Origin of the sequence: Xanthocytophaga flava (assembly GCF_030068545.1) — a bacterium.
Taxonomy (GTDB): Bacteria; Bacteroidota; Bacteroidia; order Cytophagales; family 172606-1; genus Xanthocytophaga; species Xanthocytophaga flava.
In genome coordinates this window covers 115,343-173,013 of record NZ_JASJOR010000018.1, presented here as the reverse complement: position 1 = coordinate 173,013, position 57,671 = coordinate 115,343, and the positions used below count along the sequence as shown (strand labels likewise).

Annotated in this window: 47 protein-coding genes (2 of these 47 running past the window's edge); 18 read left to right on the top strand and 29 right to left on the bottom strand. The window is 38.7% G+C overall.

What is annotated here, in order from left to right; genetic code table 11:
• A protein-coding gene (locus QNI15_RS24310; protein ID WP_314034109.1) for a hypothetical protein crosses the window boundary here: on the bottom strand, positions 1-158 show its start. 4,339 nt of this gene lie to the left of the window's left edge; 158 of the gene's 4,497 nt are visible here — the first part of the coding sequence; the start codon lies at positions 156-158; its stop codon lies off the left edge, out of view.
• A gap of 330 nt (positions 159-488) precedes the next feature.
• On the opposite strand from QNI15_RS24310, the gene QNI15_RS24305 reads away from it, so the two are divergent.
• The gene (locus tag QNI15_RS24305) at positions 489-1,325 is read left to right on the top strand and encodes a hypothetical protein (protein ID WP_314034107.1); all 837 of its coding nucleotides are present in this window, start codon (positions 489-491) and stop codon (positions 1,323-1,325) included.
• A gap of 91 nt (positions 1,326-1,416) precedes the next feature.
• Here the strand turns inward: QNI15_RS24305 and QNI15_RS24300 are convergent, their stop codons facing one another.
• From QNI15_RS24300 to QNI15_RS24205, 21 genes are all read right to left on the bottom strand, one after another.
• Complete coding sequence (locus QNI15_RS24300; protein ID WP_313993289.1) at positions 1,417-1,974, bottom strand: alpha-ketoglutarate-dependent dioxygenase AlkB; 558 nt, start codon at positions 1,972-1,974, stop codon at positions 1,417-1,419.
• A 40-nt stretch (positions 1,975-2,014) separates the two neighbouring features.
• Entirely contained in the window at positions 2,015-2,908 is an 894-nt protein-coding gene (locus tag QNI15_RS24295) for a hypothetical protein (protein WP_313993291.1), read from the bottom strand.
• A gap of 90 nt (positions 2,909-2,998) precedes the next feature.
• The gene (locus QNI15_RS24290; RefSeq protein ID WP_314034105.1) at positions 2,999-3,679 is read right to left on the bottom strand and encodes a hypothetical protein; all 681 of its coding nucleotides are present in this window, start codon (positions 3,677-3,679) and stop codon (positions 2,999-3,001) included.
• Between the two features lie 280 nt (positions 3,680-3,959).
• Positions 3,960-4,586, bottom strand: coding sequence for a hypothetical protein (locus QNI15_RS24285; RefSeq protein WP_314034104.1), 627 nt, complete (start codon positions 4,584-4,586; stop codon positions 3,960-3,962).
• Between the two features lie 319 nt (positions 4,587-4,905).
• Positions 4,906-5,391, bottom strand: coding sequence for a hypothetical protein (locus tag QNI15_RS24280; protein ID WP_313993298.1), 486 nt, complete (start codon positions 5,389-5,391; stop codon positions 4,906-4,908).
• A gap of 11 nt (positions 5,392-5,402) precedes the next feature.
• Positions 5,403-5,795 (bottom strand): hypothetical protein, encoded by a 393-nt coding sequence (locus QNI15_RS24275; RefSeq protein WP_314034103.1) that lies wholly within the window; start codon positions 5,793-5,795, stop codon positions 5,403-5,405.
• A 65-nt stretch (positions 5,796-5,860) separates the two neighbouring features.
• Complete coding sequence (locus tag QNI15_RS24270) at positions 5,861-6,400, bottom strand: polymorphic toxin-type HINT domain-containing protein (RefSeq protein ID WP_314034101.1); 540 nt, start codon at positions 6,398-6,400, stop codon at positions 5,861-5,863.
• A 184-nt stretch (positions 6,401-6,584) separates the two neighbouring features.
• Positions 6,585-7,004, bottom strand: a complete 420-nt coding sequence (locus QNI15_RS24265) for an SMI1/KNR4 family protein (protein WP_314034099.1) — start codon at positions 7,002-7,004, stop codon at positions 6,585-6,587.
• A gap of 11 nt (positions 7,005-7,015) precedes the next feature.
• A complete protein-coding gene (locus tag QNI15_RS39015) occupies positions 7,016-7,204 on the bottom strand; it encodes an HNH endonuclease (protein WP_390902214.1) in 189 nt (62 codons plus the stop codon).
• Between the two features lie 67 nt (positions 7,205-7,271).
• Entirely contained in the window at positions 7,272-7,697 is a 426-nt protein-coding gene (locus QNI15_RS24260; protein WP_313993311.1) for an SMI1/KNR4 family protein, read from the bottom strand.
• Between the two features lie 183 nt (positions 7,698-7,880).
• Positions 7,881-8,597 carry a hypothetical protein gene (locus tag QNI15_RS24255; protein WP_314034097.1) on the bottom strand — a complete coding sequence of 239 codons (717 nt, stop codon included), beginning with the start codon at positions 8,595-8,597 and terminating at the stop codon, positions 7,881-7,883.
• A 10-nt stretch (positions 8,598-8,607) separates the two neighbouring features.
• On the bottom strand, positions 8,608-10,077 hold the full coding sequence (locus tag QNI15_RS24250; RefSeq protein ID WP_314034095.1) for a hypothetical protein: 1,470 nt from the start codon (positions 10,075-10,077) through the stop codon (positions 8,608-8,610).
• A gap of 224 nt (positions 10,078-10,301) precedes the next feature.
• Positions 10,302-10,991 carry a hypothetical protein gene (locus tag QNI15_RS24245; protein WP_314034093.1) on the bottom strand — a complete coding sequence of 230 codons (690 nt, stop codon included), beginning with the start codon at positions 10,989-10,991 and terminating at the stop codon, positions 10,302-10,304.
• Positions 10,992-11,006: 15 nt separating this feature from the next.
• Complete coding sequence (locus tag QNI15_RS24240) at positions 11,007-12,335, bottom strand: hypothetical protein (RefSeq protein ID WP_314034091.1); 1,329 nt, start codon at positions 12,333-12,335, stop codon at positions 11,007-11,009.
• A gap of 223 nt (positions 12,336-12,558) precedes the next feature.
• Entirely contained in the window at positions 12,559-13,638 is a 1,080-nt protein-coding gene (locus tag QNI15_RS24235) for a PQQ-binding-like beta-propeller repeat protein (RefSeq protein WP_314006016.1), read from the bottom strand.
• Complete coding sequence (locus QNI15_RS24230) at positions 13,638-15,161, bottom strand: hypothetical protein (RefSeq protein WP_314034089.1); 1,524 nt, start codon at positions 15,159-15,161, stop codon at positions 13,638-13,640. The genes QNI15_RS24235 and QNI15_RS24230 overlap by 1 nt, the downstream gene beginning before the upstream one ends.
• Before the next feature lie 107 nt (positions 15,162-15,268).
• Positions 15,269-15,991, bottom strand: a complete 723-nt coding sequence (locus QNI15_RS24225; RefSeq protein WP_314006022.1) for a hypothetical protein — start codon at positions 15,989-15,991, stop codon at positions 15,269-15,271.
• Between the two features lie 14 nt (positions 15,992-16,005).
• Positions 16,006-19,926 carry a polymorphic toxin-type HINT domain-containing protein gene (locus tag QNI15_RS24220; RefSeq protein ID WP_314034087.1) on the bottom strand — a complete coding sequence of 1,307 codons (3,921 nt, stop codon included), beginning with the start codon at positions 19,924-19,926 and terminating at the stop codon, positions 16,006-16,008.
• Positions 19,927-19,946: 20 nt separating this feature from the next.
• Entirely contained in the window at positions 19,947-22,283 is a 2,337-nt protein-coding gene (locus tag QNI15_RS24215) for a fibronectin type III domain-containing protein (protein WP_314034085.1), read from the bottom strand.
• 14 nt (positions 22,284-22,297) lie between these two features.
• Positions 22,298-24,046 carry a hypothetical protein gene (locus QNI15_RS24210; protein WP_314034084.1) on the bottom strand — a complete coding sequence of 583 codons (1,749 nt, stop codon included), beginning with the start codon at positions 24,044-24,046 and terminating at the stop codon, positions 22,298-22,300.
• A gap of 40 nt (positions 24,047-24,086) precedes the next feature.
• Complete coding sequence (locus tag QNI15_RS24205) at positions 24,087-28,136, bottom strand: T9SS type A sorting domain-containing protein (RefSeq protein WP_314034082.1); 4,050 nt, start codon at positions 28,134-28,136, stop codon at positions 24,087-24,089.
• 312 nt (positions 28,137-28,448) lie between these two features.
• Between QNI15_RS24205 and QNI15_RS24200 the strand changes: the two genes are divergently transcribed.
• Positions 28,449-30,563, top strand: coding sequence for a fibronectin type III domain-containing protein (locus QNI15_RS24200; RefSeq protein WP_314034081.1), 2,115 nt, complete (start codon positions 28,449-28,451; stop codon positions 30,561-30,563).
• Positions 30,564-30,679: 116 nt separating this feature from the next.
• On the opposite strand, the gene QNI15_RS24195 is transcribed toward QNI15_RS24200, so the two are convergent.
• The 4 genes from QNI15_RS24195 to QNI15_RS24180 all read right to left on the bottom strand — a co-directional run bounded on the left by QNI15_RS24195 (position 30,680) and on the right by QNI15_RS24180 (position 35,353).
• Entirely contained in the window at positions 30,680-32,281 is a 1,602-nt protein-coding gene (locus QNI15_RS24195) for a Na+/H+ antiporter (protein WP_314034080.1), read from the bottom strand.
• A gap of 242 nt (positions 32,282-32,523) precedes the next feature.
• Positions 32,524-33,519 (bottom strand): aldo/keto reductase, encoded by a 996-nt coding sequence (locus QNI15_RS24190; protein ID WP_314034079.1) that lies wholly within the window; start codon positions 33,517-33,519, stop codon positions 32,524-32,526.
• Between the two features lie 113 nt (positions 33,520-33,632).
• Positions 33,633-34,055, bottom strand: coding sequence for a c-type cytochrome (locus QNI15_RS24185; protein ID WP_390902212.1), 423 nt, complete (start codon positions 34,053-34,055; stop codon positions 33,633-33,635).
• On the bottom strand, positions 34,055-35,353 hold the full coding sequence (locus QNI15_RS24180) for a PQQ-dependent sugar dehydrogenase (protein ID WP_314034075.1): 1,299 nt from the start codon (positions 35,351-35,353) through the stop codon (positions 34,055-34,057). Before QNI15_RS24180 ends, QNI15_RS24185 begins: the two co-directional genes overlap by 1 nt.
• A gap of 187 nt (positions 35,354-35,540) precedes the next feature.
• Between QNI15_RS24180 and QNI15_RS24175 the strand changes: the two genes are divergently transcribed.
• On the top strand, positions 35,541-35,912 hold the full coding sequence (locus tag QNI15_RS24175; protein WP_313984692.1) for a winged helix-turn-helix transcriptional regulator: 372 nt from the start codon (positions 35,541-35,543) through the stop codon (positions 35,910-35,912).
• Between the two features lie 161 nt (positions 35,913-36,073).
• On the opposite strand, the gene QNI15_RS24170 is transcribed toward QNI15_RS24175, so the two are convergent.
• A complete protein-coding gene (locus QNI15_RS24170; protein WP_314034073.1) occupies positions 36,074-37,204 on the bottom strand; it encodes an FAD-dependent oxidoreductase in 1,131 nt (376 codons plus the stop codon).
• Positions 37,205-37,297: 93 nt separating this feature from the next.
• Here QNI15_RS24170 and QNI15_RS24165 point away from each other — a divergent pair, with 93 nt between their 5' ends.
• From QNI15_RS24165 to QNI15_RS24140, 6 genes are all read left to right on the top strand, one after another.
• The gene (locus QNI15_RS24165; protein WP_314034071.1) at positions 37,298-38,260 is read left to right on the top strand and encodes a helix-turn-helix transcriptional regulator; all 963 of its coding nucleotides are present in this window, start codon (positions 37,298-37,300) and stop codon (positions 38,258-38,260) included.
• Positions 38,261-38,432: 172 nt separating this feature from the next.
• Positions 38,433-39,743: an L-fucose:H+ symporter permease gene (gene fucP, locus QNI15_RS24160; RefSeq protein ID WP_314034069.1), complete on the top strand. Its 1,311-nt coding sequence runs from the start codon at positions 38,433-38,435 to the stop codon at positions 39,741-39,743.
• Positions 39,744-39,878: 135 nt separating this feature from the next.
• On the top strand, positions 39,879-40,667 hold the full coding sequence (locus QNI15_RS24155; RefSeq protein ID WP_314034067.1) for an SDR family oxidoreductase: 789 nt from the start codon (positions 39,879-39,881) through the stop codon (positions 40,665-40,667).
• Between the two features lie 73 nt (positions 40,668-40,740).
• Positions 40,741-41,766, top strand: a complete 1,026-nt coding sequence (locus QNI15_RS24150; RefSeq protein ID WP_314004368.1) for a zinc-binding alcohol dehydrogenase family protein — start codon at positions 40,741-40,743, stop codon at positions 41,764-41,766.
• Positions 41,767-42,267: 501 nt separating this feature from the next.
• Positions 42,268-42,873, top strand: coding sequence for a 5'-methylthioadenosine/S-adenosylhomocysteine nucleosidase family protein (locus tag QNI15_RS24145; protein WP_314034065.1), 606 nt, complete (start codon positions 42,268-42,270; stop codon positions 42,871-42,873).
• Between the two features lie 338 nt (positions 42,874-43,211).
• Positions 43,212-44,642 carry a tetratricopeptide repeat protein gene (locus QNI15_RS24140; protein ID WP_314034063.1) on the top strand — a complete coding sequence of 477 codons (1,431 nt, stop codon included), beginning with the start codon at positions 43,212-43,214 and terminating at the stop codon, positions 44,640-44,642.
• Positions 44,643-44,758: 116 nt separating this feature from the next.
• On the opposite strand, the gene QNI15_RS24135 is transcribed toward QNI15_RS24140, so the two are convergent.
• Complete coding sequence (locus QNI15_RS24135) at positions 44,759-45,058, bottom strand: hypothetical protein (RefSeq protein ID WP_314034061.1); 300 nt, start codon at positions 45,056-45,058, stop codon at positions 44,759-44,761.
• Between the two features lie 320 nt (positions 45,059-45,378).
• Between QNI15_RS24135 and QNI15_RS24130 the strand changes: the two genes are divergently transcribed.
• From QNI15_RS24130 to QNI15_RS24115, 4 genes are all read left to right on the top strand, one after another.
• Entirely contained in the window at positions 45,379-45,699 is a 321-nt protein-coding gene (locus QNI15_RS24130; protein ID WP_314004375.1) for a hypothetical protein, read from the top strand.
• A 263-nt stretch (positions 45,700-45,962) separates the two neighbouring features.
• The gene (gene glmS / locus QNI15_RS24125) at positions 45,963-47,801 is read left to right on the top strand and encodes a glutamine--fructose-6-phosphate transaminase (isomerizing) (protein WP_314034059.1); all 1,839 of its coding nucleotides are present in this window, start codon (positions 45,963-45,965) and stop codon (positions 47,799-47,801) included.
• Between the two features lie 193 nt (positions 47,802-47,994).
• The gene (locus QNI15_RS24120; protein ID WP_313984716.1) at positions 47,995-48,693 is read left to right on the top strand and encodes a hypothetical protein; all 699 of its coding nucleotides are present in this window, start codon (positions 47,995-47,997) and stop codon (positions 48,691-48,693) included.
• Between the two features lie 164 nt (positions 48,694-48,857).
• Positions 48,858-49,457 (top strand): DUF3109 family protein, encoded by a 600-nt coding sequence (locus QNI15_RS24115; RefSeq protein ID WP_314004378.1) that lies wholly within the window; start codon positions 48,858-48,860, stop codon positions 49,455-49,457.
• Between the two features lie 64 nt (positions 49,458-49,521).
• Here the strand turns inward: QNI15_RS24115 and QNI15_RS24110 are convergent, their stop codons facing one another.
• Positions 49,522-50,238 carry a superoxide dismutase gene (locus tag QNI15_RS24110; protein ID WP_314004380.1) on the bottom strand — a complete coding sequence of 239 codons (717 nt, stop codon included), beginning with the start codon at positions 50,236-50,238 and terminating at the stop codon, positions 49,522-49,524.
• Positions 50,239-50,642: 404 nt separating this feature from the next.
• On the opposite strand from QNI15_RS24110, the gene QNI15_RS24105 reads away from it, so the two are divergent.
• The 5 genes from QNI15_RS24105 to QNI15_RS24085 form a co-directional block, all read left to right on the top strand.
• Positions 50,643-51,617, top strand: coding sequence for an isopenicillin N synthase family dioxygenase (locus tag QNI15_RS24105; protein WP_314034057.1), 975 nt, complete (start codon positions 50,643-50,645; stop codon positions 51,615-51,617).
• Positions 51,618-51,685: 68 nt separating this feature from the next.
• Positions 51,686-52,918 (top strand): chromate efflux transporter, encoded by a 1,233-nt coding sequence (gene chrA, locus QNI15_RS24100; protein ID WP_314004384.1) that lies wholly within the window; start codon positions 51,686-51,688, stop codon positions 52,916-52,918.
• Between the two features lie 304 nt (positions 52,919-53,222).
• Positions 53,223-54,389, top strand: a complete 1,167-nt coding sequence (locus QNI15_RS24095; RefSeq protein ID WP_313984731.1) for an acyl-CoA dehydrogenase — start codon at positions 53,223-53,225, stop codon at positions 54,387-54,389.
• A 182-nt stretch (positions 54,390-54,571) separates the two neighbouring features.
• Entirely contained in the window at positions 54,572-55,492 is a 921-nt protein-coding gene (locus tag QNI15_RS24090; protein ID WP_314004386.1) for a helix-turn-helix domain-containing protein, read from the top strand.
• A gap of 201 nt (positions 55,493-55,693) precedes the next feature.
• Positions 55,694-57,671, top strand: the 5' portion of a protein-coding gene (locus tag QNI15_RS24085) for a phosphoenolpyruvate carboxylase (RefSeq protein WP_314034056.1). The gene runs 575 nt beyond the window's last position; 1,978 of the gene's 2,553 nt are visible here — the first part of the coding sequence; the start codon lies at positions 55,694-55,696; the stop codon falls past the right edge of the window.

The window sequence follows — 57,671 nt, the reverse complement described above, 5'->3', positions numbered from 1 at the left end:
TTACAAACCGCCAGAATTCGTTTATATAATGGAGAAACCAGCTTGCCTTTTATCTCAGGATTTTGAGCGTGAAGTGTATCAAATTTCAGAAGGAAAATACCTATTAAAACAAAAGCGCAGACACATACCGAGAGATGTCCCGTTCGCAATTTTCGCATACAACGGTGAGTTTTTTCAGAGAGAATTCTTTTCAGAAGTGGTACTCAAAAGAAATAAAAAATAACAGTATGGGGCGTCAAGGAAATTTACAAACCTTACATATGTAGGATTGGTGCATATTGTATCAGACCATCAAATTAGGACGATACCCGGCAATAATTTCACTCTTATATAAACACAAGTAGCAAACCTCCAAATACAATACACAACCCACTCATAAACAATGAATTATACAACACAAATTAAAGCAAAAAATATTGTATAAACTCCAAAAAAATAAGTATATTTATCTCATTATTCATGTAGCATTTACTACTTTTTCAACCACTATGGCTTATAAAAAATATACCACTGACAGTACCATTCGTAAATATAGATCAGAATACTATCGCCTGATGGCTGAAGAGGCGCGTCTCAATGAACAATTGCATCATATGCTCAAACGCATCCGAAAAATTGCACAAGATGAAAAGCAATCTCTGGCCGATCATATTCATTTAACAAACTTATTAGCCCAGGCAACTCAGCAGAAAGCGGAACTGGAAGCTCGACCTGTCTCAAAGGAACAAAATAAACAATTAAAGAAAGCTGAATCGGTATGGAAGGATCTCACGATTCAATACAAACGCAGCGATCTTCGTCTGGCGGTGCTTGACAGAAAAAAAGATAAGGACAATGCAGCTAAATATATTCTCAAAGAGCTGAAACGGGATCAGGTGCGTATCCGTGCCAAAGCAGCCTATGACATCTGGAAGAAATCAGAACAAGCTGAGAAATATGAGTTTATGGATTTTGAAATGTTCATGGCATTGCATATTGTAAAAACACAGCAAAAGGCACTGGTCACGACACAAACAGACGCCGTTGCAGGCTCCCAGGGAACGGCATTAACACAGAAGGAGCATTCCAATCAATCCATAGATCAACCAATTATGCATAACGCATTCAGTACAAATATAGTAAAACCAACCTATAAGAAGGTATCAGCAAAAAATGCCCGAAGCACCTTTGCAGCAATGCACTCAAGGCCACAACATGTTTTCAACAGTTTGTCAGGTATTTACTACCTAACAAGGAACGGTGCATTACTCACCTCTCACCTTACTTTAAATAAATTAGATAGCACCCTGTATAATAACTCATTACGCCTTATACTTTCATCTTAAACTACAGGTATTTTCTATTTATTTTCCTGCTTACTTTTACTGAGCTGTCGGGTTGCCTACCTGACAGGCAAGTATCATGTTATCAATGTGACTAACTTAGAATCACTTTCCGAAATGTGAGAGATATTCTGCGTTGTCGTATCTTTTTAACACCCTCAACCATATCACTTTTTTTCGCTTTGATGCCATGCATCCATTTGTATCTGGCCTGTTGCTGCATAACCAGTAAGCTTTTTGAGTGTATTATTTTATCTTCACTGTGATTACTTTCTTTTTCTGTAAAAGTCATAACACAATGCGATCCCAGACTTAGCGAAATGATTGTATCCTCAAAGCAAGGCTCACAATCAATATGAGAAGCAATGCCTTGACCAGGCAAATACTCATTGATAATCAACTGATCCGGTTGGTATGGTATATAACCAGCCTCATATACACGATCTGCAATCCTAACAGCCCATACTGGAATATCGTCTATCTTCATAGAGGCGTCTATCTGTCTTTTCTTATAGTCATATTTATACCCATAATGCTGAACACGTCGTTTCAAGTCGGCCAGCCATGTAGCGTTATCAATTTGAGAAACAAGGTCGTGTTCCTCATCTACTGATACAAAATTTTCAATATAGGTAAGTCCGGGTATATCCATAGGATGATTGCTTTTACAGATAGTAATTATGAGTAAGATTTCAGCTTCTTTTATACCAAAATCCGTTTACATTTCTATTATATCTCTCCCACTCTTTTTTTAAACAGTGTAGCTCAAAAAAACTCCACTGATTAATCAGGTCCTCATAAGTAAAGCATGAGAAACATACTAAATCAAATGAGATAAAATTAATAAAAGAATCTTCAGGAACATTCTTTTTGATAAGTTTGACTTCTTGTATTTGTAAAGCCTTTTCTATTTCTATTTTGAACAGATCTGTATAAACAACCAGCTGTCCCTTTTGAATGCCTATTAATTCGATCTTAGCCAGCGTATTACTGAAAAGACGTCGTACCCTTCCAACTGTAAAGGGTTTAACCCCTTCTTTACGGCTTATATAAAAATAGACATGGTCAAAGTCCTTCTCTGATGGATAAAACAGTTCCCAGTTGGGATTGCGAAGAGAAACATCATAAAACTTGGTTTGTCTGTAATCTTCATCTATTTTATCTGCCAATTGAATCACATCTCCTACCTCCAGGGAGGTACCATCCTGCAAATGAATACGATCAAGTACTTCTATTTCCTGTTCCCATACAATTTCATCTTTTTCAGCTATCCCACTCTCTTCTTCAAATACCAATTCATCATTATGTATTTCATGAATTAATCTGAAAAATCCCTCATCCCATTTTTCATTATTCAGAAAGGCATAATGGTCTATTTGTTCTTTCCAGCTGTTCCATTTTCCATCAATTTGATACTTGTTACTCAAATACAAACGAATACACCGTTCCAATGTATTCTCTTTCTGAGCATATAAGTAACCTGAAATAAATGCCATCAGTGGTGTATCTGTATGATCAACTGCTCCATATTGTGTAAATCGGAAACGATTGTATTCTTGCTCATAAAATTCTTTAAAATCAGTCATAGCTTTGATTGGGAGTATTTTCTATTTCCTTTTTCACAAACCAATCCATTCATTCAAAACAAGATATAATAGAGCAACGAACCTGGTTTCCTAGAAAGGAGGTTGAATATGGCGATAGCTACCGATATCTGTTTTTAACAGATATTCTACAGCTGGATCATACCGACTCAAATAAAATGCATCATTATATAATGTATCTCGATATTGAACGGCCAGTGCTTCTACAGCCTCTGGACGACATAATTTTGCTAGTATTAAAGCTAATATTGCTTTTTCCACCAAATCACCACCTATGATAGATCCGACTTCATCATAGAAACCTCTCTTAACATTCACTGATTCATCTATTTCTCTTATATCTGTAAACCTATTGAAAAATTCAAATCCATTATCATTAAGTAAGGCTTCAACTTCATCAAGAACGTCTCCTATATTTGAGTGAGCGGTAATTTCGTAATGTAAATTCAACTTACTTTTAAAGTACAATAATTTGGTTCCACAAGTATTTCTTTTTGCTATAAAATTTTCATCAAACTGGTACATTAGTTTATTGAAGATATCATCTACATAATGAATAGAAATACTTAAACCTGCAACTAAATCGAAGGAAACCGGATAATAATTGGGACCTATTCCAACAAAGAAAGTATAAGTAGCATCCTTTGTCTTATAGACATAGTAACCAATACTGTTAATTTCAAATCCCTTTTTTAAAAGGACATCATCAAATTTACTTTTTATTTCTCTTAATGTTTCACTCGTAGTAATCATGTATTTAAATATTAGAACTGTTTTATACCTATACCACCCTGAAAATTATTATAATATATGTCAACTCTATTGTTTAACTGAATAATTGATCCATTCTTAATAGGTGTTGGTTGAACAAGACCAAAAGCTTTCTTTAATGTACTATCAGAACTAATAACCTGTTTTACTTTTCCATCCCGAATCTAAGGATAAACAATATCCTGATTATCAGTAAAAGCAGGCAAACAAAAAAGCCTCTGTTACCAACAAAGGCTTAGACAAATAAAACTTGGAAACATTCTTAAAAAGGAAGTTTTTCTCCAAACAAATCTTCCAGATACTTCTGAGATATATTGGGACCAAAATCATTGGGATCTTCTGTGTAGAAGTTTTCCAGTAATCTCCGGATAATCCCTTCCTGCCATTGTTTCTCTGCCACTGGATCAGCACTGGCCTGTTGGGCAGTCTCCAGACAATAACGGAAGGTATTTATTCCTACTTCAACAACATCAGAAGGCATTCCTATTTGATCATAAAGCATCATTCTATGACAAGCGATATATACAGCATCAATCAAGGCACTCAAACTATACGTTTCCACAGATTGATAATTCTCACTATAGTAGCCCAAATAGTTAACCACTTTATTACTAATACAATTATCATAAAAAAAATCACCAAACATATCTTTCTCTCCCATCCAGCTAGTGATTTGTTGGTAGGTGTCCAGACACCAATTATATAATTGCTCACCAGTATTGTTCCATTCATCTTCATTTATATTTTCCCAAACAGGTTTTCCCGCTTGCCTGAGTAAATCTAAAGTCAGTGAACGTTTATCTTTCAATACATGTATGACATGCAAAGCAGATAAGGTAAAAAAAGCTACTTGGGCAGTTTGAGTCAGGTTCTTTACTTTGGTAAGCATGGATATTCTAGATCAGGGGAAATCGGTTAATGTCTTATTTACTACTCTAAACTGGCGTAATTCTGTGGTATCTATTTTTACTTTTGGTCCTACGACTGTAAGTTCAATCCCTGGAAAATCACTTGAAAATTGATACAAAGGCCCTGAGATTTATGTGTGCTGTTAAATCCGGTTGTACAATGCTGATCGTCAAACAAAAAACCTCTGTCAATCAATGACAAAGGTTTAATATAAATAGCATCTAATTTGTCCTTAGAAAGGCAGCTTTTGCCCCAATAACTCTTTGATATAGTAAAGATTTCTCACCCTGTATAATTGCTCACCAGTCAGAAGGTGGTGGTGTATACACACAAAAATAGACCTTCTCATTTTTCTCATACGCATCTTGCAGCATATTTAGAAATGAAATCAAGCCAACTATACGAATATCATCGGAATCATCTTTATTATTAAGTTTTATTTCTTCCCCTTCAAATATTTTTCGAATCGTATGCTTCAAATATGGACGATTTTCATCATCTCTTCTTGCTAATTCTTTTTTTATAGTATTTTTTATAGACTCTACAAATTGTGCAAGTTCTGTTTTTTCTATGAAGAAATTTTCTTTTCCTTCTTGCAGCAGACTGTAATGATAAAAAGATAAACCATGTTTATAGATATTTTCTATAAGTTCGTATACATTATAGTAATATGTACCTTTTTCTGGAATTTGTGAGGCTTTTGAGTAAATAGAAAAATGAAGGTTAGAAACAATATACTCATAATTAGTATCCTTTAAGTTTTTAGTACTTATTAAATATTTCATAAATAGGTGTTTTATCTATAGAAAATCACTTCTACTCTATTGTTTTTATCAAATCTTGGCAACTTATCTGTAAATTCTAAAGGATCATCAAAGAATTTAACTTTAGTAAAGCCTTTTTCTTTTGCCCATTTACCCGTTATGGTTTCAAAAGCTGCATCTTCTCTGCTCATTCCCTTTTCAATAAATTCTCTAAATTTCTTCAAATTAAGCGATTCTCCCCCATAAGCTGCATAGGCATCTGATTTTATCCATTCTCCATATATACCATCCAAATCCTTTCCTAGCTTATTTTTAAAATAAGTATATGAATCTTCGAACATCTCTTTTCCTAAACTAAAATCTCCTAAATGTGCTTTATTTTTTGTAATGGCAGTATTAATATCATCAGGAATATAATAATCCATATATAATATATTCTTTCCTTTTGATACAGTCGGCTTATCGGCCAACTTTGCATATGATGTTAAATCTATATCATTGTGTGGATTGTAGATATATTTTTTAATCCAAAATGGATCTCATCCATTATTTCCTTTCTATATAGCTCTCCAAACTTTTCTTTATTTCCTGTTATAATATCTTTTACATATTTCCCACCAAAGTATTTTGCATTATGCACCAAAACAGCTTGCTCACCCACCAGATAGTTATGCCACTGAGTCACCTCAAAGTTATACACTCTGATCAGGGTATCTTTCACAAACACACTATCAATCAGGACTGTTGGCAATAACCTGCTTAACAAGCGGTCTCCTGCTTTTAGCTTTCGAGCTGCTACATATTGACCTGCTACATATTGACCTGCTACATATTGACCTGCTATATATTGACCTGCTATATATTGACCTGCTATATATTGGCCTTTACTTACTGGATGATCTTTACATACTGAATAGAATACATTCTGCACAGAAGCCACCACACTATTATTCTGCTTGTACTGAACATAAAACGGATGCTCTTCTGTTGTCGAAGCAATCAGCTTACCCCCACTGTAAATCGATAGCATTTTGCCTGAGTGGCGAATAAGAAGGCCTTTTGTTTATAAAACATTTATTTCCAAGTCATCCAAATGATGCCAAGTGTAGTCATCTGGCTTACTAAATCCAGGAATGTATTTTCTCATTTCCACAAAGAAACTAAAAAGCCTCTTTGTGGAAAGAGGCTTTTCATGCAAGTAGTACTTATGACAGTTATACATCTTCTTCTGATTGTAAGCCATTAATGAATTCTTCGAAGCTATTGGCTACTTTTTCAAAAGCATCTTGTTTATCTGTCCAATCCACATTATGCAGATAAATAATTCCTTTATCTTCTTCATCTAAAGAAATACAATACAACCACCCACCATTATCCATCGCAAAAGGTATTTTAATCCCCCACCCTTGCTCTTTAAACAGTTTAGAGTAATCATAAATAACCCTCATCTTACAAAAGGATGAAATCTCATATATCTTTTCATTATCACTTTGAAATCTATTCTCTAGAACTCCAAGCCCTGAATATAATTTCATGAATTCAAAATAATATTCGGGAAAAACAGTTTCTAGCTCTTCTTCCAAGAGTCTAATCTCACTTTTAGTGATACGTGGAGCAATTGTTAGCTGTTTCATTTATTTTCAATCTATGGTTGATAATACTTATCGAATTGTGCAACTGCACCAGAATGTCTCATACCAACCGCACTATGCACATCTGAATCTACTAATTGCATCGTACACCACGCATCACCATTTGAGTCTACTTCTAAGTCATCCAAATGATGCCATATGTAGTCATCTGGCTTACTAAATCCAGGAATGTATTTTCTCATTTCCACAAAGAAACTAAAAAGCCTCTTTGTGGAAAGAGGCTTTTCATGCAAGTAGTACTTATGACAGTTATACATCTTCTTCTGGTTCTAATCCATCAATAAATTCCTCGAAACTATTGGCTACAAAATGAAAACATTCTTCACCGACTCCTCCATTATCCCATTTGTTAACCCAAACCTGACCATACGTTTCTGGACGTAAAGAGATATTATAGTCCCAGCCTCCTGAATCTATTGCAAAGGGAAAATAACCCTCTACTCCATAATATCTATGTCCTGCAAGAATCTTTCCAATTGAGCTTACCTTAAGAAATTGCTTAAATTGGGGGACTCCTTGATAATAGGTTTCTTTAACGGACATACCCAAATATTTAACAATAAAACTTTTAAATTCCTGTGGTAAATCTATATTGAATTCAGTTCCTAATTCATTCAGTTCTTCTAAAGAACCTACTATCTTATTAGATAAGGAAATTATTGTAAGATCTTTCATTCTTTATAAAGTGATTTGGCTTGAAAATAAGCTTTATACTGAGCTACAGAGCCACTATGAGCCATACCCTGAAATGTAGACTACCGTTTGGCCTACATGCAAATCCCCTATTGGACGACTTTGATCAACTGTGCATAAAAAAAGCCCTTGTGTTAACAAGGGCAGTAAGTAGATATCATCTGTTTAAGCCTGATAGCCTGTTATGATCTGATAGTCGGTAAACTCATGAAATTCCATTGAGGGGAAAGCTTCTTCCATTGCTTGTTTCACTTTCTCGCTTATTACAATCATGTTTACACCTGCAGATAATACATCATAAGGCTGGGAATAATAAAGCTTTACTGGACGAAGTAAATTTTTTCTTTCATATAACTCATCATGTAGCTGTCCTTTGTACTGATCTTCATTTTCAAACGTTCCTTTTCCATAAGTCTTTATCAATTCCTTGGTTCGCTTGGTAACAAGTTCAAATTCCGATACAGGGTAGATCACTTCTTTGGTAACAATATTGAAAGTATGCCATAAAAAATAATCTCTTACTTCGTTAGTTAAGTCATGCCTAAGTTTGACCGGATAGAATCCATGAGGAGAGAGAATAAACTGCTCTAAAAATGTTTTTAGTTCAACACTAACTATTCGATTTAATGGATTTGTACTTACTGTCTTACGCAAGACATCAGACCGAAAACCAATAAAATGACGAAACTGTTTTTCACTGACTACGCCCTCATACAAGGGAACCAGGTCAATTTCTAATACAATAGGATTTTCCCAAATAATATCATCTATACTATAAGATTTAAATCCACTACTTACATACTCTTGCTCAGTAATCTGAGCATAGGCATAATCCTCTCTGGTGGTGCCACTTTGCACAAAAGTATAGAATCTACTATTCATTCGAATTAGGTTATTTTAATAAATCAATAATGGCATTAACTTGATCTGGAGCAGGATAATAGTTTAAAACATCATTAACATCAATCATCTGGCCACCAGATCCTTTTACTGACTTCTCTATCAGTAATGGTTTGAGTTTAGTAGCTATCTCATCTACATCATCATCTAACTGATTCGCAACTTTCCGTAGTTCAACTTTAAGTTTATCCTGGTCTGTAACTTTATCAAAGAGTTGCTCTATATTTTTAACATTATCTATATTCAGACCAGCTATATATTCATCTGCTTTCATATCCAAGTAAGCACCAAGAGCGGTTTCATAGTAATCATGATTGGTATGAACACCTAATACAAAACTACCATCAACCTTCTTACCTTGTAGCATTAATGCATTACGCAAATCTTTCAACGCATTGAAATCTAACACATCTCCTGAGAAAAATTCATAATAGATCCTAAATCCAGGTGAATTTTTAAACAAATTAACCGGAAAAATATGATGTACCTGATAGCCCATTCCATCAAAAAAGTTCTCCCATGTGTCCATTTTCTCAAATATCTCCTTCGTTAATTCATCTATATCCGAACGGGTTAACCAATCAGCAGGAAAATAGTTGGTTATCAACTCATCCTGATAACGAGATCGAAAAGCTGCATATTTGGGACTTCTCAACTTGATCAGAAAATCCTTAAACTGACTTTTATACATACCACCCAAATCAGTTACTCCTTCTGCCAAATCATCAATCTCAACTGATAGTTTTCTCTCTCTGAGAAACTTCTTAAAATTCTGATTAATGGCTTCTGCAGCGGCTACTGCTTTAGACCCTTTGGGAAAGCCTGCTTTCAGATAGGCTGCCAGTTGAGCACGTGCACTTACATCTGTCAGTGCCTTTCGATAGGCGTCTTCATCTGTGGCCTTGATCAGATTGTCAATCATCTTTTCTTTACTTGATGAACTACCAATAGCAGTAGCAATATCCGTATTTGAAAGGTTGGCAGGGCGATTCTTTGTTTCCAGAGCAGATTTCATCTTTTGAACTATCTCACTATTTTTTCGCAAATTAGGAGAACCTGACTCATACAACACCTTCCACGCATCCAGATGGGTTTTATGAAAGATAGACAAGTCCAGATGGGTAGCATCTATCAGAAAGTCATCATACATCTGCGAAGTTGGAAAATCAGCGGGTGTAATTCCCAAAGCAAGTACCTGTGCTTGTATCTTACAGGGTACTTTTACCACCATTCCTTCTTGTCCAACCAGATAGGCGTCGAATTGCTCTACCTTCAGATTATAGACAGTAGCAGAGGTATCGACAATAGCCACACTATCTACGACAACGGCCTGAGCCTCCGGCACAAATACAGAACTGGAAGCAAGCATCACAGAAGCAACTGCCTTTCTGAGCCACATACCCTTGCGAAGATTGCCTGCTGGAATCGTTTTTCCGTCTGCACTCACAAACGGATGAGTCACTGTGCTCCAAATGGGTATCTTTACCTGCCATAATCCGAACCAGACGGCTTACCTGATTGCCACTGATAGAGACTATCTTTTGCAGAGCAGTTTCGCCACTGGAAATACGTTTGGCCTACCTCACTGCAAAATCCCCTATTGAACAATTTTGACAACCCCGACATGAAAAAACCCTTGTTAATACAAGGGTGGTAATAGAATTGAGAATGAGAATATATTTGATATTATTTTCTGACAGGGGGTAGTGAACGAGTTGCCTTAACCAATAACTCTTCTCCTTCTGGAGTAAAAGCGTCGTATGGGCTTTCTCCTACCTGAATTAACAATCCATCATGAATGCGTTCTGTTTTCAGTAAAGGATTAGCTTCTAAAGCTTCCATACCTCCTTGACGTTCTAATTCCTCTTTTCCTAAGTATTGGAGCCAATTTAATGCAGGTAAATAAAAAGTTCTTTTCTGTCCTCTAAAGTGTTTTTCCAACATTGAAACATGTACATTAGAGAAGTGGCAAACACCTACACCACAATTTATTTTCATTAATATGGACTTAAATAAATTAAAAACAAAGTTACTGGTCCAATCTGTGATAAAATGGACAGCAATAGTAACTCCTATTATAGGAGAATGTGTTCTATTTATATAAACAAAGGGATGGTTATCAGAATCATTATTATCAAACATTAATTCATCTGCTTTCTTATTATCAGACTTTAATAAGTCAATAATTTCCTTATCACTAAAGGAATTGATTGCTATACTTCTCCATTTATTATTTGAATTACAATACTCTAATCTTGATGGGTTAGGAAGCGGAGTTTCATCTAATAAAGAAAATATCTGAATTAAATTTTCAGTTTGTAAAGGTAGATTTCCTAATCTAAATTGTATCCAAAGTTTGTCGTTTTTGTTTATCATTTTAATAATAAAAGGTTATCTTATTACTTCAATTAGTTCTTCTGTTTTTGGTTCTATAAAATAAATTTTGGTTTCCTCACCTAATAACTGTTTGATTCTAGATGAATTATTTTGTGCTGTTTTTGCATCTGTAAAGACATAAATAAATTTCTCTATACCTTGATTGGATTCTAAAGCAATTAATCTATCATCCAATTGCTCACCTACACTTTTTGATAAAAGTTCTTGTGTATGTTTCAGTTCAACACCAATCACTTTTCCACTTTCATCATAATACTTATCAATAACAATGGTTCGAACTTTCCCATCTCTATCAGTAATAGATACCGCATATTTATGTTTAAGATTGCCGCCAAATTCTTTGGCACTCTTAAACTTAGTATTAAACCAAGTTTCAAACATAGCTCCTCTTGAGCCATTTTCACTAACCAAATTTAAACCATTGGGATAGGTATCTGACTTATTTGTCAAGCGCATCAACTCATCAAAACTCAGAACTTCCCCCATCTTTTCATTAAAGTCTTTGATCATCACTGCTCTAACTTGGCTAACCATCGTTTTTGTTCCAATGTAGTCTTTGTCCAATAGCGTTTTCAATTTGTTGACTACTACTTCTTCTTTGAATATAGTTCGATCTCCTTGCTCAAAGGCATCTCGTAAAGCTTGAGCCATCGCCGGTTCTGTTGTCTCCAATACATCCAGACTCTTGGCTAAATTAGTGGTTGAGCCTGCTTTGACAACCAGAGAAACTTCTTTATCATTTTCTTTTTTTACGGCATCCAGAATTTTAGTTTTTGATTTCCCTTTGTTTTCTTTCAAAAACTCAAAATCCATTTTCTTATGCGTATTATTATTCTCATCCAATAGTTTCCAGACATCGATCATTTGCGGATCTATTTCTGAAATATGATAGGTTAACAGATTACTAACGGGCTTAACATTCGGATTTTGACTCAACAGGTTTTCTAAAAACAAATCACGTTTAGTGCCTAAACCCTCTATTGCTTTAACTACCTCCGCATTTGCCAATAACTGGTCAAAGCCTTTCAGATCTTTTAGCTTTTCAGCTAGCTTGGGATTTAAATTTTTAAAAACTCGTTGAATATCACAAGCCATTAAAACCACCATTCCATGTTGTCCAACCAGATAGGCATCAAAGTGCTCTACTTTCAGATTATAGACTGTTGCAGAGGTATCGACAATCGCTACACTATCTACTGCAACGGCCTGGTCCTCTGGCACAAATACAGCACTGGAAGCGAGTATTACAGAAACAACTGCCTTTCTAAGCCAGATGCCTTTACGAAGATTGCCAGCTGGAATCGTTTTTCCGTCTGCACTCACAAACGGATGAGTTACTGTGCTCCAGATAGTATCGCTGCCAACAATAACACGGACCAGACGGCTTACCTGATTGCCACAGATAGGTAATCGTAATCAAATACCAAAGCCATTCTGATTTAGAATGGCTTTGGTAGAAATACTGAGGAGAATGATTGTAACGTTAAAAAATACTTACAGTAGAATTACTTTGTGTAATAAACAGGGTGTAGTATTTTAGTATAGGTTATTGCTCTCTTTCAAAAATATATAATGTAGCTTCACTATCTATTACATATAAGCGCTTTTCATCTACTTTAGGACCTTCTCCACCTGCAAAAAAAACACCCTGTGGAAAGTGCATATCATAAAGCCACACTATTTCCATACTTTCAATATGAAAGGCTCCAACTAACCCAGATCCAAAACCAAAACCTTCCCTTTCTGCGGTAAAATAAAAATAATCTCCTTTTAATGTTGCTGCTCTCACACTTAAAGTATGTCCTTCTTTATCTTTTAATTTTTCCTGTAAGAAAACAGGATCTGCTTTTACATGTGGACTCAATGTAACTTTTTGAAAAATATGATTTTTCAATGCGTATAAACAAGGTTTTAAGGAGTGTAATTGAAGATATTGTACAAGTTGAACAGAATGCTGAGACTCTGACTGCTCTGTAATACTTTCCTGTAACAACCACTCCACCTTACCTGTCTGAATATCAATACCTATCAGTTTTCCACCTTTAATTGCCACCAATAATATAGTTTGATAGATACCCAATAGTTGTATTATCTCTCCCTTTTCATAAATACCAGAAAGTACTATATCTAGCTCCCACACAAGTGATCCATCCTGATTATCCAAAACTTTTATTTCTCTATGACTTCTATTTGTAAAAATGGAGAAGTTATTTTCATAAAGGTAATATCCTCCTGTTGATATAACTTTTTGCCAAGTTATTACATTTTGGTCAAGATTAAATAGACCAATATATTCTTGCTTAACCTCGTCTATTTGATTAAATAATACACAATTTAATTTTTCTTGACTAAAAAATGCCAGATCATACTTTTTATTAACAATCCCACCTGTACTCTTATCAATGTAAATATTGTGGCTTTTATTATCATAATAGTCAGATACATATATTATCTCGGAGTAAACAATAAAACTGAATACATTTCTAAATGGAGAGCTTATCCAAACAATGTTAAAGTTATTATTATCAAGTGCAACTACACGATTATTATATGATAAGTACGTATTATCTTTTTCAAAAAAGACAAACCTGGTTGCATTAACGTAGCTTTGTTTGTATAGATACATTATTGAATAATTATAAACTTATATAAATCACTATTTAAATCGTCAATGTATGTTTTAAATATCTGATAGCCTTGATTAGGATTGGTTATACCTAATGATTGTAAAAGAGAAGAATTATTCTTTTGAAGCATATCATAAATATAATTATTCCCATTAGAGTTTTCTATTTTGAATATTTTTTGAAATTCAAGCTTTACCTCCTCAAGCTTTATACCTTTACGAGCATTGAAGAAATATCCTAATTCGTCTAGATTGTCTATTCTCTTTAGATATGCATAGAATTGATTCTTAAATGAATCTCGCTGAAGTTTCTCTATCAATTCAGTTCCTCCACCTTCTAATTCTTTTTCAAAACGTAAGCTTCCATAATTTTTTGTTTCTACCAGTAGTTCTATTCCTTCTGAATCCAGAAATCTCATATCCATTCGGTGCAGATCAGTAGGATCAGGCAATAACTCTTCTTCAAAACTGTTGAGTTTCAATCCTGATAACATTGGTATACTACCTTGTTGAGTTAATAGTTTTAATCCATATGTTCCTCCATTAAATTTACCGGCTGTTTGTAAAAGCTCGTGCAGGTAAGCACCTGCGTTAGTTACCTGGCTACAGTTTTCAAGAAAGTATTTAAGATCTTTTAAACCTGTTTCAAGTTGAGGAGCCCCTCCCCGTAATGCCCAACTATCACTTGCTTTCTGTCTCATTGCAATATATTTTCCAATTACCTCATCTGTAGTTGTATATACTTCTGCCTTACTCGTGGTTGAATTACCAATGGGACGTAACTTATTATTCTGAATCATAGTACTAAGTTTGGTATTAGCCACAGAGGCCTTATCTCTCAACTCTGCTACCAAATCTAATAAACTTATATTTTCGTACGTTTTATAAAGACCTATCTTTTGATCCCTTGCTTTAAAAATAAACTCCCAGCTATCCAAATGCTTAGCCTGCAAGCTTTGCAAAAGTTTAGTATTTTCAGCCAGATTACCGATAAAGGTCTTATATAAATCAGGATTTTGAACAACTTTTTGTGTTAAACCGACTTGTTCAAGTTTTTCAGCAATCTTTTTTTTAATAGAGGGATTTAGTGAAGCAAAGTTTTCAAATACTTCATCCAATTGCTTTATTACACCACATAAATCCAATACCTGGACTCCTTCAATTCCTATAAAATAGGTATCAGCATTTCTAATACTCAGATTATAGACAGTAGCAGAGGTATCGACAATAGCCACACTATCTACGACAACGGCCTGAGCCTCTGGCACAAATACAGAACTGGAAGCGAGTATCACAGAAGCAACTGCCTTTCTGAGCCAGATGCCCTTGCGAAGGTTGCCTGCCGGAATCGTTTTTCCGTCTGCACTCACAAACGGATGAGTCACTGTGCTCCAGATAGTATCTCTGCCAACAATAACACGAACCAGACGGCTTACCTGATTGCGACTGATAGAGACTATTCTTTGCAGAGCAGTTTCGCCATTGGATACACGTTGAGCTACTACCGTTTCCCCTACCTGCAAATTCTCCTATTGGCCAACTTTGACCAACTGTGCATAAAAAAGCCCTCGTTTACTAACGAAGGCCTATACTTATTTTCCAAAAAATCTACTGATCATATTTGAACTAATCATATTTGATCAGATATCTCAAACTCAATCGGGCAAGGGGTAATTGAAACATTGGTGAGTTGAGCGGATTCTATCGCTTCTTTTAAGCGCTCTGAGATGACAATTCCATAACGATGAATAGAAATAGCATCTATTTCTCTAAACTCGGGCTTCATTACAGCTCTGCGAAAACCCCAATCGCTCCAGTCTAATGCTTCTTTTTTTTCTAGTAATTCTTTATACCCATCTACCTGTATTTGCTCATTACTTTCCCAACTACTAGTGATAAACTCATAATTACCAAATGTCGAACTGCTAAAATCTATCAATTCGACATCTTTATCTGTTAATAAATGCCAGACAAAGTAAGGATACTCTTTTTCTGTATATGGATTCCCATCTTCATACCAAATTACACTTCCCGAATAAAACCGAGAATAGAAAAGTGTAAATCCTTCCAGCAATTCTTTAAATCGAACTGAAACAGGATACATCAATCCTGGTGGATTTCTTCGAATCCATGAATGCAAATCACAAATAATATGAATTCTTTCGGAAGGTCTATCACCAATATACATTGGAATCATATTTGCAAAGGAGGTGCTTGCAGGAAGAAAATGATCAAAATAACTGATATTCTCATTCAAAAAATAACGATCTGGTATTTTATCAGGGTTCAAATCAGGATAAATTGTATTTTGTATTTTGTCAAAACCACTTGTACTCAAAACATACATTCTCATATTTTATTGATACTTTAGTTAGTTAATTGATCTAATTTACCTGCCGTGCCTATTATTTCATTTTTAATTTTCTGATTATAATCGGAAATAATCTTCTTTAGTCCTTTGAATGCATCTAGTTCTTTATTTGAACTCAGAAAAGTCTGTAATTTTAGTATTTTAGCATTGATTGCAACATCGTAAACATTATGTCCCCAACAATCTCCTGTATGATTTTTTAACCGCAAAAAAACCAGATTGTCAATATCATTAAAATCAAACAATTCCAAGTTTAGATTTTTTAGTTTTTGCGAGTTATTCGCTGCCCATTGTAGTACCTTTTGCAATGTTTCATTATTATACAAAAGATTAGCAGGAATAATGTGGTGAGCATTAAATTCTGTCCCTTTAAATATAGCTTCAAGATCCGAATAGATATCTTCCCAATCTTTATTTTTCAGGGCCACAAGTTGAGGATACAATACAGGATCATTCTTATAAAATTCTATAAATACAATAAAATTATCTCCTTTGTTTTTGTATAGATTTTGAATAGATTTCAACAATTTTCCCCGATATAAACTCGAGTTGGCTGCCTCTCTAAGAAATGCAGCTATTGCTGGAAAATCCACTTCCAATTTTTTAGCTTCTTCTAGTCGCTTGTTTACATCCATTGCTACCTCTAGTTGAGCCAAGGTTTGTTTTTCTTTATTCGTATTCAGAAAAACAAAGTCGGTTTTTACATGAGGATATTTGTTATTTTGATCTAGCAACGCCCATACACGAATATGATCTGGCGTAATCTCATTAATATGATTGCGTAACCGATTAACATCAGGTGTCACATTTCCATTATTAATTAACAGACTGCGTAAAAACGACTCTTTTTGTACATTGGTCAAATTATCAAATGTTGTAAATACATCTGCTTTCTGAGTAAACAAATTCTTTATATCTGTAAGCTTTGCTTCCAGGTCTGTTAAATTTTTGAAAGGAGATTCTTTCAAAAATTTAAATTCAACATTTAACTGAGTTTGCAGGTCTTGTAATACTGGGCAAATCGTTGAAACCACCATCCCCTGTTGTCCAACCAGATAGGCATCAAAGTGCTCTACTTTCAGATTATAGACTGTTGCAGAGGTATCGACAATCGCCACACTATCTACTGCAACGGCCTGGTCCTCTGGCACAAATACAGCACTGGAAGCGAGTATTACAGAAACAACTGCCTTTCTAAGCCAGATGCCTTTACGAAGATTGCCAGCTGGAATCGTTTTTCCGTCTGCACTCACAAACGGATGAGTTACTGTGCTCCAGATAGTATCGCTGCCAACAATAACACGGACCAGACGGCTTACCTGATTGCGACTGATAGAGACTATCTTTTGCAGAGCAGTTTCGCTACTGGATACATGTTGAGCAACTACAGTTTCGCCTACATGCAAATCTCCTATTGGACGACTTTGACCGCTTTCACTTACCCATACAGGTGTCGAAGCTACAAAACAAAATCCGCCACTACAACCCAGATTCCCATTTCTATCACGGGTAAGACCAAAACCATCAATAGGTTCCTGTGAGTCAGGTGGATAAATACGACCATCCGGAACGGCAGAAAGTACCTCTTCCGGATCGTTTATAATCTTTGTCGCAACAATCTCGCCTTCTGAAGTTACTTTTGCAATTTCTCTTTCTACATTCGTGTTATCCAGATATGCTAGACTGAATATACCTTCTGAGTGATATACTTTCAACTTACCAGATAGTGATTCCAACCAGACTTTTGTGCCTTTGTAGGTATCTTTTGTTACGCCACCCAAAGCTAGCGACATACTGGATACCACCCATTTGCCATTCAACCATGCATCATCTACCAGTTCTAATCCCTGAAGGGTTTTGCGTATGCGTTTAGTCCCTTTACCTACTGACCGAACGACTAAACTACCAACAGGTATAACCAAACTGACACCATACATCATCTGATTTTCTGTATCCTGATAATAACCTGCAACCAGAAAGCCAAGCCCATCTGTAATCCAGTCCAGCTCAGCAAAATTAAGAGCCATACCAGCAGCATCTAACATAGTATAATAGCTTTCCAACACAATAGGATTTACCCCTTTGAGAAAAGCAATATCTGCTGGAGAGTTTGTACTCTGATCTAACCAATTGCTCACTCGCAACAGAGGATCGGCTTCTACATGCTTACCGGCAATAAACCACCGGACAAACTGGTCGCTCACCTCACTATATGTACCTCTTTGATCATTTTTAAATTTAGCTAACGCGCTTTCTTTTAATCCATGTCTCAACAGTGAGGATGTGCCTGGCAAGGAAGGAATCGCTTCTAGTGCAGTCAATGCTTCAGTCATCCGATTTTCATTTGGAAAACGTTGGCGCAATGCCCGATGATAAGCAGCCTGAGCCTCTATATATTTACGTAAACGGTCATCAACCAATATCTGAAGATCATATACTTTATCGTATCCACTTACATAGTCATCAGAAACTTCGGTTGCATACTGTTTTACCAGTAGATAATAGGATATAGCATATTTAAGAACAATGTGTTTTTTAGGTATTTTGCTGTAGGCCTGATTGAATCTGTCTGACCAGCTTCCACTGGCTCTGAAACCCGCAGCCATCTGTTCTACCAGATTCCCTTCCTGACAATATATTCCTACCTGTGTTCTGGCTGCACTTTTACATAAAGGCCCAAAGAATCCCGGCTTTTCATAATTCACACACAAAGAACGAACATACGCCACCACGACTAAAATATCCTGTGGTTTATAAAACTTTGACTGACTGGCCACTTTCTCTGCAAAGCTGTTAACCTCTTCGGGAGAAAGCATATAGGACAACTCCTGAAAGACGACAAACAACCGCCTGGTGCTATTGTTTTCCAGAACTTTCAATTTATCTGATAACTCAAATCGCACAAAATCATCTGCACTTTCCAGTTCTTCTGGTTTATCCATTACCAGGTACTGATAGCTTGAATTCGTAGACCAGCTGTTAGCCTGTGCATTATCAAATAATGTAGTAGTTTTTTTTACATCATTCAGGATAGCCTCCTGTGTACGGTAAGAAGCTGTCTTAGTGTATAAATCCTGATAGGTATCATAACACGCAATGGCAGGATCTTTATAATTTTTGTCCAGATTCTGAATGGCATTAATAATATTTAAAACGGCCTGCTGAACTCTTTTATCAGTTGTACCACTTATACTGGCATGTGCAGCATTGCGCACTCCTACTTCATTGACTTTTACTTTTGCCCCATTTTCATTGATAGTCTCCACATCAAATCGCTTACCTGAAGCAAGCAAACTTGTATACTGATACAATTGGCTGGAAAGGTTCTCATTGCGAAATTCTTCTACATCCAATAATCCGGCAAAATAGATGACAATCTCAGTAAAGCCTTTGTCTGTAAGTGCATTTTTTATCTGGCTGGGAACAGAAGACATCTCAGCCGCAACCCGCTTTTTCTGATCTTCACTCTGTTTTGCGGCTATTTTACCCAGTTCATTAAAATCAAGTGTGACAGGAAGTGAATCTAATCGAAGGCGTTCATCTAAACGAAGCTTCCAGTCATTTACTACCACCACATAAAATCTCAAACTATCTGAACGTGGATTATTAAACTCACGTAACTGAGAAGCAATAGCCTCATAATTGGATTCCAGAAATTTTGTTGTGCGTTCTCCCCGTTCTTCAATCCAGTTTGGATCCAACTCGATAATGTATTGATTTCGGGATATATTTTTAGTTTTAAAGTTAGCTCTGTTTCTGGTTTCAGCTTCTACAATCTTTTTTACAGTTTGTTTGATTAATTCTTCTTTAGAATTACCAGACAAGACAGGATCTACTCCTTTCAGTTCTGGATTAGTAGCGTACGCGGGTGTAATAGCTAGCAGCAATGTAACTACTAACCATATAATGTCTTTCATAGCTAGAAAATATAGATTTCTCATTTATATATATAATCCTGAATTACTTGTTTCACCAAAGATTTCAATGCCTCTTTTGTCTCTGCGATTAACTCAGCTTCTGGTCGTCCTTCCTTTAGTTGTTGTTCCAGATACGAAGCTGCAGTTGTTTCATGCATAGAAAGTGCAGCGGTAATATAGCGGTAGTCTTTCCGGGTATTGGAATCTCTACTAAACCAGTATATTACAATAGCGGTATTTAATTCATACTCAGCCAGTTTATACTTACTTATTGCTCTGTCTTTTTCAGTATCTTCCAAAGGCATATCTGTCTGAATAATTTCCAGTGTAGCAGATGGATCTATTTCCGTTGTTTGTGAAGCTCCGGTAGACCATTGATTTTTCAGCAATTGATCTGCTGTCTGAATTTTAGTAGCAGCCTCTTTTTCCAGAAGTGTTATCCGTTCCGAGTTATACTCTTGTCTAAGCTCTTTCAATGCTTTTTTCACAATATTTAATTCTTTAGCCCCTATTCCTGAAGTATTAACTTCCGGCAGTCCGCCACCAAGCACTTTGACAGGATCTTTCCCATTCTCGACTATCCACTGATCTCCGTTCTTGTCTTCGACAATCAGGGGCTTGTCCAGTTTCTGGGATATCTCCTGTGTACGAGCCGTGTAGGCTTTGCCTTTCTCATCTACCAGAGTCACCTTTCCATCCGATCCTACCTGAATGTCAGCAATGGCAATGTTGTCATACAGCGCTATCTTATCGGAAAACTCGTAGTCGGCATACTTTTCCTGGTTTTCTTCCTGCTGTTTGGAAAGCGTTCTGACCGAATCTCTGGCTGCCTGATTGGCTAGGGTCTGATCTACCCACTCTTCAATCGGCATAGTCAGAAAGTAGATGGTTCCCCGAGTCACTTCACGGTTTTCATTCACATACACATTCTCAAACTTTACCCCAAAGCTGGCTCCTGCCAGAAACCCAACCGCTACCCTGCCCTCTCCACTGTAATACCCATCCTGACCATTGGCAGCTCTCACTTCCGTTAGCGTGATGTCCAGACTACGGGCAGTGATTGATTCATTCACAAGCAGGTTACGCAGCGGTTCCCCCAGTTGTTGAGCGGTCTGACTGGTCGAATCACCACACTGCACTGCTACTCTCTCTGGGGTTTTAAAAGTAGTAATGGCTGAGTACGGACCCATAAAGCCCTCTTTTTTTCCCTGAATACGAGCTTCGTATTCGGTATTGGCGGCCAGATCAAATACTTTTACATAGGCAGAATCTTTCTCTTCCGTCCCTTTCTCCTCAATACGGTTCCATTCGTAGCCATCTCCTTTCTTTTTATATTCGATCCGGTAGGAATCAAACTGAGCTGCATCCACAGTCCAGCTCATCTGTGCCCGTCGATAGGTCTGGGCTTCTACTCGAAAGTTTTGTACCTGTCCCAGGGTAAAGGTGGCTTTGTTGCCTCCATACAAAAAAGAACACACTTCACTGTATCCGTTGTTGCGAAAGGCATCTTTGCCCTCCTTGTCGATAGCCCGTACCCGCCAGACATACTCCATCGAGTCAATCAGCATGGGTTCACTCAGGCCATAGACGAGTTGGGTAAAGTCGGTTCGGGTGGTAAAGATGGGAGTTGAAGTCTGGACTACATTGTTTATATTTCGCCCTTTGATACGGTTTTCATACAGCGAAAACTCATACTCAGTGTTGGCTGCCGAAGTGGGTGAAGCTGTATTGCGGGGCAACCACGAAAAGATAATCTGCTGGGGATCGCGGGCAGTGACCCTACTTCCACATGCAGGTGTATTGATGAGCGGGGGTTCATTTTTAGAAAGAAAATATAGGGCACAGCCAGCATTGGATACAGCCACATCCTGACGGCGGTAATCATAAGCTGTAAAGCAGAAGGTATAACTTCCTTCCGGCAGGGTCTTTGTTTTCTCATACTGGTTCCGGTCCAGCCCGATAAAGGTCAGGTTCCGGCTGTCGACATAAGCTGCCAGGTCGGCTCCTGACAGAATGGTTGGTGTGCCCGGCTCCAGGGTGATGGGCGGTGGCTGAAAGGAAGGCGACGTCTGCAAAATCGTTTTGCCGTTGAGCTCTACCCGCAGCACCAGCCGAACCTGATATTCAGGCCGGGACAGATCACGCTGTAATACAATGACCCGGATTTTTTCATTGCCCTCACTGGCATAATCAGCCAGATTAAGCGAATAAGGAGGTATCAGCTGGGTTGTCAGCTGCAACGGCTGAATCTGCTGGGCTGCTGCCGGAAAAGCCAGCAGGCTACAGACCAGCCACAGATACAGATACCTTATTTTTGTTTGTACTACATTCGCTTTCATGCGGTTGATATATCTCATGCAATATTCTTCTGTCAGAAGCTATAGGTATAGCTCGAGTTAATGGTCCATTCCGTATATTTTTTGGAGGCTGTGGTATTGCTGGTTCCGGTATCTGTTCCGGCAAACTTCTGCATCCGGTTTATACCCAGCATGGCATTGTGTCGTCCGGCCTGCTTTTCCCCTCCTGCTTTTTTAGGACTATAACTTAGGCTTAGCCGGTTGTTCCAGACAGGTCCGGAAGAAGCACCGTTGGCAGTGGTTTTGTTAAAGGAACTAGCCAGTGAACTACGCAAAGTTTTAGCCAGCAGACCTTTGGTAACGCTCAGGGTAGGTCCCCAGTAGAGACTGTTTACAGTGCTGGCATTGCTCAGGTAGTAGTTAAACGCTGTTGCCAGTGTCAGACTTTTGGGCGCCAGCGAATAGCTGTAGGCTAAATTGCCTGTATAAAAGTCCGACAGGTCGTTGCCTTCTGCATACCCGACATGGGTGTTGGCCCGCTGATAAGACCCCATCAGCATAATGGACTGACGCTGGTTTTTGTCGCCAAAAGAATAGGTGGCCGTACCACTGGACGTCTGGGTTACCTGATAATAGTTAAGGGTGTCAAGTGTATTCTTATAATACGGATCTAGCTGAGGCCGCATATTGGTGTAACTCGAAAAGTTGGAGTAGTTTCCGGCAAAGTTCCAGTTCTCGTTTGGCGCATAGGTGGCATTCAAAGCTCCTACTACCCGTTTGGTGGTGGCATTGCGGGTTTTGTCGAGGTTGTTTTGCTGCAAACCGACATTGGCCGACAGGGTGAGTTTGTTCTGAAACAACTGTACAGCTGGCACAATGGTGATATTGCGCATGTCGTTGTTGAAATAATAAGCCCCCAGTGTAGTATATTCAGGTGCAATGCGTTCGTACTTAACCTGTAGTTTATACCAGCTTCCCTGATACCCTACACTTCCGTTAAATGCATCATAATACCGCTGGGTAGAGTTCTGAGGCAATAGTCCCTGAATCAGGTTATGATTGGCAATTGCAATGGTATCTATGGATTCTTTGTTTTTACGAATGTCTGTGTTCAATGCCGACAAGCCGTATTCGCCTTCGATAAACAAGGCAGAGGTAACTTTCAGGTGGCCTCCCAGGCTCACAGCTATGTTCTGCTGAGGGGTAATCTGACTCTCCGGTAATACAAAAGGCAGGGAGTTTATATCATCTTTCGCCTGGAACAGGCTGACTGTAACAGTGTTGCCATTGTTGTCGTAACCTACTTTAAATCCATACCCCATCCGTTTATAGGAGGCTTCAGTATATTGTGTAGAATCCTGTAGATTATAGGATACGGCTTTTTTCAAACGGCCATACATGGCAGCAATCTTCCATTTGTCGGGAGTCACCTCTACACCTCCACCCAAGAAGGTATAGCCTGCCAGGGTATAAGGTGAAAAGGTCATGGAACTATACCCAATGTAGGTTTTCACCCATTTGTACTGAGGGGCAAAGCTAAACTGGTTAAAGGGCTGGGTGAAATTACCACCAGCATTGCTATAACTAAACGAAAGCGGCGCATTGTACCCAAACAAGTTCACATTGAGATTGCCGGACAAAAACCAGTTAAACGGATCACGCCGGGCTTCGATGCCTTTGGCCGCATATCCGACAGCATTCAAATTCACAGAACCCGAAAGTTTAGCTCCTTTCTTGATGCCAATCTCTTCCAGATTCTGTGCACGTATGACAAATGGAACAAAAAGCAGATATAGAATAAAGAGTATATAAAGGTGTTTCATCTACAATCGAAAATCAATAGTCAATCATTCACAGCCAGGCTTAGTGGTTTATAGAGAGTCGTATTTCACGGGCGTCGTTGTCAGTAATGATTCTGACTATATACAACCCCGAAGGCACGTTTAGGAAAATGGATTCTGAAAGCTGAGAGGTACGGTCCCATTTTTTCCGGAATTTTTCATTGCCCAGCAAATCGGTAATCACCAGCATAACCTGCTGTTTTTTGATCAGTTCAGCACTGACGACAAACTGTCCGTCATTCGGATTAGGACTTACACTGAATTTTTTGATGATGTTATAATCGGGAATCGTGACCGGATTTTGATTGGGGTCATAAGGAGCAATCACCAGTGTTCGGCTGATGGTATAGGCACAACCACCAAAGTAACCTGTCATCGAAACGGCATAACTGCCCTCTGAAGCAAATCGTATGGCGGGAGAAAACATAGAGGTATCAATCCAATCGGCCATTGCACCAAAATCCCAGTGTACAGAATCTGGCTTGGGTAAGCTGATATCTTCCAGATACAACGTATCCAGTGCCTGCTGACTGCTGGCTACGATAAAATCTACCATTGGCTGATCATTACGTAAGCCTACTACCGCTGTTCCACTCACACTACAACCCTGGCTGTCTTGTACTACCAGCGGATAGGTTCCTACTCCTACAGTAGAGAAAGAAGGATCTGACTGATAACTCAATCCATTGTCTACTGAATACAGATAAGGTGGTGTTCCTCCACTGGCTTTTATCACAATCAACCCTGTTGTCTGTCCATAACAAACAGGTGTAGTTTTTGTGGATAGACTCACTGATGCGACAGGCTCACTCAAAGTAGCCGATAGATTGATGCTACAACCGACTGCATCTACAATTTTTACTGAATACGTACCAGCCGAAAGACCACTTACTGTTTCACTGTTGCTACTCATGCCACTCCACTGATAGCTGTAGGGAGCAACTCCTCCTGAGACAGAAAGAGAAATCAATCCGTCCTGACCTGATTTACAACGGATATTTTCTGTATATACATTGGCTACAATCGGTGCATATAAACTACTGATGTTTTCAGTCAGACTGATACTACAGCCATTCTGATCCCGAACACTGATCTGATAACTTCCCGCTGGCAGAGAAGAGAACGTAGGGGAACTCTGATAGCTGCCTCCATTAAGACTATAACTATAGGGGCCCACCCCTCCTGTTGCCTTTACAGTAACACTGCCTGTTGCATCCCCTGCACAGATTACATTCTGCTTGCTCTCTAACTGAACATTTAGTTTGTCAAGGATTTGGGTAAATACAACCGATTTGGTAACCACACATCCTCTACCATCTTTCACAGAGAAAGTATGGGTGCCAGCAGTAATCCCTTCAATCAAAACCGCACTCTGGTATGTTCCTCCATCTATTGCATACTGATACCCATTGTAACTGGCTCCGTTTCCACCTGTAGCTGCAAAGGTGAGTGTACCGTTATTACCTCCAAAACAGGAAATATTGTATCCATTGTAATCAGATACTGTATAACTAAAATCCAGTGCAGACGCTGGAGCCGTAATAGAGAGATTGGAAGGATGAACGGTTACACAGCCACGTGCATCACGTACCCGAACCTGATAACTACCAATAGCAAGAGGTGTATTTTTATCAAATGCAGTCCAGGCTCCATTGTTCAGAGAGTATTCAAAAGTATAGGGTAATGTCCCACCTGTGGCGGTCATGTCTATAAATCCGTTATCTCCCAAACAGACAATGTCCTTCCGGCTTACAGTTGTTAATTGAAGTAAGGCAGGCTCTGCAATACTGATGAGTGAACTAACTGTTTCACAATTGTGGCTATCCACTACCCGTAACTGATAGTTACCCTTATCCAGATTATTCACAGTCAATCCTGTCAGTGAAATCCAGCTGGCATCGGCGTCTCTCTTATAATATAAGGTATAGGGGGCAGTTCCTCCACTGAGAGTAGCCGTTATCTTTCCATCTCCCATTCCATAACAGGTAATGTCTGTCTTGCTGGAAGTAATTGCCAGAGGATTAGGTTGAGTAATGACAATAGTGGATGGATACGTATAGCTGTCCGAACAAGTAGCATGGATACGAGTAACAATCAATTGATAGGACCCCGCAGACAAACCCGATATATAGGTATCAGTTGTTTGGAATATAGTTTGTCCATCAGCGATACGTTTGAGAGTATACTGGTATTTTCCATCGCCCCCTGTACCTGTGATGGTGAGAGCTCCATCAGCCCCTCCCGGACAAGCTACATTTCCAATAGTAATGGCTGGTGCAGGTATAGCAGGTGGTGCATCAATCACAAACGCTTTTTCCTCTCCACTACACCAGTCAGCAGACAAATGGTCTTTTACACGAAGTGTATAATCATTTCCGGCAACTAACCCGGTGAAGGTAGTAGCCATACCGGTAATATCATAAGCACTCTGCACCACTACACCTGATTTGCGAACTTCATAATCACATCTGCCAGAAACCGGGATGTCAAATGTTCCATTAGACACATTGATTCCTGTCTGCACTTTTCCATCGCCTGGCGAATTACATAAAGCGGCGATACTTGTCAAACCAACCGTGATGCGAGCCGGCTGTTTGATTATCACTGTTTGAGTAGCAGGTGACTGATTACAGGCATCACTCACACTCACTACATAACTGCCAACTGGCAAATTGGTAAATGTAAAAGGTGTATCTGTAGTGTTTACTGTCTGTGTTCGGATGTCTGTTCCGTTTTTAATCGTATAAACGATAGGTTCTCTTCCTCCAGAGGAAGAAACGGTTACAGATCCTGTAGAGGTGTTATAACAGGAGGCGTCCACTGATGATGCACCAGAAAAACTCAGAACAGGAGTCTCCGGAACTATAATAGTATAGGTTTGACTACAAAGGCCCAGTGTATCTCCCCCATTAGCCAGCCACAATGTATACTGCCCTCCTTTTATTCCTGTAATAGTAAAACTACTTCCAGACATAGTTCCGGAATAACTTCCCTGAAAACAGTTCCCTTCTTCCGGACTACAGGGTGTGGTATTAACCCCATCTTTAAGGATATACAGATAATTGTTTAATCCTGTTATATTCTGAACCAGAATGGTACCAGTTCCCAGAGTACCGGGACAGGAAGGATTTATAATTATATCTGTAGCAGGATCACCAACAGAAGGTGGTGGTGGTGAGAAATTGTAGGATCTGGTTGGACTGATAGAACTTGCCAACTCAGTACTCTGTGCCTTGACTCTAAACCGAATGCTAAGATTGGTTTCAAAAGTTTTCCCTGCCTGGCTAACAAGTTGTGTAGGAATAAACGAAATGATACTATCCTGACTACTTCCCGATGAAGCAGTTACTGATCTCCATACTAATGGCGTTCCAACAGCATATTCCCAGATATATCGCAATCCCTGCTTGTTTGCCAGCGTAGTACCAAAGTTTGCTTTTAGCTGAACTTCCTGTTGCCCACATGTCTGAGCGGATGTAGGAATTGTACTTCCATTCATCATTAGAACGGGAGCCTGAGGCGTAGGTATAGCATAACGAATCTTAAAAATCATCCCATATGCATTGCCTCCTCCATTATTATTAAAGAAAGAAAGCTGACTGCTCCAAACCCCGGGTCGAAGTGTACTTAAGTTAACAGACCACTTTCCATACCCACGGGAATCATCTGCACAATCACCACCACAAATACCCCCATTATCATTAAAGATACATCGGTTACTATTATCTTTGTCTTTTTCGTACCCTTCTACCTGTATATAGAGTGTTTTAGGCGTACCAGAAAAAGTGTTTGCAATTTTGTAAACACCTCCCAGAGTTGTTCCTTCTGAACCATCCGGAACAACTGTCTTATCTGAATTACTGCCTCCATTGTGCGCAAAACAATCTGTGCCCTGAAGCTTTGCATAATTACTTCCATTCAGTGAGGTAGTAACATGAAATGTATGTTCATCCCGGGCGTTTGAGTAAAACTTTATCACATTTACTTCAATAGGTAGTTGCTGAGCATGTGCAACACTAACTGTAAAAACAAATAAGAAAAGCCCAAGGGAAAATTGTACAAATTTAATCATAAACTAGGTCTTGACCACTGTTACTTTCTGATGCTATTTACCAACAAACCCCTGTTTAATTATCATATATACACTGTATTCCCTACATATGTAATAATTGGCTTTTCTATATTATATGCCCTTTTTCTGCGATTTTAATCCAGAAATACTTCTATTTAGTATGTCTCAAAACCAAATCGTATTACACTGATTCATAGAACTCTATATTTATATTCAAATTTATTACATCCCGGTTACCTTTATACAGATCCTATTTTTACCGTAATCACTAAATCCGTCTATCTTTGAAAGATATTACTGTAAGAATAAGGCATGCAAAAGCGTTACCCTATCTATCCTTGTATTTTGTTTGTTAGCTTCCTTTTGTGGTTTTCCCAAAAAGGCAGTGCACAGTCTACCTCATATGGAATCAAAGTTTTAGCCAATCCGCAAAAATCACAGGTAACCTTGCGATGGGCACCTACAGATCCTATTGTGTGGCAACTGGGGAATAAATATGGTTATACCATTGAACGCTTTACCCTATCTGTAAAAGGTAAGGTAGAAGAACAGCTGGCTGGCAAAGGTAAAATGCTGACAACTGCCCCAATTAAACCTTTGCCTAAAGAGCAATGGGAGCAACTGATTCAGAAGGAAGAAAAAGCAGAAGCAGTACACGAACTGTTGTATGGTGACCAGTTTTCCAGTGCCGACCCAACCAGCCCATCTGCCATTCTGAAAAAGAGCCGTGAAATAGAAAATAGATTTGGTATGGCACTGTTTATCTGTGATCTGTCACCTCAGGTCGCGATTGCAGCAGGCCTTATGTGGGTAGATCAGAAGGTTTTGCCTGGTACCCGGTATGTATACCACATCCGTTTAGCTCAACAACCGCCTAATCTGACAGTAGAACCTGGAGTTATTATTGTCAATCCAGAAGAAACACCCAAATTACCTGTTCCGATACAGGTGCGTACTGAGTTCAAAGACAAGTCTGTTACCCTAAGCTGGCCTGTATTTCTGCATCAGGGTATTTATACAGCTTACTTTATTGAAAAATCTACAGATGGCAAGACCTTCAAATCTGTTACCGACCTGCCATATGTTTCTACCAGTGAATCTGCCAATCCGGAAGAAGCATTTTTCGTTGATTCTCTGGCAGATAACCAGCAAACATTCTACTATCGCATCAAAGGGATTACCCCTTTTGGCGAAACAGGGCCCACATCTGAAGTAGTAAGTGGCAAAGGTAAAGAAGATCTGACAGGAATGGCAATTATTGAAAACGCAAAAGTCACCCAAAACCAATCTGTTACCATCACCTGGTCTTTTCCTGCAGAAAAACAAAACCAGATTCAGGGCTTTTTTCTGAGTCGCTCCGGTAAACCTGAAGGAGGTTATGTGGATGTCAATAAAAAAATCCTTCTTCCCAATCAAACTAGCTACACAGACAAACCAACCTCCAATAACAACTATTATCGGTTGCGCGTAATCGGCAAAGACGGCAAAGAATTAACCCAATCCTTTCCGTTTCTGGTACAGCTGGAAGATACGATCCCTCCACAGATTCCAACCGGACTCACAGGAACTATTGATTCGTTGGGTGTGGTAAAGCTTTCCTGGAATGCCAGCAAAGATTCAGACTTGCAAGGCTACCGTTTATTCAGAGCCAATAGTCTGCATGAAGATTTTATTGAACGCACACAGTATATCTTAAAAAAGCCAATATTTACAGATACGATCAATCTGCAAACACTGACACAAAATATTTATTATCATATTGTAGCAGTTGACAAAAACTTTAATCCGTCACTGGCATCCAAGCCATTGCAATTAAAAAGGCCAGATATAGTACCACCAGCACCACCTGTTTTTACACAGGCATCGCTTAAAAGTGATAGTGTATGGCTCCAATGGCAACCCAGTATCAGTGACGATGTAGTCACACATGAACTTTTCTGTCAGCTAAAAACAGATACAGTAATCAATCAAAAACATACTACCTACTGGAAAAGTCAGAAACGTCTGGTAGTACCAGGTCATGTATTCTATGCAGACAAAGGACTGCTTCTCGGGCAAACATACCGCTATGTGATCCAGGCTTCGGATAGTGCAGGCAATACGGCAATGGCTATTTCTCCGGAAATCTGGTATGAGACAGGCGTCCGTCCAGCGCCAGCCAATATAAAAGGAGTAGCAGATCGAACGAAAAAGAGAATTCAGCTGGCCTGGAAATATCCGGCAACGAACTATGCTATTACCAAATGCATTATTTATCGTTCCACAGAAGGCGCACCCTTCCAGATCTATCAGACACTACAGGGGAATCCGGAGCTTTTTGAGGATACCCTTTTGACAGTCAACACCCAATACCAATATAAGATCAAACTTTTCTTCCAGAAAGGAATCCAGTCACAACTCAGTGATCCGGTAAAAGTTGTCTACTAAAATCAAAAGCCCTTGCAGAAAGATAACTGCAAGGGCTTTTGATTTCTCCCGCCGCTGGCGTTAATCACCAATGACCTGTTTCCCACTATATAGATAAAGACGGAAAACTCATTCTATTAACTCTTATACAAATCCATCTGTAAACGGCTCTCTTCCAGATCCAATTCATGCTCTATTTTGCGTAGAACCTCTTCGCTTGCACCTCCCTGCCGATGCAGCATTTTAATCACATCCCTTTCAATAGTTAACAACTCCAACTCAATGCCTGTAAACCGGTTGAAGATCTCCTCTACCGGATTGCCATGTTTCTCCAAAAAACCTTCCGGAAGTTCGGTATGTTGCAGACGATTGTATTTAATCTCATACTTGTTTTTGATCTTGGTAAGCAAGTCGTCTTCTGTCAGAGATAAATTTTCCTCGATATGAGTGATAGATGCAGCAATCATTTTCATACGCACCTGGTATTCCTCTTCCACAATAGAGTGTTTGGGCATTTTCAATCGACGAATTACCCAGGGCAATGTAAGTCCCTGTACCAGTAAGGTAAAAATAATTACACTAAACGTCAGGAAGATAATCAGATTTCTGTTAGGAAATGCCTCCCCGCTATCAGTCAGTAAGGGGATTGACAGGGCAGCAGCCATAGAAACCACCCCACGCATACCCGCCCATCCGAAGATTACCAGATTTCGTCTGTCAAATGTTTCAGTTGTCCGAATACGCTTACTTAATATTCTGGGCAATGTAGCTGCGGGTACTACCCAGATAAAACGAACAATGACTACCACTAAACTCACTATGAGTCCATATATAATCAATTGTATCAGAGAACCATCCTCTATGCCACTAATAACATATTTCAACTGAAGACCCAACAAAATAAATATCAGGCCATTCAGAATAAAGACAACTACATCCCAAACAGCATATGTCTGAATCCGGGATTGAGTAGAAAATATCTCGCCAGACTGAAATGACAAATACAAACCTGTAGTTACAACAGCTAATACTCCTGATACATGAAAATGTTCGGCAATCAGATAGGATGCAAATGGGGTCAGAAAGGTAAGTGTGGTCTCTATGATAGAGTCACATACAAAACGATGATGCACCTGAAACATAATATACCCAATCAGCAAGCCAATCCCTATGCCTGCCACAATTACCCAGACAAATTGTATCCCGGCATCTACCACCCCAAATGTTCCGGAGATGATAGCTGCCAGTGCATATTTATAAGCAATCAAGCCACTGGCATCATTGACAAGACTCTCTCCTTCCAATATGGCAATGATACGAGGATTTAACCCTAACCCTTTGGTAACTGACGTAGCTGCCAATGCATCCGGAGGTGACACAATAGCACCCAGTAAAAAGGCGTGTGCCCAGCTAAGGTCTGGTATTACATAGTGTGCCACCACTCCAACTAATCCAGTAGTAAAAAATACAAGTCCAATAGCAGCCAGTGAGATAGAACGTATATTAGCTTTGAAGTCATGCCAACTGGTATTCCAGGCAGCGCCATATAGCAAAGGAGGCAAAAATATCAGAAAGACAATTTCCGGTTTTAAGGTAACCAATGGTAACCCTGGGATAAAACTGATTGTAAGCCCTGCCAATACCAATACAATAGGAAAGGGAAAATTGTACCGATAACTCAATAAAGCCAGAATGGTCACCCCAAATAAAAGAAGTACAATAATCTCAAGATTCTCCATAGATGAATAGAAATAGACAAAATGATTTCGACCCTATCCTGTTCTGGAATGGGTGATAGAATGCAAATCTGAAAAGTGATTGAAGTACAAGTATACAGAAATATATCTGATTCCCGAATTATCAGGCTTTGCGGATAAACAAATTCGGGAAGAAATGTGGCTTTTCCATAAAGCCAAACACCAGTCCTTCCTCATAGAAAATGATAGAAAGACTGGTGTTTCAGACTAAAAATAAAGATATCTTATTTTACCAGTTTAATCTCAGCTACATAAGATGAAATCAATGCCACTTCTTCAGCAGTAAGCTCAACAGAGCCAGCTTTTGCATTCTGAACAGCCTGTTCAGCATTACGTGCTCCTGCCAGTGCAATGGTGATACCTGGCTGTTGTAGTGTCCAGCGTAATACCAGCTGACTCAAAGTTATACCTTTATCTTCTGCCATAGGTCGCATTTTATCCAAAGCGTCATTGGTACGTTTGATATTCTCATCGGTAAAGAAATACAAGCCTGCTCTGTGATCTCCTGCTTCAAAGGTATACCCCGGTTTCATTTTTCCAGTCAATAGTCCTCTTTCTAGTGGACTATATGCCAGAATAGATTTGGAATGTTCCAGACAATAAGGAATCAGTTCTTTCTCAATATCCCGTTTTACCATACTGTACGGAACCTGATTGGAAACAAGTGTGATGTATTTTTCTGCTTCCTGCATCTGGGCTGCATTGTAGTTACACACTCCTGCGTATCGTACTTTCCCGTCCTTAATCAACTGAGCCACTGTTTCCATTGTCTCCTGGATCGGTGTAGTAGAATCAGGCCAGTGAATCTGGTACAGGTCTATATAATCTGTCCCCAGACGACGCAGGCTATCTTCACATTCTTTGATAATACTTTCACGGCCTGCATATTTATAGATATCAATAGGTTGTCCCTGATTATTCTTGCTGGAAAAACCAAAATCACCTTTTGCCAAATCCCAGCGCATGCCGTATTTGGTCACAATCTGCACTTTATCTCTGGGAATATCTTTAATAGCCTCACCTACGATCTCCTCACTGGTTCCCTGTCCGTAAATAGGAGCGGTATCAATAGAGGTTACTCCCTGATGATAGGATTCCACAATTGCTTTTACGGCATCTTTCCGTTCGGTCCCTCCCCACATCCAGCCACCCGCAGCCCAAGCGCCAAATGTAATAACTGATAATTCCAGATCTGAATTTCCTAACTTTCTATATTCCATGATTGATATGAATTAATGGTAATGATAGGGTTTGTCAAAAAAAGCAATGCCAGACCTCTTTATATGCCTGAGATCTGGCATTGATAGTAATAAGAGAGCTTAAAATCAAATACTTATTTTTTAGCTGCACGCTGGCTTTTTACCAGAGCAGCAGGAACGGCATCAGCGTTATTGGTAAAATCACTCCGGATGTAGGTCAGTACATCAGCGATTTCCTGGTCTGTCAGAAACTCAAAAGATGGCATAGGGTTGGCATAATAATCACCCTCTACTTCCACTCCACTTAATCCATTTAAAAGAATGGAAACAAGTTTTTCCTTTGGCCCAAGCACAAAAGATGTTTTAATCAGAGGTGGATTCAGATGAGGCACCCCACTCCCGTCCACCTGATGACAGGTCAGACATTGTTGTTCGTAGATTCGTTTTCCTGCTGCCACAGGAGATTCAGTTGCCGCAGGTGTTTTTTGCTGTGCCATCATACACACAGATGACAATCCCACAATACCAGCGAGTATACTCTTTCTCACACTCTTCATTATTTGCCCTTGTAAGTGATTTTATAAATTGTTCCTTTTGCATCATCAGATACATACAATGCACCATCCGGTCCCTGAGCCAGTCCACAAGGACGATGCTGAGCCTGTCCTGGTGATTGCAAGTCTTCTGTTCCGGCAAAGTTGTCGGCAAAGATTTCCCATTCTCCACTTGGCTTTCCATTTTTAAATGGAACAAAAGCCACAAAATATCCTTTCTGTTTTTCAGGAGCTCTATTCCAGGAGCCATGGAAGGCAATAAATGCTCCATTTTCGTATTTAGCTGGGAACATAGAACCTGTATAGAAGAGCAATCCGTTAGGTGCCATATGACCAGGAAATGCCACTACCGGGTCCAGCGCTTTTTCGCCACCTGTTTTTTTACCATCCCCCCCATATTCAGGTGCCAGAATCTTTTTCTTCTGAAACTGATCATAATATACATACGGCCATCCACAGTCATCTCCTTTTTTTACCGCATACATTGTTTCCGCAGGTAGTTCGGCACTTTTCTTTGCATCGTACATATCCGGATACAACTGAAATAATTGATCCCGTCCATGTTGCATCACAAAAAGCTCGTTACTGGCAGTATTCCAGTCCAATCCTACTACATTGCGCAGTCCGGTGGCATAACGTACTCCATTGCCATACGTCTGGTTTAATACAGAAGCCTTAAATTGCCAGATTCCACCAGCCGAATCCAGAATAGGACAAGGAGTCATCCCTTTAGACCCTTTTGTGCGGTCTTTCTCCTGACAGGCATTGGAATAGGCCCCAATGTTTACATACAGATTGCCATTGTTATCCAATACAATCGATTTGGATTCATGCTGATGACGATTGATCAATCCTGTTACTATTTTTTCCGGTTTATCGGGGTTGGTAACCTCACCATTGGCATTCAGCGTATACCGGAATACTTCTTCATTAGAAGAGGCATAGAGATAATTACCTTTGATTGTAATTCCAGTTCCTACAAAATCACCAAAAAACTTTTGCTGGTCTACTTTGCCGTCTCCATTGGTATCCTCTAACATGGCTATGCCTTTCCCATCTTTCAGCTTGGCAAGCTTTACATAAATTTTCCCTTTGGGTGTAACCACCAGATGGCGGGCAGTCCCCAGGTTTTCAGCAACAACTGTGGCGTCAAAGCCTGTAGGAATCTTCAATCCGGTTTCTTTCTGCATCACCAGTTGCTCGCTCCCAGGTGTTCCATCATTTTTTCCGTTATCACGGAAACCTGAAAAAACCGATACGGCCACTACCAATGCACAGGCACGGAACATTGTTTTTTTCATAAATCTGTTGATAAAATGTATGTAAGGGTATAAACTAAAAAATGAAACAGAATAAGACCCTATTTCCGCTATCAAAGCAAAAATGTGTATCTTAGTCTCTGTTTCTCTTGAAACCTTAAAGTAAAAACATCTGTTCCTCTCAAGCAACAACTCATACCATTAAGTATAACTCATAAAAAAATTAGTCATGGCAATACGAAAAACTACTTCAACCAACTTTATGAATCAGGCTTTTCTGGAAAATAAGTGTGCACTCAATGAGCTGATTCATTTATTAAGTAAAAGATGGCTTACAGAAGTTCTTTTTAGTATAGAAGAAGGTAACAACCGTTTTTCAAGCTTAAAAGAAGATCTGCAACATATCAGTGATCATATTCTCGCCGACCGACTCAGACTGCTGGAAGACTATGCACTCATTACACGAAAAAGTGTACAGGAAACCCCTCCCAAAGTGGAATATGCACTTACCGAACGAGGATATGAATTAAGCAACTTGCTGGATGGATTATGTGGATTTGCCGAAACTATGTCGTTTGCTTCTATTTCTCAGGACACATGAGTAAATAGTATTTTTTATGTTAACAAACTCACTGAGATTTATTTTCTCATGATCTTCAATAAAATTGGTCATACACATAGGTAATTCTCTTGTCTTAGCCTTCGGTTTTCGTCTAAAAAAATAACAACCTTTGATAAATGAATAAGAAACTGTTCCATTTCTTATTTGAAGAATACCTGAAAAGAAAAGTCAGGAGCCCGCATCTCTATTTCATTCTTACTTGAGTCAAGTTGTGCTTCGCCAGCATACACAAACATTTTTTGTTCATAGTCGTCAATAGCAGCTTCTATAGTGGTAAATTTTCCATTCGTCAGATTATCAGACAGAACTAATGTGTCCATCAACCCAGTATTTACACCCTGACCAGCAAAGGGTGGCATTAAATGAGCAGCATCCCCAATAAGTGTTATGGGTAAAGGCCGGTTGCTTTTCCATGGTTTATCTAATGATAATTTTCTTGTTGGCAAACCTACAAAAAGTGATGTAGAATGGACTACTTGTCTATACCGTTTATCCCATTGAGAGAGCCTGTTGGAGAGGAATGTTATAATACTGTTTGTGTCCTGAAAGTTTAATCCATTATCACGATCCCATTCTTCCGGTTTCCGAAAAATCACACCGTAGGTTAACACCCCATTATTATAAGGATTAGCCACTAATAAATTGCCCTGACTGGCAGTCATCAGTCTGTGACCCTTACACAACGCGTAAAATTCCGGACATCGTATTTCAGGCTGAGGTACATCCCCCTGTATAATAAAAGTTCCTGTTTCTTCAACCTCAGTATCTGTCACATAACTTCTTACTTTGGACATTCCACCGTTTGCCCCAATTACCAGATCAGCCATTGCATCTGTTTTATTTTTAAAATGCAATATCCATTTTCCATCCCGTGGCTCCAGTCCAGTACATTTTCTATCCCAAACAACGGTCTCCTTGGCTAAGCTGTCAAGTAGCATGCTTCTTAAAGCATTTCTGCTTATTTCAGGATTGTCATATTGGTTTTTCGGTGTAATGCTTCTGGTAGATAACATCTTGCCGTGTTCATCGGCAATAATTATTCCCATAGGTGCCGCCAGTTCATAGTATTTCTCCAGCAATCCTGCTTTTTTCATGGCTTTCTGACCAGATTCTTTGTGCAGATCAAGAGTCCCACCCCATATTCTGGCCATAGGGTCTGTATCTCTTTCATACACAGTTACCTCTACTCCTCTTTGCTGTAATAATCTGGCAATAGTCAGGCCAACTGGACCTGCACCAATGATGGCTATTTTTTTATTCTCTAGTAACATGATTTTGTATTGTTTAATGACAACACAAAATTGCATGATAGCAAAGGAACAAAATACCTATATTTGACAGAAAAATAGTCGTAAAGGACATTTATGGAAGAAGACACACCACAAAATGTACCAACCATTCTGGTCAGGTTTGCTCATTTACTGGGAACGGAAATAAAAAACAGAAGAATACAGATCCCTGAAAATTTTGGTACAGGTTATTGCGCTGGATTTGTTTTTAATGAGAATATCCAGATGATCATCAGCAATTATGAACTGCATGAGGACGTATTAATTAAAAACCCGGATGTCAATGTTGCCAGGAAAACACTATTTTTTAAGTTTCAGAACATCTTCCCTAAATCAGAAATTGTATCAGCAGAAAAATACTCATTGGAAACACCTTCTGTTTTGATTGCAACCAGTCGTTTACATACAGATGATGTGATTTCAATTCACACAAATACTGCCACTATCAATATAGAAATAGAAGCAAGCTATCTGGATGGTCTTTTTGACCTGTCGGATAGATCACCTATTCTACAAAGCCTGTTACAGAATAGCCAACCCTTACTGTTTGAACAACTACTTTATCCTTCCCTACAGAAAATTGTGGAGGAGATTTTGTCAGAATCAATTAGCAAAACTTTTGAGCTTTTTTTTCTGAAAATAAAAGCAGAAGAACTCATCTGTAGATTATTAATGGAACTGGAAAAACGGAACGAAAAGCAGTTGTATGCTTTGAACAGTCGTGATGTACAAATCATTTACAAAGTAAAAGAACAAATCCTTGAGCGACTGGAAACCCCACCTATTATCCATGAACTGGCTCTTTTTGCCAATATGAGTCCAACCAAACTCAAACGTTTATTCAAACAAATCTTCGGTAATAGTATTTTTAGTTATTACCAGGAATTCAGGATGAAAGAAGCGGCTCGTTTACTAAAAGAGAAAAAGTTAGCAGTTTCAGATGTCGGTTATCAACTAGGTTTCACCAATTTAAGCCATTTTTCAAGAGTATTCAAAGAACATATCGGAATGAAACCAAAACAATATAGCAATTCTTAAAATACTCTTTATAAGATACTTTTGAATTTATTGACCTTTTTTTAGAAAAGATTAAGAAAAAATTTAACGATTCTTAGTTAATAATGTACTTTATTTGCAGGAATAGAGTTAGTAAAGAGTACCAACCAAAAGGTATACACTTATTTATCATTATTAACACCTGGAAATCTTTATGTGGAAAGAACAGAATGCACCCACAGCCGTTGTTTCTGATAACAGCCGACCCAACAAAGCTCTCTCAGAATCGAGTACCAACACCTACCTGGTTCCGTTTATTCTAATGACCACTCTTTTCTTTATGTGGGGATTTGCACACAACCTTAATCCTATTCTGATCCCACATTTGAAAAAAGCCTGTCAGCTTACCGACTTTCAATCTGCTATGATTGATTCGGCCTTTTTTGTAGGCTATTTTGCTATGGCTATTCCAGCAGGTATAGTAATGAAAAAATATGGATACAAAGCAGGTATTATTGGGGGATTGATTCTGTTTGCCATAGGTGCATTTCTGTTTGTACCAGCCGCCAATGTTAGGATTTTCGGATTCTTCCTTACTGCCCTTTTCATCATTGCCAGTGGACTCACCTTTCTTGAAACAGCGGCTAACCCATATGTTACTGTATTAGGAGAAAAAGAGGGAGCCTCTCAACGTATCAACCTGGCTCAGTCATTCAATGGATTGGGGGCATCTATGGGAGCCCTTATTGGTGGACGTCTGATTCTATCAGGCAAAAACCTGACTGAGGCAGAGAAAACAACAATGTCTCCAGATCAACTCAATACCTTTCTGACAGAAGAAGCCAGTTCGGTAAAACTTCCCTATATAGTGATTGGATTTATTGTACTGAGTATTGCTATTATACTCTATCGTACCCGATTGCCTGAGATTAAAGAAGATAACCATGAGATTGACTTATCATCAGGCAATAAAAGCATCTGGCGTCATAAACATCTGATGTGGGGAGTTTTAGCTCAGTTCTTTTATGTAGGCGGACAGGTATGTGTATCCAGTTTCTTTATCCGCTATCTGTACCAGACAGCACATATTGAAGAACAAAAAGCCTCTGATTATTTATCAGCTGCTCTGCTGGTCTTTATGGTGGGTCGCTTTGTAGGTACTTTCCTGATGAAATACATTGCCCCTCAGCGTTTGTTAACAATCTATGCAGTAATGAATCTGATTTTATTGACTGTGGTAGTGAGTTATGGTGGCATGATCTCTTTATTTGCCCTGATAGGTGTTGAGTTCTTTATGTCTATCATGTTCCCAACCATCTTCTCTCTCAGCATTCAGTCACTGAAAGAAGAAACCAAAATGGGATCTTCCCTGCTTATTATGTCTATAGTAGGTGGAGCGATCTTCCCTCTTATCATGGGACATATCTCTGACATAAGTTCCATTCAGACAGCCTATATTGTTCCTTTGCTGTGCTTTATTGTTATTTTCTATTTTGGCTGGAAGGGTCACAAAGTAAGAGCATAACCAATATATACTATTTTATTTATAGCAGGAGGTGTTACAAGCAGACAGATAGTTGTCATTGTCACACTTCCTGCTTTATTCTTATCCAATCATTTTCTACTTTCGGATTTTTATTCCGCAATTTCTTAAAACCATATGAATCTTCATTTAAAAGACAAAGTCATTATTGTTACAGGAGGAGCCAAAGGTATTGGAGAAGGTATTGTGCGGGTTCTGGCTCATGAAGGAGCTATTCCTGTTATCGTAGGTCGCAACGAGGATGATAACCTACAGGTACTAAACGATCTGTTAGCCAAAGGCCATAAAGCATTTCAGGTAGTAGCCGAACTTACACAACCTGCTGAATGCAAAAAAACGGTAGATGCCGTACTGACAGCATTTGGAAAAATCGATGGACTGGTTAACAATGCTGGTGTAAATGATGGAGTTAGTCTGGAAAATGGGAATTATGAAGATTTTGTAGCATCACTGCACCGGAATCTGATTCATTATTACCTGATGGCTCAGCATGCCTTGCCTGCTCTGAAAGAGTCCAAAGGCTCTATCGTCAATATTTCGTCCAAAACAGCCGAAACAGGACAAGGTGGTACATCCGCCTATGCGGCTTCCAATGGTGGCCGCAATGCACTGACGCGTGAATGGGCAGTCGAGTTGCTAAAATACGGTATTCGTGTCAACGCCTTGGTGGTAGCGGAATGCTGGACGCCATTGTATGAGAAATGGATCAAAACACTGCCAAACCCAGACGAAACGCTTCAGGAAATACAGGCTCGTATTCCATTTGAGAACCGAATGACCACATCTGAAGAAATTGCCAATATGGTCGTATTCTTGTTATCTGAGGCATCCAGTCATACCACCGGACAACTTATCCATGTAGATGGTGGCTATGTACATCTGGACAGAGCTATTCTGAAAATGTAACACTACACAAGCCAGTTCCATCTTAAACATAGTGGAACTGGCTGCCCTATCATTTTATTTCTTTGTAAAAGTCGTGAAAACAATAGTTTTAAATCAGCCTGGCGAATTACATCTTACCTCACGGGATGTAGATGATGTATTGTCAGATAATGAAGCCTTGATTCGTATACATCGCATAGGAATCTGTGGAACAGACTATCATGCCTATCGTGGAAAACAACCTTTCTTCAGCTATCCACGTGTGTTGGGACATGAGCTGGGTGCTGAAGTGGTAGCCCTAGGAAAATCTGTTGACACAAAGCAACTTGAGATAGGAAATAAAGTTGCCGTAGAACCTTATCTGAACTGTGGCCATTGTCAGGCATGTCAGAATGGAAAATCCAACTGTTGCGAAAACCTCAAGGTAATGGGTGTTCATACAGATGGTGGTATGTGTGAGTATGTAAAAATTCCAGCCAATAAACTACACCGTTCAACCCAGTTGGGTTATGAGCAACTGGCTCTTGTAGAAACATTAGGTATTGGTGCCCATGCCGTTCAAAGGGCTCAGCTTTCAGCCAACGACATAGTACTGGTTATCGGAGCTGGACCTATTGGGTTATCGGTGATACAGTTTGCCAAAATTCAGAATGCTCAGGTAGCAGTTATGGATTTTAGTACGCAACGCCTTGAGTTTGCAAAACAAGCCATGCATACCGATTATAGCATTACAGCCACAACTGAATTCAACACAAATGATTTGCGAAAAGCGCTGGGAGGTAAATTGCCTACCATTGTTTTTGATGCAACGGGTAATTCTCATTCTATGATGAAGGCCTTTTCGTATCTGGCATTTGGAGGTAAACTTGTATATGTAGGTCTTTTTCAAGGTGATGTCACATTTTTCGATCCGGATTTTCATAGAAAGGAAGTTACACTTTTCGCCAGCCGTAACTCTCTTCCTGCAGATTTTAAAAACATTATTCAGCAAATGGAAAGTGGTCAAATCAATACACAAGCCTGGCTCACACATCAGGCCGCATTTGAAGAGCTACCATCTGTTTTTGAGACATGGCTTAACCCGGAATCGCATGTGATTAAAGCAATGGTTGTAGTATAATCTATAGCTAGCATTATTTCTTCCAGATACTTATCTGTGTATACACAACACCTGTTTGATACATCTATTTCATTTACAAGCAAGGTCCAGCTATTAACCCCATTCTATCCAATAGAGCAATAACTTTGAAAGTTATTGCTCTATTGGGTGTGCCCGACCAACATCAGCCAGATAACGAAAAATCCACAACTGTATCCCCAAAATGAAGACTGTCAGTGAAACAATAGAGAAAATCAGGATTGTTTTCAGCATAGGTATAATAATGATAAAGGGAACATAATCAGTGACACTCTGAGACTATTTTATCAAAAAACATATCTTCAACATAGTTAAACTGACTGAATAAGAATATTTTTGAGGGAACAAACCAACTTGTAATAAAGGCAGGCTTACAGAAGATCACAAAATTGTCTGATAAAATACTACAACAGCAACTACGTCAGGTATTGTATTGTAGTACGATATACTACTTTCAGAACAGATTGTTAAAACCAAATACGAATGATAATAATCAATAAATACAAGGTATTCTCTATAGATACTGTCCTTTTTACCTTTGCGTTAGATTCTGAAGCTGCAGAAGTATTTGATGGATATACCAAGGTAATTACAGGTATTGGTAAGGTAAATGCAGCATACGCGCTTACCAAGGCTATTCAGAAAAACAGACCAGAATTGATTATCAATCTGGGATCTGCAGGCAGTGCTCAGTTTCAAAAAGGCGAGGTCATTTGTTGTACACATTTTGTGCAGCGTGATATGGATGTAAGAGGGTTAGGTTTCCAGAAATATGAAACACCCTTCTCTGATCTGCCACCTATTTTAGCATACGGTTTAGAAATGGAAGGCCTCGAAAAAGGTATTTGTGGCACTGGTGATAATTTTGAAATGGGGCACTTAGCTACTGATTACAATTTGGTTGATATGGAAGCCTATGCACTGGCAATGATTGCACAAAAAGAGAATATTCCTTTCTTATGCCTGAAATATATTTCAGATGGCGCCAATGAGAACGCTGCTGATGACTGGACTGTACAGGTGCATAAGGCAGCAGTGGCGTATGGCGAGATTCTTCAGATCAAGAAGAGAAAGATAGAAGTAATATAAATCTGCTTCCCCGAAAGCCTGCTATTACTTACTAAGTAAAAACATAAGTTCTAAAAAGCAATTGACTCAAACAGCAAAGTGTGGGTTTAAACGCTTGTCCTATGCAGTTAACCTAAAGGTGTATGTAGTAAGAACAAACTAATCATCTTACTCATTATTGACCAATAGTTTAGTATTCATTCAAATATGCTTCCCCGTATATGTGAAGAAACTCAACTTCACATTAAATATCCCACTTGTAACTTTCCCATTACAATAGCTTTTCTGTTGTTGCTATTTAAAAGTACTTTGCAGTCCACTCATACTATAAAAAATCTTAAAAGAGTCAGAAAAGATCTATGCATAAAAAATTCCACCAACTATTTATTGCATTGTTGTTAAGCTATTCACTACATGGACAATCTAAACCTACCCCAATTATTGTATTCTTATCCAATGATAAAATAGCAGAGGTAAATATTAATCAGGATAAGTATATACAATCAATAAAGGCAGTACTTGATCTGGCAGAGCAAGAATTTGCTACTATTCCTGCCAGTCAGGAAATTGCAATTCTGCTGGTTGGCCACAAAACAGGTAAACCCACGATAAAAGTTTACTCCAAACCCAAGCTTGGATCAGAACAAGAGGAGGAATTTTTGAAAAAAGCAAATTCTATTCCTTTTGAAAATACAAAGCTTGTAGACTTTCCGCTTTTAATTTCCTTCAATATAAAAGATGGAATGCCAGATGCATCATTTGAAAATATTGAACTACCAGAAGAAAAAAAACAGAGAGAATACCAAACCGCTTCCCTGGAGGAAAAGTACAGATTACTCAAAAATTGGGCAACAAGTGAAGTACTGCCTGTTTTAAGTGCCTATCAGACAATTGTCGATGATAAATTTGCTGGAGTTAAAAGCTTTGGAACATTAGTTTCATCCGAAAACTTCTCAAATGCTCAAAATATAACTGCTCTAACCAGCCAGAACCCCACTTACTGGCGAGCAACATTGGAGATGAGTGCAGAAAATCAATTAATACCTATATCCAAGATCTTTCTTCTGATATCTCAGGGTCAGTTTGACCATGCTATCCGTTATATGGAAATCGTTCAGATTTATTCAGACTCTAAATCTATTGCGAACAGTTATTTAAAGGAACTATCAGGTAGACTCCAATTATTTAATCAGCAATTGAATGCCAGCATACAGGAAGGGATTGCTCAACATGATAAAGGTAATTACCAAAAAGCTATAGAAATCTATACTGATATATTACAAAAGTATCCTAACTCAGCTTGGGCGCTTTACGAATTATATTATTCCCAAAATATGCTTGCTATCAGTCAGGATAAACAAAAACCTGAAGACAGATCAGATTGGGATCATGCCAAAGCCAGTATATTTAAAGCTAATCCCCTTTATTCACTGGATGTTAGAGCAAGTAATGCCAAAGAAGGCTATTTACTTTTCCGAAGACAGGAAATAGGAACTCTTTTTAAAGACAAGAAAACCTTCATAAATGACACTTATAAATATGCAGATATCGCAATGGATCTCGAAATATACGATTTTGCAGCACAGTTATTCTGGTATTCAGTTACCTATTCCAAAGATAAAGAAAGAGAGAAAGCTTTAAATCGCTTCTTGTTTTGCCTGGAAAAGCTTGGTGTCACAACAATAAAGCAAAACTTCACAGGAGACTTCGATAAAGAATTCAAAAAAATCGAGACCGAAAAAGAAAAAGAAATGAAAGCAAATCCAGTCTATAAGGCATTTAAGAAATAACTTTATAAAAACTCCCGTTATCCATTCAGGTTATTCAGCAATTAGTTACACTTGAATAACCTGAACATAACAATTTGTCTGCAAAAAAGTTAACACAGACTATTTAAAGTAATTATTTAGCCAATCATATAAGAATCTTCCATTTCTTCTTTTTCTAGAACAACTTCTCTATATGTAGAATGAGGTATTTGTTCCAGATCTTCTAATTCTAAAGTAATCAATTCCTGACTATATAATGGAATAGAATAAGATACCCAGAATGAAACTACAACAGCCAGAATGGCAGCAGCACCTGCGGGAACATTCACTTGTAGAGATTCTTCTATCCATGCAATTATCCCTCCGGTAACAATACCAGCCAGTGTACCCACTGTGATTTTTCTCAGTGGCAGATTAGACTTTAGAGTAACTTTCATATAGAGTGGTGGCTTGAATTATCTTCTGATTTACTTTTGCCAGAGTTCCTACACACAAAACATACTTACTATCAATAACTTATCAAAAGTAAGCTCTCTATATTTAACCTTCAATACCTATTTTGGGGTATTTTTCTTTTACAATACACTGATATACAACACATTACTTATCTATGCTTTACCAATTGGCCAAAGCTCTTCTTTGTTTTATTTCTATTGAGTAAACAGAGAAATTTTAAGCTTTTTTTAATGGGTTATTTATGGGATTCTTTATTCTTTTTTCTTGCTTTGACCTTCACAATGATTATGTTGAACGCTTTATGCCACATTTAGTATTTTTAAAAGATGATCTACGATTCTATCTGTATACTGACTATACATTTGTGGGAATACGCCAGGACAAAGCATATTGGCATTTTATTAAACGAAAACCTGATGTGATTAAAGTATTGAATGAGATTGGCTATAAGGTAAGCCCATCAGATTCCCGAAAAACGATAAAAGAAACCTCATTTTTATTTTATACAAACGTCCACATCACCATTTTTGACCAACAAACACAGAAAGAGATTTGTGTAAAATCCAACAACTGGATTGGCGCATTAAATAAGCTTCTTCCGGTTTTATCAGACGTTAAGTAGGCATCTTTTTTTGTATTCAGTCACCTGAATATCTTCTGTATCACCCCATTCTATTGAGCCCTTGTTTGGAACGAACTCCCTACGTTCACAGAAAAAGAATATCTTTACACCCAAAGTATGTATCATATAGGCAGTAAATAGCCTGGCTTGCTTTGTAAGGCCTGCTATTCCAAGCATCCTTTTAAGTCAGTTTACGTTTATAGAAATACAACTCATTTTTTAAACTTTTCCATTTTTAATTACTAAAACTTACTACTTTCATTATGTGCGGTATCGTAGCATACACAGGCTACAGACAGGCCTATCCTATTTTGATTAAGGGATTAAAACGTCTGGAATACAGAGGATATGATAGTACAGGCATTGCCCTGTTAAACGAACAAAGCCTCAACGTTTACAAGAAAAAGGGTAAAGTCAGTGATCTGGAAGACTTTCTGGCAGACACCAATGTAAATGGAACCATTGGCATTGGTCATACACGCTGGGCTACCCACGGAGAACCTAATGATGTCAATGCCCACCCTCACTATTCTTTCAGTAAGAACCTGGCAATGATTCATAATGGTATCATTGAAAACTATAGTTCTCTGAAACAGGAACTGATCAATCATGGGCATGTATTTCAAAGCCAGACAGATTCTGAAGTATTCATTCATTTTATAGAGCATGTCCAGGAGAAAGTCAACTGCTCACTGGAAGAAGCAATTCGGCTAGCGCTGAAGGAAATAGTCGGAGCCTATGCGATTGTGATTATGTCCAAAGACCACCCGAATACCTTGTTTGCAGCCCGAAAAGGTAGTCCGCTGGTAATTGGTGTAGGAGAAAAAGAATATTTCCTTGCATCTGATGCCACTCCGATTGTAGAATATACTAATGATGTAGTGTATCTTGATGACTACGAAATTGCTGTGTTATCAAAAGATAGTCTCACAATTAAAACCATTGAAGATGAGTCTATTGCCCCTTATATCCATACACTGGAGATGGAACTGGAGTCTATCGAAAAAGGGGGATATGAACATTTCATGCTAAAAGAAATATTTGAACAACCTCGTTCCGTGCATGACAGCATGCGTGGCCGTGTCAACTCGGCAACAGGACAGTTGTTATTAGGTGGATTACGAGAATATCTTACTAAGATGATTCATGCACGCCGTATTATCATTATCGGATGTGGAACTTCCTGGCATGCTGGTCTGGTAGCTGAATATATCTTTGAAGAATTTGCCCGTGTTCCGGTTGAGGTAGAATATGCATCCGAATTTCGTTACCGGAACCCTGTCATCAATGAAGGAGATGTTGTTATTGCCATTTCTCAATCGGGAGAAACGGCTGATACGCTGGCAGCTATTGAGTTAGCAAAATCTAAGGGAGCTATTATCTTTGGTGTTTGCAATGTAGTTGGCTCTTCTATACCCCGTGCTACCCATGCAGGTGCATATACCCATGCAGGTCCGGAAATTGGAGTAGCCAGTACCAAAGCATTCTCGGCTCAGGTGGTAGTATTGACTATGATGGGAATCATTCTTGCTAAAGCAAAAGGTACCATTTCTGAGACAGACTATCGTAAACTGCTGGTAGAACTGGAAACTATTCCTGAAAAAATTGAGAAGATTCTGAGCAATCACAAACAAATTGAATACATTAGTGATCTGTTTAAAGATGCGCGTAACTTTTTATTTCTGGGACGTGGATATAACTTTCCTGTAGCACTCGAAGGTGCACTGAAACTGAAAGAGATTTCCTATATTCATGCAGAAGGCTATCCGGCAGCAGAAATGAAACATGGTCCGATTGCGCTTATTGATGAAGAGATGCCTGTCGTTTTTATTGCTACCAAAGACAGCAGTTACGAAAAAATCGTCTCCAATATCCAGGAGGTAAGAGCACGCAAAGGACGTGTCATAGCAGTAGTAACCGAAAACGATAAACTTATCTCTCAAATGGCTGAGTTTATCATTGAGATTCCACATACGCATGAAGCGTTAATGCCACTCCTATCGGTCATTCCATTGCAGTTACTATCCTATTATATAGCTGTAATGCGTGGTTGTAATGTGGATCAGCCGAGAAACCTGGCAAAATCTGTTACAGTCGAGTAAAATAACTACATAAAAGCTTGATTATAAGGAACGAAAGTACTATACTTCGTTCCTTTTTCTTTTTAGACGGCACTTCTGTATTTGAAGATCTGTCATTTCTGAGCATTATTCATTATAAGATTACCACAAGCCACTTCCTGTACATTAGTGTTATCTATTCATTCAATTGCCGTCATGCTCACGGTAATAAGTCATGAAAACGTCCATACTTATTGTTTTCCTAGCCTGTTGGCTAAACCAGCTTGAACTATCAGCTCAAACAAATGTAAAAAGCAAAAGAAAAAAGAGTACGCCCAAAGTAGCAATTCCAACAGCGGCTGCGCCTGTAGTTGTTCCGGAAGAAATTCTCTTGGGAAAGATAGTAACAGAAAAGATGACCATTAAAATTCACCGTATGGTGGAGGTTCATCTGTCTGCCTGCCAGAAATGTGTAGGTACAGATCAGAATTACAAACCCAAATCCAATCACAGAGTATTGTTGTTTGAGATTTCGCGTCGCAACCCCAACACCTATGAACTCAATGCTCAGGTAGAAAACACAACACCTCTCTATGCCCGTATTGTAGGGACAGACCATAAGGAATACCCTTGTTATACCATTCCATCTCTCATAGAAATAGCTATGGAGCAGAAACAAGGCATCAATGAAGGAAATGCCAAAATATATTACCAACTACTAAGCTCTGCGTCTCCCCGCACTGACCTAAAGGCATTTGCGCTTGCTGTTGAGATGCCATCTGATGTACAACCGTTTGAACTAATCTGGAAGAAGGAACAACTATTAAAATGCACACTTAACATGCAGAATAACAAATTCACACCTGCGCCATCCCTTGCTGCAGATAAAGCTCCGGATACAGATAGTAAAAAAAACTTTTCCCTGGCTCAATAACTATCATCCATTCTGAAAGCAGATCAGAATGGATGATTTTATTTCTCCTGTCTATGTATTCTTCTTCTGGAACTTCTCTACCTTTGCAAATCCTTATGCCTAAACTTTTTTTAGAGATATAAGGTTAGTTTCTAAAACGCAAAAATTAATTGTAATCAAATCGGATGCTAGTTGTTGGAAATACCTATATCAGCGATGACGTTGCTGAAAAACAGTTTGTTTGTGATCTGGAAAAATGCAAAGGCGCCTGTTGTACAGAAGGAGATCTCGGAGCTCCTCTGGATGAGGACGAGTTAGCCATTCTGGAGACTATTTATCCTGTAGTTGCACCTTATCTGAGTGAAGAAGGACGAAAAGCTATTGAAGAACAAGGCAAATGGATCAAAGATTTTGAAGGTGACTATTCCACTCCTACCATTGGAAACCGGGAATGTGCCTATGCTATTTATGACACAAAAGGAGTATTAAAGTGTGCTATAGAACAGGCCCATCTGGATGGTAAAATAGATTATCACAAACCTATTTCCTGTCATCTGTATCCTATTCGCATCACCAAATACGATCAGTGGGATGCTATTAACTATCATCGCTGGCAAATATGCCATGCAGCTTGTCAATTAGGAGAATCGCTTAAAGTACCTGTATATAAATTTCTTAAGAATCCACTCATTCGCAAGTATGGAGAAGCATGGTACTCAGAACTGGAGCAGGAAGTCCAGAATAAAGAAACAGAGAAAGCAATATCCATAAAAAAACGAAAATAAACAGTCTCCAAATAAAAAATCCCGTATTCGTACGGGATTTTTTATTTGGTATAACCTTAAAGCTTTATTTCTTCTTTGACTTTACACCTTCTGTATACCGTTGGTTAATGGCATTCCAGTTCAATACATTCCACCAGCCAGTTACATAATCAGCCCGTTTGTTCTGGTATTTCAAATAGTAAGCATGTTCCCATACATCGATTCCAAAAACAGGATACCCTCTTTCAGCTTCAGGAACTACGTCCATTAATGGATTGTCCTGATTAGGAGTTGAAGTCACTGCCAGTTCACCTTTAGCCGTAACAATCAACCATGCCCAGCCTGATCCAAAGCGAGTTGTAGCTGCTTTATTAAACTCTTCCTTGAACTTATCAAAGCTACCAAACTTTTTATCAATAGCTGCAGCTAATTCAGCTGAAGGTTTATTGGTATTGGGAGCAGCCATAATAGACCAGAACATAGAATGGTTATAGTGCCCTCCTGCATTGTTACGAACAGCAGCCGGATGTTTGCTCGCTGTTGCTAGAATATCAGCCAGACTCTGTTTTTCGAGAGGAGTACCCGTAATCGCTTTGTTCAGATTATCAACATAAGTTTTGTGATGCTTATCATGGTGTATTTCCATAGTCATCTTATCTATATGAGGTTCCAATGCATCAAATCCATAAGGAAGAGCTGGCAATGTAAAAATCTCTTTAGGCTCTACAAAAAATGATTTTGGAAGTAATAAACCCGCAAAACCAAGTAGTGCGGAATTGGAAAGAAAAACACGTCTGTTCATGGTTTGTTTCATTAAAAGTGATGTGTAAACGGCAAAAGTTTGTATGTATATACAATTATTTATTTATAATTAGCCTGTATTAAACCTGCCACCATTTTCATGCCATCCTATGGAATAACAGAGTAAACCGATAGCACTAAAAAATCTTCAGAAACTTGCCAAAGCTATCGGATTTCCTGCAATAAATCATTCTTTCATTCATAAAATCTTTATTACTTTGCGAAAAGATAGCTACTGTTATACATAGGCTCTTTCCGCGCACTGTAATTACAGAAAACTGAATATATGGAATTATAATTCCCAATAAAGTATAGTCCGTTGAGAAAACCCATAGTACAATTTCTGTATCTAACTGACTATCCGTTATTTTCGACACAACAAACAAAACCTAATTCATTTTTCAAATGAACGAAATCCTTTATTCGGAAATCCCCTCACTAGACCTGTCTGATTTTACATCCGACGATCCTGTACGAAAAGCAAAATTTGTTGCAGATCTGGGTGCAGCATATAATGCGATTGGTTTTGTAGCCATTCGTAATCACTATTTAACAGAAGAACTCTCAAGTAAATTATACGATACATTTCAAAGATTCTTCTACTCCCCAGATGAATTGAAAAAGAAGTATGAATTTCCAGAACTTCATGGCCAAAGAGGATATATAGGAAAAGGTAAAGAGACAGCCAAGGGTTTCAAAACGCCTGACTTAAAAGAATTTTATCATATAGGACAGCATGTAACAGATAATGACCCTGTTAAAAATGAATATCCTGCCAATGTATGGCCTGCCGAATTTCCGGAACTGGAAGAAATAGGACTGACTGTATATAAACAGCTGGAAAAAACAGGAATAGCCATGTTACAGGCTATTGCTTTGTATTTAGGCCTCGATGAACACTACTTTGATGATAAAGTAAAAAATGGAAACAGCATTCTGAGATCTATACATTACTTTCCTATTGAAAATCCGGATGAAGTACCCGCAGATGCTGTACGCGCTGCGGCTCATGGAGATATTAATCTCATTACACTACTCATGGGAGCCAGTGCAGAAGGATTACAAGTACTCCGCCGGGATGGAGCCTGGATTCCAATCACAGCTCTACCAGAACAATTGATTGTCAATGTTGGTGATATGCTGGACCGTCTCACAAATAATAAATTGAAATCAACGATACACCGGGTTGTAAATCCACCTAAAGAAAAGATGAAAACATCCCGGTTCTCTATGCCATTCTTTATGCACCCCCGTTCGGAAATGGATCTGACTTGTTTGCCATCCTGCATTGATGAGGCACATCCTAAATTGTTTGCAGATATGACAGCAGGCGAATTTCTTAACGAACGTCTTATTGAATTAGGCTTGAAAAAGAAATAGAAATCTATATTACAGCTATTCATATGCACTATTGGCTGTACTGACTTACATATTAGAGCCACCTACTAATGATTGATATACGTCCTTCACTAAAACTACCTACTCCTCCCCGTGAAAAAGTCAGGAGGATACGGTATTTTATCTTTCTGAAGGACGTATTTATATTGGCAATTACGGCTATGGGAGGCCCTCAAGCCCATCTGGCCTTGTATCTGGAAGTGCTCGTTAAAAAAAGAGCCTATGTCACAGAAGAAGAACTAATGGAACTAACTGCACTTTGCTCCATTCTTCCTGGCCCGTCCTCTACACAAACATTGACTGCCATTGCCTTTAAAATTGGAGGTCCTAATCTTGCCTATCTCACCTTATTAGTATGGATTACTCCAGCCGTTGCTATTATGACCGCGGCAGCTTTATCCATCAATTATTTACAGGCGCATCAGATTTCGCTCGATTTTACTCACTTTATACAACCCATGGCAGTGGGATTTATGATTTATGCCGGCTTTCAGATTGGTCGTAAAGTCTTTACCAATGCAATGCGTGTAGGGATTGGTTCTGTAGCAGCTATATTAGGTCTGATATTTCAGTCACCATATATCCCACCCATTGTTTTACTGATTGGAGGTATCACTACAGCTGTTCAATTCAACAAACTTGAACGACAGGAACACAAAGATCCTCTTCAGATCCAATGGTCTAACTTTTTACTCTGGCTGGCTATACTAGTGGTGGCAGCTATCATTGGTGGGATTACCCGCTGGCTACCAATACGTTTGTTTGAGAACTTTTACCGAAATGGCAGTCTGATTTTTGGAGGAGGACAAGTGCTAATCCCGTTGATGTTTACGGAGTTCGTTCTCTTTAAGAAAAAGCAATACCTCACACAGGAAGAGTTTCTGTCCGGTTATGCCATTGCACAAACAGTACCAGGACCTGTTTTTGCCTTTACCGCCTTTATTGGTACACTTGCCATGCGTGATTATGGTATACCCGGACAATTACTGGGCAGTATGGCAGCTACAGCTGGTATATTTTTGCCTGGTACATTTTTGATATTCTTTGTGTATCGCTTCTGGAATCAGCTTAAACAATACCGTGTAGTCCGGGCTTCTCTGGAAGGAATCAATGCAGCGTCAACCGGATTAATTGTGTCTGCCGTAATACCTATGTTTGAGCCATCAGCAGGTAATATCCTTGACATAAGTGTAATCGTTACTACATTTTTACTTCTTAACTTTACAAAGATACCTCATCCTATTATTGTGGTAGTAGGCTTATTATTAGGATTTATTCTATAGAACTTTTCCAAACGAATAAAGCATGATAGCCATCTAAATCGGAAATATTCAATTTCCGATTTTTTATTTGCAAAGTTAAAAATATGCTATAAATTTATGACTACTTGATGGATAAATTGAACTTTATTTATAATTTATTTCAAAACAACAGAATCACTAAAGGTATATAAGGTCTATACTCAGAAGATTTGAGAAAGATTTAACAGAAAAAGCATAGTAGCCTCAAAGAAAATGGTTGTATAGAACCAATATTATTTTTAAAAACCTTCATCAAAATACAATTTACTAAAAATCAGACTTTTTAATGGAAAATACATTTATCTCCTCTCCTCTTAGTTTTCACTTATCCGAAGAACATCTGGCAGTGCAGGCTGCAGCACGAGATTTTGCACGTACAGAACTCTTACCCGGTGTTATAGACCGTGATGAACACCAGATTTTTCCTAAAGAACAAATCCGCAAAATGGGAGAACTAGGATTTATGGGAATGATGGTGAGTGAACAATATGGAGGTGGAGGTATGGATACCATCAGTTATGTATTAGCGATGGAAGAGATTTCCAAAATTGATGCTTCCGCATCAGTATGTATGTCCGTAAACAACTCATTGGTATGCTGGGGTTTGGAAAACTATGGGACAGAAGAACAAAAGCAAAAATATCTGACACGTCTGGCAACAGGCGAAATTATAGGTGCGTTCTGCCTCTCTGAGCCTGAGGCAGGTTCTGATGCGACCTCGCAACGTACTACAGCAGTCGACATGGGCGACTATTATTTGCTGAATGGTACTAAAAACTGGATTACCAATGGCAGTTCAGCTTCTGTATATCTGGTTATAGCTCAAACCTATCCGGAAAAAGGGCACAGAGGCATCAACGCCCTGATTGTAGAACGTGATTCACCTGGATTTGAGGTAGGAAAAAAAGAAAACAAATTGGGCATCAGAGGATCTGACACACATTCTTTGATGTTTACAGATGTAAAAGTTCCAAAAGAAAACAGAATTGGAGAAGATGGATTCGGGTTTAAATTTGCCATGCAAACGCTGAGCGGAGGACGTATAGGTATAGCCTCTCAAGCATTGGGAATTGCATCAGGAGCCTATGAACTGGCAGTAGAATATGCCAAACAACGTCAGGCTTTTGGAAAGCCTATTGCAGATCATCAGGCCATCCAGTTTAAGTTGGCAGATATGGCAACACAGATTGAAGCAGCCCGCTTACTTTGTTTAAAAGCTGCCTATCTGAAAGATCAGCATGCCGATTTTGCACGTGCAGCATCTATGGCTAAACTATATGCATCTCAGGTTGCAATGGACGTAACGGTGGAAGCAGTTCAGGTACATGGAGGCTATGGATATGTCAAAGAATATCATGTTGAACGCCTTATGCGGGATGCAAAAATCACACAGATTTATGAAGGAACTTCTGAAATACAAAAAATTGTAATCGCACGGGATATTCTCAAATAGAAAATAAGGCATTATCTTACTTTTGGCCAATTTTATTACTACGATTTGTTTTTAAATTGTTTCTTTCGTAGAATTGTGCAAAATTAAAAAAGCGAGCACCCCGAACTTTTTTTGTATATTATTCCTTTATTATACAACTATTCACCGATATATCCATATTTTTCCAACCCAAGCACCTCAGTATGGAAGATTATAACAAGATTATTGAATCTCTTGGCATCAAATTTTTAAAAGCCAAAAACATTAAATTATTACAGCCCATTCATGTAAGAAACTATTATGATGTAGAAAATACTATTATCTTACTACACCAGGGTACATTATCTTACGGGCCTGACAATATAAAAGTAAGTGAAGGAGATGTTTTATTCATTCCGGGAGGTAAACTATTGAGTATCACATATGGAGCTAATCCTACTACCATCACCAACGAAGAATTTGTCAGCAATAAAGAGAAGTACTTTGCAGCCAATCGGGACATTGCCCGGATTGGAGCATTAAGTGACTCCTTTTCACAGGTTAGCTTTGAAGCCAAGGTATTTGACTCTGTAAACTTCTTTGCATCACTGGATATTCCTCCATTTATTATCTCAGGAGTACCGGAACTTCTTCGGACTATTCAGGAACTGGTAGCAGAACAACTTCAGGACCTACCAGGCAAAGAGCGGGTAACGCAAATAAAAACAGATGAAATTGTGGTAGAAATCGTGCGGTATATATTGAAAAACCGTATGTTTGTAGAAAAGCTGGCAACCAACAGTACCTATTTCAAAGATCCTCGTCTGATAGATATATTCAATCATATCAAAATAAATCTGGGAGGCGATCTATCTAACAAGGTATTAGCGAATGTTGCCAATGTATCAGAAGATTATGTAGGGCAGTATTTTAAAATGCTGACAGGCATTAATCCTCAGGATTACATTGAATATCAGCGCATGGAACAGGCAGTAAAACTTCTGCGTACAACCAAGAAAAGTATTCGGGAGATTGGCCACGAGGTAGGGTATAAAGACACTGCATACTTCTGTCGCCGTTTCAAAATGATGTTTGGTATTCCAGCAGGTAAAATGCGACGCCGGGAAACACTGATGAACATATAAGGGTTTTTACTTATTTACAGATACCGTTCTTACCTAACAAACCTTCCTTACAACGGCCTTGGTATTATACCAAGGCTTTTTTTATTTTTAATTTGAATTATTGTAAAAAATATAAACCTGATATTTTACATTTGCACAAAAGAATATTTTATGAGTAAGTCCCACTAGCCATACAGGATTTCTACCTGATACTTACAACCCATGAATGATCAATATCAGAACGCTGTAGTTACCCGATACAATATCTTCAATAGCTTGTTTTTGAGTCTACCCTTCCGGAATATATTTCGGACAGGCACATTGCTCCCTCTTCTTATACAGCAAAGTGAAGAAGGTCTTACTAAAGAACAAAGCCCCAAAGAGATTATTGAACATTTCTTTGATGAGTTTCTGGAAGGGTCCTCTCATAAAGAACAGATAAGTCTACTTTTCAACTTTATTCAATATATTGAACGACAAGTAGTTTTATTTGATTCTGTTGAAGATGCGGCATTCGACCAAATTCATGATAGAGAAGGAAAAGGATCAATCAACCATCTATTAAACCGCATAGATAACACGGCTATCCGGGAGAAGCTACTGGAAAAACTTTCTGATTATTGTGTACGGATTGTATTAACAGCTCATCCTACTCAGTTCTATCCTGGAAAAGTACTCACTATCATTAATGAACTGGAAAGGGCTATTCGTAGTAATGACTTTGGAGAAATCAATAATTTATTGCTCCAGCTGGGAAAAACAGGCTTCATTAATCAGGAAAAACCAACCCCATTTGATGAAGCTGTAAGCCTAAGCTGGTTTCTGGAAAGTGTTTTTTACTATGCAATTCCCCGAATTCTACTTAAATTAATCAGAGGTCTACGTTTTAGTGTATATGACTGGCCTCATAATCAATTGATAAGACTGGGATTCTGGCCTGGTGGAGATCGTGATGGCAACCCTTTTGTTACTCCAGATATAACCTTAAAAGTTTCTCAACACCTTCGACGAACTGTTTTACGTTGTTATTACAGAGATCTACGCCTTCTGAAAAGACGATTTACATTCAATGGAGTCGAAAGGCTTATTGCACTGGCAGAAGAAAAGATCAATAATAGCATTTACTATCCGGAAGAAGAAAAATATAACTCAGCAGAAGAGCTCCTGGCCGACCTTTCCGAAGCCCGTCAGATTCTTATTCATCAACATGATGGGCTATTTCTAGATCTGTTGGATGAATTCATCTTTAAGGTACGTTTGTTTGGCTTCTATTTCGCCAGCCTGGATGTAAGACAGGACAGCAGAAAGCATGCAGCAGCCTGGAATGAACTGATTGCAGCTCAGGGAAAACTAAAAGAATACGAACAACTGAGTGAAGCACAGAAGATTGACTATCTTCTTTCTTTACAGATTACCCCGAAACCAGAGGATGTCAAAGATGAAACCAGCAAAGACATCATTGGCTCTATTCGTACTATTCAGGAAATTCAGCAGTTAAATGGAGAAGCAGGCTGTCATCGCTATGTCATCAGCAATTGCAACACTGCCTTAAATGTAATAGAGGTTCTCTCGCTGATAAAAACCATTCATCAGACTGATTCTATTCCAGTAGATATTGTACCATTATTTGAAACTGTTGGAGATCTGGCAAATGCAGGAGGTATTATGGAATTCCTGTATCAGCACCCCTACTACCGTCAGCACCTTACCAATAGAGGAAATCAGCAGACAATTATGGTAGGCTTCTCTGATGGAACAAAAGACGGAGGCTACTTACGTGCTAACTGGTCTATTTATCAGGCAAAAGAAGAACTGACCCGTATGTCGCGTCAGTATGGTATCAAAGTGACCTTCTTTGACGGAAGAGGAGGCCCTCCAGGACGTGGTGGTGGAAATAACCACAACTTCTATGCGTCGCTGGGCAAAGGAATTGAAGACAAAGAAATCCAGCTGACCATACAAGGCCAGACAATTAGTTCTAATTACGGCACTGTGGCTACTGCTATGCATAATCTGGGAAAATTGTTTACAGCGGGACTCGAAAATCACTTATTCAAGGACACAGAACAAGATCTTAGCGACGAAGAAAAAGGCTTATTGGAAGAAATGGCGGAGATTTCTTATCATTCATACCTTGATTTGAAGAATCATCCAACATTTGTCCCCTATCTGGATAAAATGACACCACTCCGGTTTTATG

Bases quoted from the DNA above. Each gene is read 5' to 3' on its own strand.
- QNI15_RS24255 (WP_314034097.1), bottom strand. From the start codon at position 8,597: ATGAATAGTAGATTCTATACTTTTGTGCAAAGTGGCACCACCAGAGAG.
- QNI15_RS24140 (WP_314034063.1), top strand. From the start codon at position 43,212: ATGCATAAAAAATTCCACCAACTATTTATTGCATTGTTGTTAAGCTAT.
- QNI15_RS24090 (WP_314004386.1), top strand. From the start codon at position 54,572: ATGGAAGATTATAACAAGATTATTGAATCTCTTGGCATCAAATTTTTA.
- QNI15_RS24095 (WP_313984731.1), top strand. From the start codon at position 53,223: ATGGAAAATACATTTATCTCCTCTCCTCTTAGTTTTCACTTATCCGAA.
- QNI15_RS24110 (WP_314004380.1), bottom strand. From the start codon at position 50,238: ATGAACAGACGTGTTTTTCTTTCCAATTCCGCACTACTTGGTTTTGCG.
- QNI15_RS24300 (WP_313993289.1), bottom strand. From the start codon at position 1,974: ATGGATATACCCGGACTTACCTATATTGAAAATTTTGTATCAGTAGAT.
- QNI15_RS24165 (WP_314034071.1), top strand. From the start codon at position 37,298: ATGGAAGAAGACACACCACAAAATGTACCAACCATTCTGGTCAGGTTT.
- QNI15_RS24215 (WP_314034085.1), bottom strand. From the start codon at position 22,283: ATGAGATATATCAACCGCATGAAAGCGAATGTAGTACAAACAAAAATA.
- QNI15_RS24145 (WP_314034065.1), top strand. From the start codon at position 42,268: ATGATAATAATCAATAAATACAAGGTATTCTCTATAGATACTGTCCTT.
- QNI15_RS24195 (WP_314034080.1), bottom strand. From the start codon at position 32,281: ATGGAGAATCTTGAGATTATTGTACTTCTTTTATTTGGGGTGACCATT.
- QNI15_RS24130 (WP_314004375.1), top strand. From the start codon at position 45,379: ATGCCACATTTAGTATTTTTAAAAGATGATCTACGATTCTATCTGTAT.
- QNI15_RS24200 (WP_314034081.1), top strand. From the start codon at position 28,449: ATGCAAAAGCGTTACCCTATCTATCCTTGTATTTTGTTTGTTAGCTTC.
- QNI15_RS24265 (WP_314034099.1), bottom strand. From the start codon at position 7,004: ATGAAACAGCTAACAATTGCTCCACGTATCACTAAAAGTGAGATTAGA.
- QNI15_RS24155 (WP_314034067.1), top strand. From the start codon at position 39,879: ATGAATCTTCATTTAAAAGACAAAGTCATTATTGTTACAGGAGGAGCC.
- QNI15_RS24205 (WP_314034082.1), bottom strand. From the start codon at position 28,136: ATGATTAAATTTGTACAATTTTCCCTTGGGCTTTTCTTATTTGTTTTT.
- QNI15_RS24245 (WP_314034093.1), bottom strand. From the start codon at position 10,991: ATGATAAACAAAAACGACAAACTTTGGATACAATTTAGATTAGGAAAT.
- QNI15_RS24295 (WP_313993291.1), bottom strand. From the start codon at position 2,908: ATGACTGATTTTAAAGAATTTTATGAGCAAGAATACAATCGTTTCCGA.
- QNI15_RS24115 (WP_314004378.1), top strand. From the start codon at position 48,858: ATGCTAGTTGTTGGAAATACCTATATCAGCGATGACGTTGCTGAAAAA.
- QNI15_RS24190 (WP_314034079.1), bottom strand. From the start codon at position 33,519: ATGGAATATAGAAAGTTAGGAAATTCAGATCTGGAATTATCAGTTATT.
- QNI15_RS24170 (WP_314034073.1), bottom strand. From the start codon at position 37,204: ATGTTACTAGAGAATAAAAAAATAGCCATCATTGGTGCAGGTCCAGTT.
- QNI15_RS24260 (WP_313993311.1), bottom strand. From the start codon at position 7,697: ATGAAAGATCTTACAATAATTTCCTTATCTAATAAGATAGTAGGTTCT.
- QNI15_RS24275 (WP_314034103.1), bottom strand. From the start codon at position 5,795: ATGGATTATTATATTCCTGATGATATTAATACTGCCATTACAAAAAAT.
- glmS (WP_314034059.1), top strand. From the start codon at position 45,963: ATGTGCGGTATCGTAGCATACACAGGCTACAGACAGGCCTATCCTATT.
- QNI15_RS24285 (WP_314034104.1), bottom strand. From the start codon at position 4,586: ATGCTTACCAAAGTAAAGAACCTGACTCAAACTGCCCAAGTAGCTTTT.
- chrA (WP_314004384.1), top strand. From the start codon at position 51,686: ATGATTGATATACGTCCTTCACTAAAACTACCTACTCCTCCCCGTGAA.
- QNI15_RS24270 (WP_314034101.1), bottom strand. From the start codon at position 6,400: ATGCTATCGATTTACAGTGGGGGTAAGCTGATTGCTTCGACAACAGAA.
- QNI15_RS24305 (WP_314034107.1), top strand. From the start codon at position 489: ATGGCTTATAAAAAATATACCACTGACAGTACCATTCGTAAATATAGA.
- QNI15_RS24280 (WP_313993298.1), bottom strand. From the start codon at position 5,391: ATGAAATATTTAATAAGTACTAAAAACTTAAAGGATACTAATTATGAG.
- QNI15_RS24105 (WP_314034057.1), top strand. From the start codon at position 50,643: ATGAACGAAATCCTTTATTCGGAAATCCCCTCACTAGACCTGTCTGAT.
- QNI15_RS24235 (WP_314006016.1), bottom strand. From the start codon at position 13,638: ATGTATCTATACAAACAAAGCTACGTTAATGCAACCAGGTTTGTCTTT.
- QNI15_RS39015 (WP_390902214.1), bottom strand. From the start codon at position 7,204: ATGAGAAAATACATTCCTGGATTTAGTAAGCCAGATGACTACATATGG.
- QNI15_RS24220 (WP_314034087.1), bottom strand. From the start codon at position 19,926: ATGAAAGACATTATATGGTTAGTAGTTACATTGCTGCTAGCTATTACA.
- QNI15_RS24135 (WP_314034061.1), bottom strand. From the start codon at position 45,058: ATGAAAGTTACTCTAAAGTCTAATCTGCCACTGAGAAAAATCACAGTG.
- QNI15_RS24210 (WP_314034084.1), bottom strand. From the start codon at position 24,046: ATGAAACACCTTTATATACTCTTTATTCTATATCTGCTTTTTGTTCCA.
- QNI15_RS24225 (WP_314006022.1), bottom strand. From the start codon at position 15,991: ATGAGAATGTATGTTTTGAGTACAAGTGGTTTTGACAAAATACAAAAT.
- QNI15_RS24185 (WP_390902212.1), bottom strand. From the start codon at position 34,055: ATGAAGAGTGTGAGAAAGAGTATACTCGCTGGTATTGTGGGATTGTCA.
- QNI15_RS24120 (WP_313984716.1), top strand. From the start codon at position 47,995: ATGAAAACGTCCATACTTATTGTTTTCCTAGCCTGTTGGCTAAACCAG.
- fucP (WP_314034069.1), top strand. From the start codon at position 38,433: ATGTGGAAAGAACAGAATGCACCCACAGCCGTTGTTTCTGATAACAGC.
- QNI15_RS24290 (WP_314034105.1), bottom strand. From the start codon at position 3,679: ATGATTACTACGAGTGAAACATTAAGAGAAATAAAAAGTAAATTTGAT.
- QNI15_RS24180 (WP_314034075.1), bottom strand. From the start codon at position 35,353: ATGAAAAAAACAATGTTCCGTGCCTGTGCATTGGTAGTGGCCGTATCG.
- QNI15_RS24175 (WP_313984692.1), top strand. From the start codon at position 35,541: ATGGCAATACGAAAAACTACTTCAACCAACTTTATGAATCAGGCTTTT.